Origin of the sequence: Sphingomonas sp. Leaf21, assembly GCF_916858675.1 — a bacterium.
Taxonomy (GTDB): domain Bacteria; phylum Pseudomonadota; class Alphaproteobacteria; order Sphingomonadales; family Sphingomonadaceae; genus Sphingomonas.
This window is the reverse complement of record NZ_CAKASM010000013.1, coordinates 1-54,380: the sequence shown is the minus strand read 5'-3', so window position 1 is coordinate 54,380 and position 54,380 is coordinate 1. Positions and strand designations below refer to the sequence as shown.

At 67.3% G+C, this 54,380-nt stretch carries 59 protein-coding genes and 1 riboswitch (1 of these 60 running past the window's edge); of the genes, 36 read left to right on the top strand and 23 right to left on the bottom strand.

The genetic code is table 11. The annotated features are described in order from the left end of the window. From thiD to LRP66_RS11555, 8 genes are all read left to right on the top strand, one after another. Positions 1–663: the 3' portion of a bifunctional hydroxymethylpyrimidine kinase/phosphomethylpyrimidine kinase gene (gene thiD, locus LRP66_RS11590; protein WP_230482753.1), read on the top strand. The gene continues 165 nt to the left of window position 1, outside the view; the window shows 663 of its 828 coding nt (coding positions 166–828); the start codon falls outside the window, past its left edge; the stop codon is at positions 661–663. Between the two features lie 68 nt (positions 664–731). Further along, the gene (locus LRP66_RS11585; RefSeq protein ID WP_230482752.1) at positions 732–1,328 is read left to right on the top strand and encodes a ribonuclease HII; all 597 of its coding nucleotides are present in this window, start codon (positions 732–734) and stop codon (positions 1,326–1,328) included. A 332-nt stretch (positions 1,329–1,660) separates the two neighbouring features. Beyond that, entirely contained in the window at positions 1,661–2,800 is a 1,140-nt protein-coding gene (locus tag LRP66_RS11580; RefSeq protein ID WP_329959269.1) for a site-specific DNA-methyltransferase, read from the top strand. 39 nt (positions 2,801–2,839) lie between these two features. Beyond that, the gene (gene folP / locus LRP66_RS11575; RefSeq protein WP_230482751.1) at positions 2,840–3,895 is read left to right on the top strand and encodes a dihydropteroate synthase; all 1,056 of its coding nucleotides are present in this window, start codon (positions 2,840–2,842) and stop codon (positions 3,893–3,895) included. Between the two features lie 52 nt (positions 3,896–3,947). Further along, positions 3,948–4,709, top strand: coding sequence for an exonuclease domain-containing protein (locus tag LRP66_RS11570; protein WP_230482750.1), 762 nt, complete (start codon positions 3,948–3,950; stop codon positions 4,707–4,709). Between the two features lie 116 nt (positions 4,710–4,825). Next, the gene (locus LRP66_RS11565) at positions 4,826–6,262 is read left to right on the top strand and encodes a sensor histidine kinase (RefSeq protein ID WP_329959268.1); all 1,437 of its coding nucleotides are present in this window, start codon (positions 4,826–4,828) and stop codon (positions 6,260–6,262) included. Then, positions 6,263–6,706, top strand: a complete 444-nt coding sequence (locus tag LRP66_RS11560; protein ID WP_230482748.1) for a response regulator — start codon at positions 6,263–6,265, stop codon at positions 6,704–6,706. Between the two features lie 14 nt (positions 6,707–6,720). Continuing rightward, complete coding sequence (locus LRP66_RS11555; protein WP_230482747.1) at positions 6,721–7,755, top strand: sensor histidine kinase; 1,035 nt, start codon at positions 6,721–6,723, stop codon at positions 7,753–7,755. A 159-nt stretch (positions 7,756–7,914) separates the two neighbouring features. Here the strand turns inward: LRP66_RS11555 and LRP66_RS11550 are convergent, their stop codons facing one another. After that, complete coding sequence (locus LRP66_RS11550) at positions 7,915–8,664, bottom strand: class I SAM-dependent methyltransferase (protein ID WP_230482746.1); 750 nt, start codon at positions 8,662–8,664, stop codon at positions 7,915–7,917. A gap of 68 nt (positions 8,665–8,732) precedes the next feature. Beyond that, positions 8,733–11,225: a DNA topoisomerase (ATP-hydrolyzing) subunit B gene (gene gyrB, locus LRP66_RS11545; protein ID WP_230482745.1), complete on the bottom strand. Its 2,493-nt coding sequence runs from the start codon at positions 11,223–11,225 to the stop codon at positions 8,733–8,735. A gap of 160 nt (positions 11,226–11,385) precedes the next feature. Here gyrB and LRP66_RS11540 point away from each other — a divergent pair, with 160 nt between their 5' ends. After that, the gene (locus LRP66_RS11540; RefSeq protein ID WP_230482744.1) at positions 11,386–11,796 is read left to right on the top strand and encodes a hypothetical protein; all 411 of its coding nucleotides are present in this window, start codon (positions 11,386–11,388) and stop codon (positions 11,794–11,796) included. 212 nt (positions 11,797–12,008) lie between these two features. On the opposite strand, the gene recF is transcribed toward LRP66_RS11540, so the two are convergent. The 3 genes from recF to LRP66_RS11525 all read right to left on the bottom strand — a co-directional run bounded on the left by recF (position 12,009) and on the right by LRP66_RS11525 (position 15,085). Continuing rightward, a complete protein-coding gene (recF, locus tag LRP66_RS11535; RefSeq protein WP_230482743.1) occupies positions 12,009–13,052 on the bottom strand; it encodes a DNA replication/repair protein RecF in 1,044 nt (347 codons plus the stop codon). Positions 13,053–13,203: 151 nt separating this feature from the next. Then, the gene (gene dnaN / locus LRP66_RS11530; protein WP_230482742.1) at positions 13,204–14,319 is read right to left on the bottom strand and encodes a DNA polymerase III subunit beta; all 1,116 of its coding nucleotides are present in this window, start codon (positions 14,317–14,319) and stop codon (positions 13,204–13,206) included. 151 nt (positions 14,320–14,470) lie between these two features. After that, positions 14,471–15,085 (bottom strand): outer membrane protein, encoded by a 615-nt coding sequence (locus tag LRP66_RS11525; protein ID WP_230482741.1) that lies wholly within the window; start codon positions 15,083–15,085, stop codon positions 14,471–14,473. Between the two features lie 139 nt (positions 15,086–15,224). Between LRP66_RS11525 and LRP66_RS11520 the strand changes: the two genes are divergently transcribed. From LRP66_RS11520 to LRP66_RS11505, 4 genes are all read left to right on the top strand, one after another. Continuing rightward, complete coding sequence (locus LRP66_RS11520; RefSeq protein WP_230482740.1) at positions 15,225–15,884, top strand: histidine phosphatase family protein; 660 nt, start codon at positions 15,225–15,227, stop codon at positions 15,882–15,884. After that, complete coding sequence (locus LRP66_RS11515; protein ID WP_443026693.1) at positions 15,851–16,348, top strand: invasion associated locus B family protein; 498 nt, start codon at positions 15,851–15,853, stop codon at positions 16,346–16,348. The genes LRP66_RS11520 and LRP66_RS11515 overlap by 34 nt, the downstream gene beginning before the upstream one ends. Before the next feature lie 75 nt (positions 16,349–16,423). Next, the gene (gene rlmN, locus LRP66_RS11510; protein ID WP_230482738.1) at positions 16,424–17,632 is read left to right on the top strand and encodes a 23S rRNA (adenine(2503)-C(2))-methyltransferase RlmN; all 1,209 of its coding nucleotides are present in this window, start codon (positions 16,424–16,426) and stop codon (positions 17,630–17,632) included. Positions 17,633–17,792: 160 nt separating this feature from the next. Continuing rightward, positions 17,793–18,551, top strand: coding sequence for a sulfite exporter TauE/SafE family protein (locus tag LRP66_RS11505; RefSeq protein ID WP_230482737.1), 759 nt, complete (start codon positions 17,793–17,795; stop codon positions 18,549–18,551). 30 nt (positions 18,552–18,581) lie between these two features. Here LRP66_RS11505 and LRP66_RS11500 read toward each other — a convergent pair whose 3' ends face one another. Then, the gene (locus tag LRP66_RS11500) at positions 18,582–19,202 is read right to left on the bottom strand and encodes a flavin reductase family protein (RefSeq protein ID WP_230482736.1); all 621 of its coding nucleotides are present in this window, start codon (positions 19,200–19,202) and stop codon (positions 18,582–18,584) included. A gap of 27 nt (positions 19,203–19,229) precedes the next feature. On the opposite strand from LRP66_RS11500, the gene LRP66_RS11495 reads away from it, so the two are divergent. From LRP66_RS11495 to LRP66_RS11485, 3 genes are read left to right on the top strand one after another with little or no spacing between them, the layout of a single operon-like run. Beyond that, entirely contained in the window at positions 19,230–19,958 is a 729-nt protein-coding gene (locus LRP66_RS11495; protein ID WP_230482735.1) for a cytochrome b/b6 domain-containing protein, read from the top strand. Next, positions 19,955–20,698 (top strand): molybdopterin-dependent oxidoreductase, encoded by a 744-nt coding sequence (locus LRP66_RS11490; RefSeq protein ID WP_230482734.1) that lies wholly within the window; start codon positions 19,955–19,957, stop codon positions 20,696–20,698. The genes LRP66_RS11495 and LRP66_RS11490 overlap by 4 nt, the downstream gene beginning before the upstream one ends. A gap of 18 nt (positions 20,699–20,716) precedes the next feature. After that, a complete protein-coding gene (locus tag LRP66_RS11485; protein WP_230482733.1) occupies positions 20,717–21,946 on the top strand; it encodes an SAM-dependent methyltransferase in 1,230 nt (409 codons plus the stop codon). A gap of 25 nt (positions 21,947–21,971) precedes the next feature. On the opposite strand, the gene LRP66_RS11480 is transcribed toward LRP66_RS11485, so the two are convergent. Together LRP66_RS11480 and LRP66_RS11475 are read right to left on the bottom strand one after the other, a co-directional pair. Then, a complete protein-coding gene (locus LRP66_RS11480; protein WP_230482732.1) occupies positions 21,972–22,388 on the bottom strand; it encodes a hypothetical protein in 417 nt (138 codons plus the stop codon). Beyond that, positions 22,385–22,816: a TIGR01244 family sulfur transferase gene (locus LRP66_RS11475; protein WP_230482731.1), complete on the bottom strand. Its 432-nt coding sequence runs from the start codon at positions 22,814–22,816 to the stop codon at positions 22,385–22,387. The genes LRP66_RS11480 and LRP66_RS11475 overlap by 4 nt, the downstream gene beginning before the upstream one ends. 158 nt (positions 22,817–22,974) lie before the next feature. On the opposite strand from LRP66_RS11475, the gene LRP66_RS11470 reads away from it, so the two are divergent. From LRP66_RS11470 to LRP66_RS11440, 7 genes are all read left to right on the top strand, one after another. Then, a complete protein-coding gene (locus LRP66_RS11470; protein ID WP_230482730.1) occupies positions 22,975–23,997 on the top strand; it encodes a YncE family protein in 1,023 nt (340 codons plus the stop codon). Between the two features lie 48 nt (positions 23,998–24,045). Beyond that, complete coding sequence (gene crtY, locus LRP66_RS11465) at positions 24,046–25,206, top strand: lycopene beta-cyclase CrtY (RefSeq protein ID WP_230482729.1); 1,161 nt, start codon at positions 24,046–24,048, stop codon at positions 25,204–25,206. Beyond that, positions 25,203–26,678, top strand: a complete 1,476-nt coding sequence (locus tag LRP66_RS11460) for a phytoene desaturase (protein WP_230482728.1) — start codon at positions 25,203–25,205, stop codon at positions 26,676–26,678. Before crtY ends, LRP66_RS11460 begins: the two co-directional genes overlap by 4 nt. A 114-nt stretch (positions 26,679–26,792) precedes the next feature. Then, positions 26,793–27,095, top strand: a complete 303-nt coding sequence (locus tag LRP66_RS11455) for an ArsR/SmtB family transcription factor (RefSeq protein WP_230482727.1) — start codon at positions 26,793–26,795, stop codon at positions 27,093–27,095. Then, complete coding sequence (locus tag LRP66_RS11450; RefSeq protein WP_230482726.1) at positions 27,077–27,733, top strand: SdpI family protein; 657 nt, start codon at positions 27,077–27,079, stop codon at positions 27,731–27,733. Before LRP66_RS11455 ends, LRP66_RS11450 begins: the two co-directional genes overlap by 19 nt. 23 nt (positions 27,734–27,756) lie before the next feature. Continuing rightward, a complete protein-coding gene (locus LRP66_RS11445; RefSeq protein WP_230482725.1) occupies positions 27,757–28,713 on the top strand; it encodes an alpha/beta hydrolase in 957 nt (318 codons plus the stop codon). 77 nt (positions 28,714–28,790) lie between these two features. Then, the gene (locus LRP66_RS11440; RefSeq protein ID WP_230482724.1) at positions 28,791–29,693 is read left to right on the top strand and encodes a hypothetical protein; all 903 of its coding nucleotides are present in this window, start codon (positions 28,791–28,793) and stop codon (positions 29,691–29,693) included. Between the two features lie 122 nt (positions 29,694–29,815). Here the strand turns inward: LRP66_RS11440 and LRP66_RS11435 are convergent, their stop codons facing one another. Together LRP66_RS11435 and LRP66_RS11430 are read right to left on the bottom strand one after the other, a co-directional pair. Continuing rightward, positions 29,816–31,642 carry an ABCB family ABC transporter ATP-binding protein/permease gene (locus tag LRP66_RS11435; protein ID WP_230482723.1) on the bottom strand — a complete coding sequence of 609 codons (1,827 nt, stop codon included), beginning with the start codon at positions 31,640–31,642 and terminating at the stop codon, positions 29,816–29,818. Between the two features lie 205 nt (positions 31,643–31,847). Further along, on the bottom strand, positions 31,848–33,815 hold the full coding sequence (locus LRP66_RS11430; RefSeq protein ID WP_230482722.1) for a S9 family peptidase: 1,968 nt from the start codon (positions 33,813–33,815) through the stop codon (positions 31,848–31,850). A gap of 121 nt (positions 33,816–33,936) precedes the next feature. On the opposite strand from LRP66_RS11430, the gene LRP66_RS11425 reads away from it, so the two are divergent. Beyond that, positions 33,937–34,167 carry a hypothetical protein gene (locus LRP66_RS11425; protein ID WP_230482721.1) on the top strand — a complete coding sequence of 77 codons (231 nt, stop codon included), beginning with the start codon at positions 33,937–33,939 and terminating at the stop codon, positions 34,165–34,167. Positions 34,168–34,218: 51 nt separating this feature from the next. Here LRP66_RS11425 and LRP66_RS11420 read toward each other — a convergent pair whose 3' ends face one another. The 3 genes from LRP66_RS11420 to LRP66_RS11410 all read right to left on the bottom strand — a co-directional run bounded on the left by LRP66_RS11420 (position 34,219) and on the right by LRP66_RS11410 (position 36,173). Continuing rightward, on the bottom strand, positions 34,219–35,181 hold the full coding sequence (locus LRP66_RS11420; RefSeq protein ID WP_230482720.1) for a phytoene/squalene synthase family protein: 963 nt from the start codon (positions 35,179–35,181) through the stop codon (positions 34,219–34,221). Then, the gene (locus LRP66_RS11415) at positions 35,178–35,759 is read right to left on the bottom strand and encodes a TIGR00730 family Rossman fold protein (protein WP_230482719.1); all 582 of its coding nucleotides are present in this window, start codon (positions 35,757–35,759) and stop codon (positions 35,178–35,180) included. The genes LRP66_RS11420 and LRP66_RS11415 overlap by 4 nt, the downstream gene beginning before the upstream one ends. A 129-nt stretch (positions 35,760–35,888) precedes the next feature. Then, positions 35,889–36,173: a CsbD family protein gene (locus tag LRP66_RS11410; RefSeq protein ID WP_230482718.1), complete on the bottom strand. Its 285-nt coding sequence runs from the start codon at positions 36,171–36,173 to the stop codon at positions 35,889–35,891. 461 nt (positions 36,174–36,634) lie between these two features. Here LRP66_RS11410 and recQ point away from each other — a divergent pair, with 461 nt between their 5' ends. The 5 genes from recQ (at position 36,635) to LRP66_RS11385 (ending at position 41,260) form a co-directional block, all read left to right on the top strand. Then, the gene (gene recQ, locus LRP66_RS11405) at positions 36,635–38,404 is read left to right on the top strand and encodes a DNA helicase RecQ (RefSeq protein WP_230482717.1); all 1,770 of its coding nucleotides are present in this window, start codon (positions 36,635–36,637) and stop codon (positions 38,402–38,404) included. A 13-nt stretch (positions 38,405–38,417) separates the two neighbouring features. Next, positions 38,418–38,942 (top strand): GNAT family N-acetyltransferase, encoded by a 525-nt coding sequence (locus LRP66_RS11400; RefSeq protein WP_230482716.1) that lies wholly within the window; start codon positions 38,418–38,420, stop codon positions 38,940–38,942. 231 nt (positions 38,943–39,173) lie between these two features. After that, entirely contained in the window at positions 39,174–39,929 is a 756-nt protein-coding gene (locus LRP66_RS11395) for a sterol desaturase family protein (protein WP_230482779.1), read from the top strand. Further along, positions 39,862–40,293, top strand: a complete 432-nt coding sequence (locus LRP66_RS11390; protein WP_230482715.1) for a DUF2141 domain-containing protein — start codon at positions 39,862–39,864, stop codon at positions 40,291–40,293. Before LRP66_RS11395 ends, LRP66_RS11390 begins: the two co-directional genes overlap by 68 nt. Before the next feature lie 70 nt (positions 40,294–40,363). Beyond that, entirely contained in the window at positions 40,364–41,260 is an 897-nt protein-coding gene (locus tag LRP66_RS11385) for a MipA/OmpV family protein (RefSeq protein WP_230482714.1), read from the top strand. Between the two features lie 33 nt (positions 41,261–41,293). On the opposite strand, the gene LRP66_RS11380 is transcribed toward LRP66_RS11385, so the two are convergent. Further along, the gene (locus LRP66_RS11380) at positions 41,294–41,806 is read right to left on the bottom strand and encodes a hypothetical protein (RefSeq protein ID WP_230482713.1); all 513 of its coding nucleotides are present in this window, start codon (positions 41,804–41,806) and stop codon (positions 41,294–41,296) included. 66 nt (positions 41,807–41,872) lie between these two features. Between LRP66_RS11380 and LRP66_RS11375 the strand changes: the two genes are divergently transcribed. Beyond that, on the top strand, positions 41,873–42,316 hold the full coding sequence (locus LRP66_RS11375) for a DUF1810 domain-containing protein (protein WP_230482778.1): 444 nt from the start codon (positions 41,873–41,875) through the stop codon (positions 42,314–42,316). A 29-nt stretch (positions 42,317–42,345) separates the two neighbouring features. On the opposite strand, the gene LRP66_RS11370 is transcribed toward LRP66_RS11375, so the two are convergent. Next, positions 42,346–42,723 (bottom strand): hypothetical protein, encoded by a 378-nt coding sequence (locus LRP66_RS11370; RefSeq protein ID WP_230482712.1) that lies wholly within the window; start codon positions 42,721–42,723, stop codon positions 42,346–42,348. 128 nt (positions 42,724–42,851) lie between these two features. Here LRP66_RS11370 and ung point away from each other — a divergent pair, with 128 nt between their 5' ends. From ung to LRP66_RS11350, 4 genes are all read left to right on the top strand, one after another. Beyond that, positions 42,852–43,547, top strand: a complete 696-nt coding sequence (gene ung, locus LRP66_RS11365; protein WP_230482711.1) for a uracil-DNA glycosylase — start codon at positions 42,852–42,854, stop codon at positions 43,545–43,547. Positions 43,548–43,626: 79 nt separating this feature from the next. Beyond that, entirely contained in the window at positions 43,627–43,938 is a 312-nt protein-coding gene (locus LRP66_RS11360; RefSeq protein ID WP_230482710.1) for an alkylphosphonate utilization protein, read from the top strand. Between the two features lie 21 nt (positions 43,939–43,959). Beyond that, positions 43,960–44,232: a type II toxin-antitoxin system Phd/YefM family antitoxin gene (locus LRP66_RS11355; RefSeq protein WP_230482709.1), complete on the top strand. Its 273-nt coding sequence runs from the start codon at positions 43,960–43,962 to the stop codon at positions 44,230–44,232. Then, positions 44,229–44,495 carry a Txe/YoeB family addiction module toxin gene (locus tag LRP66_RS11350; RefSeq protein ID WP_183952547.1) on the top strand — a complete coding sequence of 89 codons (267 nt, stop codon included), beginning with the start codon at positions 44,229–44,231 and terminating at the stop codon, positions 44,493–44,495. Before LRP66_RS11355 ends, LRP66_RS11350 begins: the two co-directional genes overlap by 4 nt. A 358-nt stretch (positions 44,496–44,853) precedes the next feature. Here the strand turns inward: LRP66_RS11350 and thiC are convergent, their stop codons facing one another. From thiC to gluQRS, 8 genes are all read right to left on the bottom strand, one after another. Next, positions 44,854–46,701 carry a phosphomethylpyrimidine synthase ThiC gene (gene thiC, locus LRP66_RS11345; protein WP_230482708.1) on the bottom strand — a complete coding sequence of 616 codons (1,848 nt, stop codon included), beginning with the start codon at positions 46,699–46,701 and terminating at the stop codon, positions 44,854–44,856. Positions 46,702–46,746: 45 nt separating this feature from the next. Beyond that, a riboswitch (TPP riboswitch) is annotated at positions 46,747–46,837 on the bottom strand. Positions 46,838–46,982: 145 nt separating this feature from the next. Then, positions 46,983–48,002 carry a ferritin-like domain-containing protein gene (locus LRP66_RS11340; protein ID WP_230482707.1) on the bottom strand — a complete coding sequence of 340 codons (1,020 nt, stop codon included), beginning with the start codon at positions 48,000–48,002 and terminating at the stop codon, positions 46,983–46,985. 33 nt (positions 48,003–48,035) lie between these two features. Next, positions 48,036–49,007: a ferritin-like domain-containing protein gene (locus LRP66_RS11335; protein ID WP_230482777.1), complete on the bottom strand. Its 972-nt coding sequence runs from the start codon at positions 49,005–49,007 to the stop codon at positions 48,036–48,038. Between the two features lie 194 nt (positions 49,008–49,201). Next, on the bottom strand, positions 49,202–50,179 hold the full coding sequence (gene egtD / locus LRP66_RS11330) for an L-histidine N(alpha)-methyltransferase (RefSeq protein WP_230482706.1): 978 nt from the start codon (positions 50,177–50,179) through the stop codon (positions 49,202–49,204). Between the two features lie 2 nt (positions 50,180–50,181). Next, on the bottom strand, positions 50,182–51,453 hold the full coding sequence (egtB, locus tag LRP66_RS11325; protein WP_230482705.1) for an ergothioneine biosynthesis protein EgtB: 1,272 nt from the start codon (positions 51,451–51,453) through the stop codon (positions 50,182–50,184). Between the two features lie 39 nt (positions 51,454–51,492). Beyond that, complete coding sequence (locus tag LRP66_RS11320; protein ID WP_230482704.1) at positions 51,493–52,071, bottom strand: cob(I)yrinic acid a,c-diamide adenosyltransferase; 579 nt, start codon at positions 52,069–52,071, stop codon at positions 51,493–51,495. Positions 52,072–52,075: 4 nt separating this feature from the next. Further along, positions 52,076–52,303: a twin transmembrane helix small protein gene (locus LRP66_RS11315; RefSeq protein WP_230482703.1), complete on the bottom strand. Its 228-nt coding sequence runs from the start codon at positions 52,301–52,303 to the stop codon at positions 52,076–52,078. A 9-nt stretch (positions 52,304–52,312) separates the two neighbouring features. After that, complete coding sequence (gene gluQRS / locus LRP66_RS11310; RefSeq protein ID WP_230482702.1) at positions 52,313–53,164, bottom strand: tRNA glutamyl-Q(34) synthetase GluQRS; 852 nt, start codon at positions 53,162–53,164, stop codon at positions 52,313–52,315. A 95-nt stretch (positions 53,165–53,259) separates the two neighbouring features. On the opposite strand from gluQRS, the gene LRP66_RS11305 reads away from it, so the two are divergent. After that, positions 53,260–53,826, top strand: coding sequence for an HNH endonuclease (locus tag LRP66_RS11305; protein ID WP_042485172.1), 567 nt, complete (start codon positions 53,260–53,262; stop codon positions 53,824–53,826). A gap of 18 nt (positions 53,827–53,844) precedes the next feature. Next, on the top strand, positions 53,845–54,288 hold the full coding sequence (locus LRP66_RS11300) for a hypothetical protein (protein WP_230482701.1): 444 nt from the start codon (positions 53,845–53,847) through the stop codon (positions 54,286–54,288). Positions 54,289–54,380: the final 92 nt, after the last annotated feature.

The window sequence follows — 54,380 nt, the reverse complement described above, 5'->3', positions numbered from 1 at the left end:
CATCCCGTCCCCACCGCGATGGTGATGGCGCAGATCGACAGCGTGCTCGCCGATATCGGGGCGGACACGGTCAAGATCGGGATGATCGGATCGGCCGAAACCGCACATGCGCTGGCCGACCGGCTGGAGGCGCTGGACCTGCCGGTGGTGTTCGACCCCGTCATGGTCGCGACCAGCGGATCGGTGCTGGCGGATGCCGATGTGATCGCCGCCTTTCGCCGCTTCCTGGCGCTCGCCACGCTATCGACCCCCAACCTGCCCGAGCTGGCGGCGCTGGGCGGCGAGGCGATCGTCCGCCCCTCGACCCGCGCGCTGCTGGTCAAGGGCGGGCATGGCGAGGGACCGGTGATCGAGGACCGGCTGGTCGAGCCGCATGGCGAGCAACGCTGGCAGCATCCCCGGCTCGACACCCGCTCGACCCACGGCACCGGCTGCACGCTCGCCAGCGCGATCGCGACCGGTCTGGGCCAGGGCATGACGCTCGCCGACGCGGTGGATCGCGGCATCGCCTTCGTCCAGGCCGCGCTCGCCGCCGCGCCGGGACTGGGGCAGGGCCATGGGCCGATGGGGCATGGGCTGGGGATGGTCCCCTTCTACCACCTGCTCGCCGCGATCAGCCGCGAGGGCTGGGACGCGCCCGCCTTCGCCGCCCGCTGGGGCTGATCTCCTCCCGGGCGCGGGGCGGAATCGGTGGCTTCCCATCCCCACCACCCCGGGATAAAGCCCCAACCATGGTCGATACCGGTTTTCCCGCACCGCTGTGCGGCGTGGACGAGGCGGGGCGCGGGCCGCTGGCGGGGCCGGTGGTCGCCGCGGCCGTCATCCTGCCAGAGCGCGATTGCCCCCAGGGTATCAACGATTCCAAGAAGCTGACCGAAAAGACCCGCGCGCGGCTCTGTGCCGAGATCCGCGCCTGCGCGGTGGTCGGCGTCGGCATCGTCCATCCCGAGGAGATCGACCGGCTCAACATCTACTGGGCGACGATGAAGGCGATGACGCTCGCGGTCGATGCGGTGGTGGCGGCGCGGGGCAGTCATCCCGCGCATGTGCTGGTCGACGGCAACCGCCTGCCCAAATGGGGCTATGCCGCGACCGCGATCGTCGGCGGCGATGCCAAGTCGCTGGCGATCGGCGCCGCGTCGATCGTCGCCAAGCATGTTCGCGACGAGATGATGATCCAGGCCGCGGCGGAGTGGCCCGCCTATGGGTGGCACTCCAACAAGGGCTATGGCTCGGCGATCCATCTGGCGGCTCTGCGCGAACATGGCCCCACGCCGCTCCACCGCCGCAGCTTCGCGCCTGTGGCGCAATTTTATCTGGACCCCTAATTCCTCCCCATCTCCGATGGGGAGGGGGACCGCGGCCGAAGGCCGTGGTGGAGGGGCATGGCCGGTCCGTCTCGCCCCTCCACCATTGCTGACGTAATGGTCCCCCTCCCCAAGCGTAGCTTGGGGAGGAATTGGCGGGGGATTGAGTCGCCGGTGCCACACCCCCACTCCCTTGGGGGCGAAGTTATCCACAGCCCCAATATGTGCCCCAACGCATAGCCGTTGTCGGCGAATCTGGCGGAATCCCGCGAGTCGCGCGCGCGAATCGCCTCTTGACGACCGACTCCTTCCCGGCCGATGCGAGGCATTGAGGGAAGAAGGAACGGTTAACGATGGGGGTCATCCAGACAGTAGGACGGCCGATCGGGATGCGGCCGGTGTCGGCGAATGGCGAAAGCGACCTGCCGCTCAACCAGATCCTGATGGGCGATTGCATCGCGGCGCTGCGCTCGCTGCCCGACCGGTCGGTCGACATGATCTTCGCCGACCCGCCCTATAACCTCCAGCTCGGTGGCGAGCTGTTCCGCCCCGATGGCAGCCATGTCGACGCCGTCACCGACGCCTGGGACAAGTTCGACACCTTCGCCGCCTATGACGCCTTTACCCGCGCATGGCTCGCCGAATGCTACCGGGTGCTCAAGGACAATGGCTCGCTCTGGGTGATCGGCAGCTACCACAACATCTTCCGCGTCGGGACGGCGGTGCAGGACCTCGGCTTCTGGATCCTCAACGACATCATCTGGCGCAAATCCAATCCGATGCCCAATTTCAAGGGCACGCGTTTCACCAACGCGCACGAGACGCTGATCTGGGCATCGAAGGGCGAGAAGGCCAAATACACCTTCAACTATCGTTCGATGAAGACGCTGAACGACGAGATCCAGATGCGCTCGGACTGGGAATTCCCGATCTGCGGCGGTCAGGAACGCCTCAAGAAGGACGGGCACAAGGTCCATCCGACCCAGAAGCCCGAGGCGCTGCTCTATCGAATCCTCCTCGCCTGCACGCGGCCGGGCGATATCGTCGTGGATCCGTTCTTCGGCACCGGCACGACCGGCGCGGTCGCCAAGCGGCTCGGTCGCCAATGGATCGGGATCGAGCGAGAGCCGACCTATTGCGCCGCCGCGATCGAGCGGATCGAGGCCGCGCTGCCGCTCGACGAAAGCGCGCTCGCCACGATGCAGAGCCCCAAGGCCCAGCCCAAGGTCGCATTCGGCACGCTGGTCGAAACCGGCTATCTCGCGCCGGGCATGCCGCTGATGGATGCCAAGCGGAAATGGCGCGCGACCGTGCGCGCGGACGGCTCGCTGCTGTCCGAATGCGGCCAGGCGGGATCGATCCACCGGCTGGGCTCGGTGCTCCAGAACCGGCCGACCTGCAACGGCTGGACCTTCTGGCACTACGAACTGGAAGGCGCGCTGAAACCCATCGATGCGATGCGCCAGACCTGGCTCCTCGCGACACAGCCGTAAGCAATCCTCCCCGTGCCTGGGAGGGTTTTGGGAAACGTCATGCACCTCCGCCCCGTTCAATTCGTCGACACGCCCGTGGGGCTGGAGGACGGCAGCGTCCTGCGCCTGGCGGGCGGGATGCAGTGGTTCGGCGCCTATGAGGTTCGCGACGGCGCGTCCCGCCGCATCGTGCCGGTCGCGCGTTTCCAGCAGGAACTGGGCGGCTCCCCCAGGGCCGAGGCGCTCCACGCCGCCTTCACCGCGCCCCGAGCGCCCTGGGTGATCGGCCAGCGCACGCTTCGCTTCGATCAGCCGCAGGTCGCCGCGATCCTGAACGTCACGCCCGACAGCTTCTCCGACGGCGGCAAGCATGTCGGCGACCCCGCAGCGGCGGCGGACAGCGGCATGGCGATGGCGGCGATGGGCGCGGCCGTCATCGATCTGGGCGGCGAGTCCACCCGCCCCGGCGCGCCGCCCGTCTGGGAAGGTGACGAGGTCGCTCGCACCGCCCCGGTGATCGCGCGATTGGCCACGGGCGGCGCGCTGGTGTCGATCGACACGCGCAAGGCGGCCGTGATGGAGGCGGCACTGGCGGCGGGGGCGGGCATCGTCAACGATGTCGCCGCCCTGCTGTGGGACGACCGCGCGCTGGACGTGGTGGCAAGGGCGGGCTGTCCCGTCATCCTGATGCACTCGCCCGACCCGGACAAGGGCGGGCATGGACGGGTCGGTTACGGCGACGTGCTGACCGAGGTGTTCGACTGGCTCGAGGCGCGCGTCGCGGCGGTCGAGGCGGCGGGCGTCCCCCGCTCGCGCATGATGGTCGATCCCGGCATCGGCTTCGGCAAGTCGCTCGCCGACAATCTGGCGCTGATCAACGGGCTCGCCATCTTCCATGGGCTGGGTTGTCCGGTCATGCTGGGGGCCAGCCGCAAGCGGATGATCGGCGCGCTGTCCAACGAAGCGCCGGTCGACGCCCGGCTCGGCGGATCGCTGGCGCTGGCGGTGAAGGGCGCGGAGGCGGGCGTACAGTTGATCCGCGTCCACGACGTCGCCGAAACGGTGCAGGCACTGCACGTCTGGCGAGGGCTGCGTGACCGCGCGCTGATGGGATAGCGTCGGGACAAGACGTCTCGCTTTTCCGGCCCCAAGCGCCCACATAGGGCCGATGCAACGCCCCCAGCCCCAGATTATCCGCGTCATCGACTTGGAGACGACCGGCTCCGCCCCGCCCGCGCACGGGGTGTGCGAGATCGGCTGGCAGGACGTGGCGCTGGGCAAGGACGGTCGCTGGGAACTGGAAGGCGAAGGCGGCAATATCCTGGTCAATCCGGGCCGCCCCATTCCCCCCATCACCCAGGCGATCCACCATATCCTGGACGAGCAGGTCGCCGATGCGCCCTGGTGGCACGACGTCGCGCGGCGCGTACTCGACCCCTGGCCGCGCCGCCTCGCGCTCGCGGCGCACCGCGCGGATTTCGAGCAGCAATTCTGCACCCCCGCGATGACGCGGTCGGCCGATTGGATCTGCACCTGGAAATGTGCGCTCCGGCTCTGGCCCGACAGCCCCAGCTTCTCCAACCAGGTGCTGCGCTACTGGCGCAAGCCCGAGGGCCTGGTGCATGAGCGCGGCCTGCCCATCCACCGCGCCTTTCCCGACGCCTATGTCACCGCGCATCACCTCCGCGACCAGCTCAACGAGGCGAGCCTGGCGCAACTGCTCGAATGGTCGCGCAGCCCCGGCCTGTTGCCGCGCGTCCGCTACGGACCCGATCGCGGCAAGGACTGGCGCGAGATCGACGAGGATTCGCTGATGGGTTTCCTGACCGACCGCGATGTCGATGTGCGCTTCACCGCCGAGACCGAAATGGCGCGGCGGCGCGGCGGCGGCCATGTCGGTCGCCCCAGCCCGCAGGAATTGTTGCTGTGATACGGACACTGGCCCGCTGGTAACGCTCCTCATCCTTCGATAAGGCAAAGCTTATGCAGGGGTTGAGTACCGCGCCCAGTAGCGCAAATCCCATCGGACGAATCCTGATCGCCACCATGGCGACGGGGTTCCTTGCGCTGCTGATCGCCGCGATCGCGGCGGCCCATGCCATTCGCCAGGACAATCGGCATAGCGACTGGGTCGTCCACACCTATCGCGTCGAGACCACGCTGATCGAAGCCCGGCGGCTCGCCGAACAGCAGGAGACCGCCCGGCGCGGTTACATGCTGGCGGGCACGCCGCCCTTTCTGGCGAGCTTCGACGCTGCGCATGACGCGCTGATCCCCCAACTCGCCGAGCTGCGGCGGCTGACCGCGGACAATCCGCGCCAACTGGCCCCGATGCGCGCGGTGATCCAGCGGCTCGCGGAGCTGGAGGTCGCGCAACGGACGACGAACCGACTGGTCCAGCAGGGGCGCGGTGCGGAGGCGTTGCGGCTGTTCCGCGTGGATAGCGGAATGCAGCGTATGCAGAAGCTGCGCCGCGTCTTCGATTCGATGGCGCGCGAGGAACGGCGGCTGCTCGCGCTGCGCGACGCCGAGCAGATGAAGAGCCGCCGGACCTTCTCGATCGTGCTGGGCGTCGCGGGCCTGTTGTTCGTGCTGGTCACGATCGTGTCCTTCCTGACCGTGCGCCGCTACACGCGCGATCTCCAGCAGTCGCGTCTCGCCCTGGCGGACCTCAACGCGACGCTGGAGGAACAGGTCAAGGAGCGTACCGCCGACCTCGCGCTCGCGAACGAGGAGATCCAGCGCTTCGCCTATATCGTCAGCCACGATCTGCGCTCGCCGCTGGTCAATGTGATGGGCTTCACCGCCGAGCTGTCGGCGGCGACCAAGCCGCTGTCCGAGCTGATCGACCGCGCCGAGGCAGAGGCGCCGCAGATCGTGTCCGAAGAGGCCCGGCTCGCCGCGCGCGAGGATCTGCCCGAGGCGATCGGCTTCATCCGCACCTCGACCGCCAAGATGGACCGGCTGATCAACGCCATCCTGAAGCTCAGCCGCGAGGGCCGACGGGTGCTCGCGCCCGAGATGATCGCGCTCGACCAGCTCGTCGAACAGATCAGCGACTCGATCCGGCACGTCATCGACGATCGCGGCGTCACCCTGACCATCGAACGTCCGATGCCGGTGATCGTCAGCGACCGGGTCGCGCTCGAGCAGATCCTGTCCAACCTGATCGAGAACGCGACCAAATATCGCCACCCGACCCGTGCCGCCGAAGTGCACGTCTCCGCCACCGAGGCCCATGCGCGCATCGTCGTCGCGATCCGCGACAATGGCCGGGGCATCGATCCGCGCGACCACCAGCGCATCTTCGACCTGTTCCGCCGTTCGGGTCAGCAGGACCAGCCGGGCGAAGGGATCGGGCTGGCCCATGTCCGCGCCCTCGCCTATCGTCTCGGCGGTACGATTTCCGTCGAATCCCAACTGGGTGAGGGCGCGACCTTCTTTTTGTCGCTCCCCGCCACCCTTTCCATCGAAGGCGCCTGAATGAACGACCATCGCTCCGTGGGCATCGTCATGATCGAGGACGATGAGGGCCATGCCCGCCTGATCGAGAAGAATATCCGGCGCGCGGGTATCCTGAACGATATCCGCCACTTCACGGACGGCACCACCGCGCTCGACTATCTGTTCCACGCACCCGACGGGCCCGCCAAGAGCGGCCCGGCGATGGTCCTGCTCGACCTCAACCTGCCCGACATGAGCGGCACCGACATCCTGGCGAAGATCAAGGAAGAGGGCAGCCCGCTTCGCCGCGCGCCCGTGGTCGTCCTGACGACCACCGACGACAAGGTGGAAATCCAGCGCTGCTACGATCTCGGCTGCAACGTCTATATCACCAAGCCGGTGAATTATGAGAATTTCGCCCAGGCGATCCGCCAGCTCGGCCTGTTCCTCTCGGTGATCCAGGTGCCCGAGGTGGAGGGCTGACCGCCCCACACGCGATGACGGACGGCCCGGCGCCCCATATCCTGTATATCGACGACGACGATGCCCTGCGTCGGCTGGTCGCGCGCGCGCTGGGGCGGCAGGGCTACGACGTGTCCTCGGCCGCGTCGGGAGCCGAGGGTGTCGCAATGGCGGCACAGGGCGGCTTCGATCTGGTCGCGGTCGACCATTATATGCCCGGCATGGACGGGCTGGAAACGCTCGCCGCGATCACCGCGCTGACCGATCCGCCGCCGGTCGTCTATGTCACGGGGTCGGACGAGGGGCGGATCGCCGTCGCCGCGCTGAAGGCCGGCGCCGCCGATTATGTCGTGAAGACGGTCGGCGAAGACTTTTTCGACCTGCTCTCCGCCAGCTTCGAGCAGGTGCTGGACCGCGCCCGGCTGGAACGCGCCAAGGCGGAGGCCGAGGCCGAACTCCGCGCCTCCAACGCGCGGCTGGAGGCGATGCTGAGCGAGGTCAATCACCGCGTCGCCAACTCGCTGCAACTCGTCTCGGCGATGATCGGGCTGCAAAAGGGCGTGCTGGCCGATGCCGAGGCGCGCGAGGCGCTGGAGGATACGCAGCGCCGCATCCGCGCGATCGCGCAGGTGCACCGGCGGCTCTATACCGCCAATGACGTCGAACTGGTCGACCTGCGCGACTATCTCTCCGCGCTGGTCGAGGAACTGGCCGAAAGCTGGTCGAGCGACGTGATGCCGCGCACCCTGACGCTTACCGCCGAGCCGATCCGGGTGAAGACCGACCGGGCGGTGTCGATCGGCGTGATCGTCACCGAACTGGTCACCAACGCGTGCAAATATGCCTATCCCGACGGCCGGGGCGAGGTGCGGATCATCGTGTCGCGCGACGGCGACCAATGCGTGCTGGCGGTCGAGGACGATGGCTGCGGCATGGCGGACGGACAGGCGCCGCAAGGAACCGGGCTGGGTGCCAAGCTGATCCGCGCGATGGCGCAGAGCCTGCAATCGGCGGTGGAATATGACCCGACGCATTCCGGGGTCCGGGCGGTGTTGCGGGTGCCGGTCTAGGACGGCCGCTCGTCGAAGACGAACCCGGTAGACTCCCCTCCCGCAAGCGGGAGGGGCTGGGGGGAGGGAAAGAGGTCTCACCGAGGTCAGCATTGGTGGCCCTTGCCCCTCCCCAACCCTTCCCCCTGCCGGGAGAGGGGCTTTACCTGCCCTTGAGGATCAGGGCTTGCGGAACTTGTACACGAACTGATCCGTCCGCCCGCGAATGGCGGGATCGAAGACATTCTTCGAATGATCGTCCGCCGGATTGCGCAGCACCCTGCTCTCGCCGACGAAGCGAAAGCCGACCGACTGGACCTGCCGCTTGACGGCATCCGGGTCGATCCGGTGCGTCGTGTTGGTATTGGCCAACCCCTTGCCCACCGTATCGGCGTGATCGATGATGACATAGGTGCCGCCCGACTTCAGCAGCTTGAACACCGCCTGGTCGAACGCGCGCAGCGCCGGTTCGCCCGCATTGTTGGCGACGTCGTGATAATTCTGGACGGTCCAGAACAGGTCGACCGGCTTGTCCGAAGCGGGCAGGTTCACCGCCTGCACCTGCGCGGTCACATTGGGCAGCTTCCAGCCCTGGATCGTGCCCAGCGACTTCTCGGCATATTTCTGTCCGGCGGCGGGCCAATAGGTATAGACATGGCCCTTGGGCCCCACCGCGCCGGAGAAGATTCGGGTCCAATATCCCTTGCCCGGCAGGTAATCGATCACCGTGTCGCCGGGCTTCACCCCCGAAAAGGCGAGAACGGCCGCCGCCTGGCGCCGTTCATCGTCGCCCGCCTGATCGGCGCGCGCCGGATCGGCCAGCGCGGCGGTGATATACGCCGGCACCTTGGCCGGAGCGGCAGGCTTTTGCTGCGCCACCGCGACGGTGGTGCCCGCCGCCAGCACCAGTCCCAGCGCGATCGCCTTCATACCTGCTCTCCTCGACTGATCCATTCCCCCGCCCCGCTCAGCCCGAACGGAGGGCAGGATGTTGGGCCTTACACGTCCAGATTCGCCACGTTCAGCGCGTTGTCCTGGATGAACTCGCGGCGCGGCTCGACGACTTCGCCCATCAACCGGCTGAACACCTCGTCCGCCGCCGCGACATCGTCCGAGGTCACGCGCAGCATCGAGCGGACGGCCGGGTCGAGCGTGGTTTCCCAAAGCTGCTCGGCATTCATCTCGCCCAGCCCCTTGTAGCGCTGGATCGCCAGCCCCTTGCGGCCCGCGGTCAGGATCGCCTCCAGCAACTGGCTCGGCCGCGCCACGCGGGTCTCGCCGCGCGCGAGCGTGGTGCTGTTGCCGTCCTCGTCGGTCGGCACGACATCCGCCGACGGCTCGGTCGCGGCGCTGCGCAGCGGCACCAGCTTGGCGGCGTGGGCGAAGCTCTCCGCCTGTTCGGCGGCCAGGCTGTGCAGCTTGCGCGCCTCGGCCGAGGCGATGAAGCTGGCCTCGACGATGTGGTGGTCGGTCACGCCGCGCCACAGTCGCTCGAAGTGAACGCCGCCATCCTCGGTCAGCCGGGCCGACCAGCGCGCCTCATGATCGCCCGATTCCAGCCGCCGCGTGGTTTCGACCACCGTCGCCATGCGCTGCTCGCGGGTCAGTACGGGATCGAGCGCGCCCGCCAGCGCCAGCACCTCGATGATCGACGCATCGTAGCGGCGGGGAACGTAACGCATGAGGGTACGCATCCGCCGCGCATGATCGACCAGCCCCTTCAGGTCGTTGCCCGAGCGCGCGCCGCCCGGCCCTTCCAGCACCATGGTCGAAACACCCGCCTCGACCAGATATTCGTCGAGCGCGCTGTCGTCCTTCAGATACACTTCCGACCGCCCCTTGGTCGCCTTGTAGAGCGGCGGCTGGGCGATATACAGGTGCCCGCGCTCGATCAGCTCGGGCATCTGGCGATAGAAGAAGGTCAGCAGCAGCGTGCGGATATGCGCGCCGTCGACGTCCGCGTCGGTCATGATGACGATCTTGTGGTAGCGCAGCTTGTCCGCGTTGAAATCGTCGCGGCCGATACCGGTGCCCATCGCCTGGATCAGCGTACCGATTTCCTTGGACGAGATCATGCGGTCGAACCGCGCGCGCTCGGTATTCAGGATCTTGCCGCGCAGGGGCAGGATCGCCTGGAAATGGCGGTTGCGCCCCTGCTTGGCCGAACCACCGGCCGAGTCGCCCTCGACCAGGAAGAGTTCGGACTTGGCGGGATCGCGCTCCTGGCAATCGGCCAGCTTGCCGGGCAGCGAGGCGATGTCCATCACGCCCTTGCGCCGGGTCAACTCGCGCGCGCGCTTGGCGGCCTCGCGCGCGGCGGCCGCGTCGATGATCTTGGCGACGATCGCACGGGCGTTCTGCGGATTTTCCTCCAGCCAGTCGGCCAGCTTGTCGGCGATCAGCGATTCCAGCGGCTGGCGCACCTCGGACGAGACCAGCTTGTCCTTGGTCTGGCTGCTGAACTTCGGATCGGGCAGCTTGACCGAGACGATCGCGGTCAGGCCTTCGCGCATGTCGTCGCCGGTCAGCGTGACCTTCTCCTTCTTGAGAAGGCCCGACTTGTCGGCATAATTGTTGAGCGTGCGGGTCAGCGCGGCGCGGAAGGCGGCGATATGGGTGCCGCCGTCACGCTGCGGGATGTTGTTGGTGAACGCCAGGACGTTCTCGTAATAGCTGTCGTTCCACTCCAGCGCGACGTCCATGCCGATCGCATCGCGCTGTCCGTGGATGGCGATGGGTTCGGGGAAGAGCGGCGACTTGGAGCGGTCCAGCCACTTCACGAAGGCGGCGATCCCGCCCTCGTAATACAGCTCGACCGTCTTGGGCTCTTCGTGCCGCGCATCGGTCAGGAACAGGCGGACGCCCGAGTTCAGGAACGCCAGCTCGCGATAGCGATGCTCCAGCTTGTCGAAGTCGAACTCGGTGATCTTGAAGGTCGCCGGACTCGGCAGGAAGGTCACGCGCGTGCCCTTCTGCCCCGGTTCGGCCTTGCCGACGACCTTGAGCGGGGCGACCGCGTCGCCGTGGGCGAAGCGCATATAATGCTCCTCGCCGTCGCGCCAGATGGTCAGGTCGAGGAACTCGGACAGCGCGTTCACCACCGACACGCCGACGCCGTGCAGGCCGCCCGACACCTTGTACGCGTTGTCGTCCGACGTGTTCTCGAACTTGCCGCCCGCATGGAGCTGGGTCATGATGACCTCGGCCGCCGAGACGCCCTCTTCGGGGTGGATGCCGGTCGGGATGCCGCGACCATTGTCGGTCACGCTGACCGAGCCATCGGCGTTCAGCTGGATGTCGATGCGGTCGCAATGCCCCGCCAGCGCTTCGTCGATCGCATTGTCGCTGACCTCGAACACCATGTGGTGCAGGCCCGAACCGTCGTCGGTGTCGCCGATATACATGCCCGGCCGCTTGCGCACCGCGTCGAGGCCCTTCAGCACCTTGATCGAGGAGGCGCCGTACTCATTCGTCTGGGGGGTATCTGCCATAGCGAGTATATAGGAATTCCGGCCCCCTAAAGGAAGCAAAATGGGAGGGCGCGCGGCCGCACCGGCGACGGCGCGGGCTGACGCCGATGTCATGATCCGGTCGGGAGCCCGAGAGGCGCCAGCGCGTATTCCCCACCGCCCCTGGCATGGGAGATAGGCGATGACCGGCAAAGCGATGTTTCTCACGACCCTGCTGGCGATGCTGGCGAGCGCACCCGCCTCCGCGCAAGGATCGAGGCGGGATTATCCGAGCTGCGACCTGACGACACAACGCGCGTTGAAGGGGCAGATGGGCGGCCCCACGCGCGATCCCCGACAGGCGCATATCGCGATGCGCGCCGATATCCTGCAGGCCGATATCGGCAACGCCCGCAAGGCCCGCCGCCTGTCACAGGCCGAGACGCAAAAGCTGTGGAACACGGTGGCGCGCATCCGCCGAGACGCGGACCGCTTCGTGAGGAAACAGGGCTTCCTCAGCGCGGGGGAGACGGCGAGCTATGACCGGGCGCTGGATATGGTCGCAGCGCGGATGTGCCGCCAGGCTGGGGTTTTCCAGGCGCGATCTCGGTGAGACCCCTTCCCTCCCCCCAACCCCCTCCCGCCTGCGGGAGGGGGAGAGGCTCACCCCCCCAAGCACGCCCCTCCCGCCTGTGGGAGGGTGAAGAGCTCACCCCAGGCACGCCCCTCCCGCACGCGGGAGGGGATGGGGGAGGGCCTGGCCACGAGCGGGATGCTCGATGAGACGTCACGCCGTCCCCCTCCCGCAAGCGGAAGGGGGGCCAACTAAAACGCCAGCCGCGTCGCCTCGCCCGGCACGTCGGTGAACAGCGCAGGCTCGGTCCCCGTCATCCACACCTGCCCCCGCCCCGCCAGCCGCTCGAACAGCGCGGCGCGGCGGGAGGGGTCGAGATGCGCGGCCACCTCGTCCAGCAGCAGCACCGGCGCCACGCCGCGCCGCTCCGTCACCAGATCGGCATGGGCCAGCACGATGCCCAGCAGCAACGCCTTTTGCTCGCCGGTCGAACAGAGCGCCGCCGCCTGCCCCTTGGCGACATGGGTGACGATCAGGTCGGCGCGATGCGGTCCGACCAGCGTCCGCCCCGCCGCCGCATCGCGCCGCCGCCCCATCGCCAGCGCATGCGCGAAGGCGGGCGGGTCCACCGCCTCTCCTTCCAGCGCCAGCGACGCACGCGCGAAGACGCTGTCGGGCACGTCCGCCAGCCGCTGGTCGAGCGCCGCGACGCCTGCGACCCGCGCGGCATCGACCGCCGCGCCATGCTCGACCATCCGGGCCTCCAGCGCGGTCAGCCAGTCGGGATCGACCGGCCCATCGCTCGCCAACAACCGGTTCCGCTCGCGCATCGCGGCATCATAGCGGGTCGCGTGCATCCCATGGGCCGGGGCCAGCGCCAGCACCAACCGGTCGAGAAAGCGCCGCCGCTCCGACGCTGGCTCGACGAACAGCCGGTCCATCGCCGGGGTGAGCCACAGCACCGACAGCCAGTCGGCGAGCGCATTGGCGCTCGTGGCCGCCCCCTGAACCCGCACCACGCGGCGCTCGGGCGCCGAAGGCAGCGCGCCGGTCGCGATCTCGACATCGCCGTCGATCGTCGCCGCGACCCCGAACCCGCCCTTGCCGCCCTGCCGCGCCATCGCCGACAGCGCGGCACGGCGAAGCCCCCGGCCGGGGGCTAGCAGCGACACCGCCTCCAGCACGTTGGTCTTGCCCGCGCCATTCTCGCCGGTCAGCACGACGAACCCCGCGCTGGGCAGGAGCGCAAGATCGGCATGGTTGCGGAAATCGGTAAGGATCAGGCGGGTGAGCATTACATCCGCCTTAGAGCATCCTCCCCGGCACGGGGAGGGGGACCACCGCGAAGCGGTGGTGGAGGGGGATGGCCGCTAGGCATGTCCTTTGCGGAAGCCCCCCTCCGTCAGGCCTTCGGCCTGCCACCTCCCCGTACCGGGGAGGATTACATCAGACCCGCATCGGCATCAGAACGTACAGCGCGGGCGCCTTGTCGTTCTCGCGGATGAGGGTCGGCGCCGCGGCATCGGCGAGGTGGACTTCCACCAGGTCGCTGTCGATCTGCGCCAGGATGTCGAGCAGATAGCGGCTGTTGAACCCGATCTCGAAGCCGAGCGACGTATATTCGCCGGGGACCTCTTCCGACGCGGTGCCGTTTTCCGGGCTGCTGACCGACAGGGTGATCCTGTCGCGGTCGAGCGCCATCTTGACCGCGCGGGTCTTCTCGGTCGCGATGGTCGACACGCGATCGACGCCCTGCATGAACGCCTTGGGGTCCAGCTTCAGGATCTTGTCGTTCGCGGTCGGGATGACGCGGCTGTAATCGGGGAAGGTGCCGTCGATCAGCTTCGACGTCAGGATCGCCTGGCCCAGGTCGAAGCGGATCTTGGTGCCCGACAGCGACACGCCGACCGAACCGTCCACCTCGTCGAGCAGCTTGCGCAGCTCGGCCACGCACTTACGCGGCACGATCACGTCGGGCATCCCCTCGGCACCGCTGGGGCGTTCGATCGTGACGCGCGCCAGGCGGTGGCCGTCGGTCGCGGCGGCCTTCAGCACGGGCGCGCCATTTTCCTCGGCGACGTGCAGGAAGATGCCGTTCAGATAATAGCGCGTCTCTTCGGTCGAGATGGCGAAGCGCGTCTTGTCGATGATCTGCTTGAGCAGTTCCACCGGCAGCTCGAACTGGGTCGGCAGCTCGCCCTCGGCGATCACCGGGAAGTCGTCGCGCGGCAGCGTGCCGAGCGAGAAGCGCGCGCGCCCGGCGACGATCGTCATCCGCCCCTCGGCGGCGGTCAGCTGGACCTGCGCGCCCTCGGGCAGCTTGCGCGCGATGTCGAACAGGGTGTGCGCCGACACGGTGGTCGAACCCGGCTGGTCGACCGCGGCCATCACGCTGTCGTTGATCTGCAAGTCCAGATCGGTCGCCATCATCCGCAACTGGCCCTCGGCCGTCGCCTCCAGCAGCACGTTGGACAGGATCGGAATCGTGTTCCGCCGCTCCACCACCGACTGGACATGGCTCAAACCCTTGAGCAGCGTTGCGCGTTCGATCGTCGCCTTCATTTCCTGATCCCCCGCCGGAACGACCGCATGGTCCGAGTCCGCTAGTGATAAATGGCCTTGGTTCCTACCCGCCAAGAAGGGGCCGAAGCAAGGCTTCGACCCCTCCATCACTGGTAGTAAAACCACCGTTAATGTGGAAAAGAATTCCGGCTCAGAAACGCAGGCCCAGCCCGGCGAGCAACTGATGCCGGTTCGGGTTGATGCCGACGCCATCGAGTTCGTCATAGTGCGAATAACGATATTCGCCCTTTACGAAGGTGTTGGGGCTGATCGCATATTCCAGACCCGCACCCAGGCGATAGCCGCCGACTTCCTGGTCGTTCGAGTTGGTGACGCCCGCCGTGGTATAGCGCGCATCGAACTTGGCGTTGGTGTAGCCCGCCTTCAGATAGGCCATCGCGACCGGCGAGATGACATAGCCGACGCGCGCACCGGCATAGAGGTCACGGCCAGCCTTGAGGCGGAATTCGTCGCCGGGCACGCGGATACCGTTGCTGCGCGTGTCGGCGCTGGAGCCGGTGATCTCGCCTTCGGCACCGACGATGACCGGGCCCATCGGAATGTCGTATCCGATACCCGCGCCGTAGAGCACGCCGTCGCTCGAACTGCCGTCCTGGCCCTGGCGGTCGTTGAGGCTGTCATAGCCGATCAGGCCCTCGACGCGGAAACCCGTGAAGGGCTGGCCCGTGGTCGTCTGGGCGGCGGCGGGGGCCGCGGCGGCGAGAGCGGCCGAGGTCGCCAGGGCGGCGAGCATGAGCTTACGCATAAACTACTCCGTTACTGTACAGGCCGCCGTTACGTTGGCGGTCAGGGGCTCAATGGCGGGAAAGCCCGGCCGTTGCATGAACCTCAGCTAAACAGGAAAAAGCGTTGCATCCGGGCAACAGCCGCGACAGGGTCCGCCCATGCCGACGCCCGATACCCTGCCCCCGCGCATCGCAAATCCGCGTCGGGGCCGCGACTTCATCGCCCGGCATGGCGAGACCGTGTTCAACCGGATCGGCCGGATCCAGGGGAATCGGGCCGAGCTTCACACGCCGCTGACCCGGCGCGGCTTCGCGCAGGCCGAGGCGCTGGGACAGATTCTGCGCGACGGGCTCGGCGCGGCGCCAGCGCTGACCCTGTGGTCGTCCCCCACCGGTCGGGCGCTCCAGACACTGGCGGTGATCGCCGAGCATCTGGGGCTCGACTGGCATGCCACGCATCAGGACATGCGGCTGATCGAACTGGGCTTCGGAAGCTGGGGCGGGCGGGATTTCGCCGAGCTTGCCGCGATTCATGGCCCGATCGTCCACCCGCACGGCATGGCGGTCGGCGCGCCAGATGGCGAAGGCTATGCGGCGATGGCCGGGCGATTGGCCGCGTGGCTGGCGGATACGCATGACCATGACGGCGACCGGCTGATCCTGATGCATGGCCTGTCGAGCCGGGTGTTGCGCGGGCTGATGCTGGGGCTGGCGGACGATGCGCTGTGCGGCGTGCCGGTCGCTGAACGCCTGCCGCAGGGGTCGATCGTGATGATCGAGGGCGGATGCGAGACGCTGGTCCACCGGGCGGTCGCGTGAGGCGGCGGCTCTCGCTGTTGCTGGCGCTCATGGCCGCGCCCGTGATCGCGCGTGAGTCGATCGGCATCTACAAGGGCTGGGGCGCGTTCCGCGATCCCGATCGCTGCTACGCCATCGCCAGGCCGGTGCTCGCGAACGGACGCCCGGACGGGTTCGCCACCGTCGGCACCTGGCCCGCGCGCCGCCTGCGCGAATCCTTCCATCTGCACCTCAGTATCGCCCGCGACCGTGCCGCGCCGGTGACGCTGGCGATCGGCGAGCGCCGCTTTCCGCTGGTGGGGGGCGACCGCGATGTATGGGCGCCCGATGCCGCGACCGACCATGCGCTGGTCGCCGCGATGCGCTCGGGCCGGAGCATGAGCGTCTCGGCCGTCGACACCCGTCGCCGCCCCTTCGCCGACACCTATGCGCTTGCGGGCGCGGCGGCGGCGATCGATGCGGCGACCCTGGCGTGTGTCGGCTGACCTGCCACCTCCCCGTACCGGGGAGGATGAATCGCCGCTGTGGAAATCCTCGCGATTTTACGCTATGGGCGCCCCATGCAGACAGTATCGGCCGCCCCCATGCCCATCCCCGGGCACATCGATCCCGTGCCCGTGCCGCGCGGTGTCCAGCCGCGCCCCGATGGGCGTGTCGACCTGATCGGCCTGACCAAGGACCAGTTGCGCGAGGCGCTGCTGTCCGCGGGCATGGAAGTGAAGCAGGCCAAGCTGCGCTCCAAGCAGATCTGGCACTGGCTCTACAATCGCGGCGCCACGCGCTTCGCCGACATGACCGACATCGCCAAGGCGCAGCATCCCTGGCTGGAGGAACGCTTCGTCATCGGCCGTCCCGACGTGGTCGAGGCGCAGGTGTCCAGCGACGGCACGCGCAAATGGCTGCTCCGCTCGCCCGACGGCCAGGATTACGAGATGGTCTTCATTCCCGATGCCGATCGGGGGACGTTGTGCGTGTCGAGCCAGGTGGGCTGCACGCTCAACTGCCGCTTCTGCCATACCGGTACGATGCGACTCGTCCGCAACCTGACCGCGGGCGAGATCGTCGGGCAGGTCATGCTGGCGCGCGATTCGCTCGGCGAATGGCCCAGCCAGCCCGAGGGGCGGATGCTGACCAACATCGTCATGATGGGCATGGGCGAGCCGCTCTATAACTTCGATGCGGTGCGCGACGCGCTGAAGCTGGTGATGGACGGCGACGGCCTGGCCTTGTCCAAGCGGCGCATCACCCTGTCGACCAGCGGTGTCGTCCCGATGATGGCGCGCGCGGGCGCGGAGATCGGGGTGAACCTGGCGGTCTCGCTCCACGCCGTGACCAAGGACGTGCGTGACGAGCTGGTCCCGCTCAACAAGAAATACGGCATCGAAGAACTGCTTCAGGCGTGCGCGGACTATCCGGGTGCCAATAATGCCCGGCGCATCACCTTCGAATATGTGATGCTGAAGGACAAGAACGACTCGGACGCCGATGCGCACGAGCTGGTCCGGCTGCTGCGCCAGTACGACCTGCCCGCCAAGGTGAACCTGATCCCGTTCAACCCCTGGCCCGGCGCGGATTACGAATGCTCGACGCCGGAGCGGATCCGCCGCTTCTCCGATATCGTGTTCGAGGGCGGCATCTCCGCGCCGGTCCGCACCCCGCGCGGGCGCGACATCGATGCGGCCTGCGGTCAATTGAAGACGGCGGCCGAGAAGAGGAGCCGGGCGCAGTTGGACCGCGAGGCGGAAGAAAAGTTCGCGGCCCTGGGGTGAAGCCCCTCCACCACCGGGCTGACGCCCGGCGGTCCCCCTCCCCATCGGAGATGGGGAGGATTTGAGCGGCACCCTATTCCTCCCCATCTCCGATGGGGAGGGGGACCATCCGAAGGATGGTGGAGGGGCAAGCCCGTCCCCCTGAGGCACGGAACCCCCGATGATCGACTGGCCCTTCCTCGCCCTCGCCGCCGCCGGCGGATTCCTCGGCGGCGCGATGAACGCGCTGGCGGGCGGGGGCAGTTTCTCGACCATGCCGACGCTGATCGCGCTCGGCCTGCCCTCGACCATCGCCAACGCCACCTCCAACGTCGCGCTCCAGCCCGCGGCGATGGCGAGCGCCTTCGCCTATCGCCACGGCCTGGAGCCGGTGATGGGGGTGACGATGCGACGCATGGCCGCGCTGACCTTCGTCTTCGCCCTGCTGGGCAGCATCCTGCTGTTCCTGACCCCGCCGCGTGCATTCGACCTTATCGTGCCCTGGCTGCTGCTGACCGCGACGCTGGCGATCGCGGGCGGGCGGCGTGCGTCGGACTGGCTCGCACGGATCGCGACCCCGGGCCCGCGCGCGCTGATGGGAGCGCAGGCGGTGCTGGGCATCTATGGCGGCTATTTCGGCGGCGGCATCGGCATGATGCTGACCGCCGCCTGGGGTCTGTTGTCGGGGCGCGACCCCGCGCAGCTCGCCGCGCCGCGCACCCTGATGCTGGCGACCGCCAATGCGGCGGCGACGCTCGTCTTCATCCTGACCGGCATGGTCGCCTGGGCGCAGTGCCTGCCGATGCTGGCGGGCGGCGTGCTGGGCGGGTGGAGCGGCGCGCTGATCGGCCGCAAGCTTCCCGCCGGGCTGATCCGGGGCTGGACGCTGATGCTGACGACGGTGACGACGGCGGTGTTCTTCTGGCGGGGCTATATGTAACGAGGCGGTCCGACCGCGGCCGAACGGCCGCTATCCCGGCCGCCGCATCTCGAAACGCGCGGCCTCGGTCACCTCGAAATAGTCGACCGGCCCGCCGCCCCGCAGGATCGGGCGGGCGCGGGCGGTCTGATAGATGCCGTCCTCGATCATCGCGGCGTCGATATGGATGCCGACCGCCTCGCCGATGACCAGCCACTGATCGAGCGCGCGGCCCTCCTTGGTCTCCAGCCGGATCAACTGGGTCAGGCGACATTCGAACGAGACCGGACTGTCGGCGACTCGCGGTGCGGGGACCAGCCGCCCGTCCTCGGCGGTCATTCCGGACAGCGCGAACTCGTCGACCTCCGCCGCCACCCCGGCGGCGCTGGCGTTCATCGCTTCGGCAAGCGCGACCGTGGCGAGGTTCCAGGTGAAGACCTTGGTCTCGGCGATATTGGCGACCGAGTCCTTCCACCCCTGCGACGAAAAGCCGATCAGCGGTGGGCGGTAGTTGAAGACGTTGAAAAAGCTGTAAGGTGCCAGATTGTTGACGCCCTTCGCCGACCGGCTGCCGATCCAGCCGATCGGCCGGGGCGCGACGATCGCGTTCAAGGGATCATGCGCCAGGCCATGGCCGTTGACGGGTTCGTAGAAGTGCCAGTTCTGGATCATGCCGTGGATCACCGAAAGGGAGAATGGATGGAAGCGCCAACGCCGCAGGAGCCGCAAAGACCCCCGGCGGCGACGGTCATTCGCCGCCATGGACTGGTGACGCGGGTCTGGCACTGGGTCAATGCGGTCGCGGTGCTGATCCTGCTCGGCTCGGGGCTGGGCATCTCCAACGCGCATCCCCGGCTCTATTGGGGACGCTATGGCGCCAATTTCGACCCGGCCTGGTTGAACCTGCCGCATTTCCCGAGCTGGATCACGATACCCGCGCAGTATAATCTCGCCATCTCGCGACGCTGGCACCTGTTCTTCGCGCTGGTGCTGGGCTTCGGGCTGCTCGTCCATATGATCGGCGGGCTGGTCACGCGGCATTTCCAGCGCGACCTGCGCATCCGGGGACGCGAGCTGCGCCCCGCCGCCATGTGGGCGGATGCCCGGCGACATCTGGCGTTCCGCTTCCATGACGAACGGGATCCGCGTCGTTACAACCTGTTCCAGAAGCTGAGTTACGTGCTCGTGCTGTTCGTCGCGCTGCCGCTCGCCATCCTGACCGGCATCGCGCTGTCGCCGGGCATGAACGCGGCCTGGCCCTGGGTGCTGGAACTGCTGGGCGGGCGGCAGTCGGCGCGATCGATCCATTTCATCACCGCCACCCTGCTGACGCTGTTCATTATCGTCCATCTGGTGCTGGTGATCCTGGCTGGCCCGCTCAACGAAATGCGATCGATGATCACCGGCCGCTGGAGGGTTCCCGAATGATCCGACGTCGTACCATCCTGACCGGCGGGGCCGGGCTGCTCCTGACCGGGTGTGACAGGATCATCGAGCAGCCGACCGCGCGCAAGATCCTGTTCGCGGGCGAGGATATGCAAAAAGGGCTGCAACGCGCGCTGATGGACCGGGGCGCGCTGGCGCCCGAATATCGACGCGACCAGATGTCGCCTTATTTCCGCACCAACGGCACCCGCAATCCCGGCACCCCCGAATATGCCGCGATGCTCGCCAATCGGTTCGAGGACTGGCGGCTGAACGTCGGCGGGCTGGTCGGCAAGCCGCTGTCGCTGTCGCTGCGGCAGATCGGCGAGTTCCCCGCGCGCCGCCAGATCACCCGCCACGACTGTGTCGAGGGGTGGAGCGCGATCGGCGAATGGATGGGGCCGATGCTGGGCAACATCCTGAAGGCCGCCGATATCAGCACCGCTGCGCGCTATATCGTCTTCACCTGCGCCGACCTGTACGGGGGCCAGCCCTATTACGAGTCGCTCGACCTGATCGACGCCTTCCACCCGCAGACGATCCTGGCCTGGGGCATGAACGGGCGGATGCTCGACGTCGGGCACGGCGCTCCCCTGCGGCTCCGGGTTGAGCGGCAGCTCGGTTACAAGCACGCCAAATATCTGATGCGCATCGATGCGGTCGCAAGCCTGTCCAACATAGGTTTAGGCAAGGGGGGATACTGGGAAGACCATGTCGATTATGACTGGTATGCCGGGATTTAAGGCACTAGTCGGTGCCATATGGCGCTGATCGATCTCTTTCTGTCGCGCGGGGTCCGCAAGGGCCGCCTGACGCTTACACACCATAACGGCACGGTCCGCGAATTCGGGACGCCCGAACCCGGCTATCCCGATGTCGCGATCCGCTTCACCGATTCGAGGGTCGCGGGGCAGATCGTCCGCAATCCCGCGCTCGCGGCGGGCGAATGCTTCATGGACGGCCGCCTGCTCGTCGAGAAGGGCGACGTCCGCGATCTGGTCGAGCTGCTGACCGCCAACGACAAATGGGAAGCGGGCCGCGCGAACCTGAACCCCTCGCGCTTCGTGCGCGCGGCGGGGGCGATCAAGCATCGGCTCGACCGGATCAACATGGAGCGACGGTCGAAGAAGAACGTCGCGCATCATTACGACCTGTCGGGCACGCTCTACGAACTCTTCCTCGACACCGACAAGCAATATAGCTGCGCCTATTTCACCGACCCGGCCAATGATCTGGAACGGGCACAGCGCGACAAGAAGGCGCATATCGCCGCCAAGCTGGCGATCGAGCCGGGGATGCGCGTCCTCGACATCGGGTGCGGCTGGGGCGGCATGGCGCTGTATCTGCACCAGATGTGCGGTGCCGAAGTGCTGGGCGTCACCCTGTCCGAGGAACAGCTGAAGGTCGCGCGCGCGCGCGCCGAGGCGCTGGGCGTCGCGGACAAGGTCAAGTTCGAGCTGATCGACTATCGCCGGGTGGAGGGGCAGTTCGACCGAATCGTCTCGGTCGGCATGTTCGAGCATGTCGGCCCGCCGCAATATCGCACCTTCTTCCGCAAGTGCCGCGACCTGCTGACCGAGGACGGCGTGATGCTGCTCCACACGATCGGGCGGTTCAACGGCCCCGGCGTCACCGACGACTGGACGACCAAATATATCTTCCCCGGCGGCTACAACCCCGCCCTGTCCGAGATCGTGCGCGCACAGGAAGGGTTGCGCATGTTCCTGACCGATGTCGAGGTGCTGCGCTGCCATTATGGCTGGACGCTCGACATCTGGTACGACCGGACGGTGGCGGCGAAGGACCGGATCGTCGAGCTGTATGACGAGCGTTTCTACCGCATGTGGCTGTTCTATCTGGCCGGTGCGGGCGCGGCGTTCCGCAACGGGGGCCTGTGCAACTATCAGGTGCAGCTCACCCGCGGGCGCCTCTCGGTGCCGGTCACGCGCGATTACATGTTCGAGGGCGAACGCGCGCTGCGCGACCGATAATCCTCAGCGGGTCGGGAAGGACCGGTCAGGCGCGAAGGCGCCTGATGTCCAGCACGTCGACCCCGGCGAGCGTGACCGGTCCGAACCGCCCCTCGACCTCGGCGATGATACCCTCCGCGGTGGAGCGGACGCGGGTCCAGGGGATTTCGCGAACGACGAGGCGGCGGCCGGCCAGCTTGATCGCCGCGACGCGTCCGTCGGCGGCCACCGCCAGCGCGCCCTGACCGTCCGCGCCCACCACCGCGCCCGACACCGCGAACCCCGCCAGCGCCGCCTCGGCCGCCGCCGCGACATCCTCGGGCGTGCCGAGCCGGGGCTTGGCGCGGCGGAGCAGCTTGAGCACGCCGAACAGCAACAGGATCACGGCCGCCGCCGCGACGACACCGGCGGCGACGGTCCGTACCAGGCCGTCGTCCAGCGTGCCGATGCCCGGCAGGGTCATCCCGCCGCGTCCGCCAGCGCGTCGAGGGTCGGGCGAAGACCGGACAGGTCATAGCCCGCCGTTTCGGCCTGCATGACGATCAGCGTCGGATTGCGCCCCGCCTTGGCCGCCGCCAGCGCCCAGAGGTTGCAGCTTCGCGTGCCCGACCGGCAATAGGCGAGGACCGGCCCCTTGGCCTCGACCAGCGCCTGGGTCATCTGATCGACCATCTCGTGGCTGAACCCGCCGGGCGTCACCGGGATCGCGGTATAGGCGAGCCCCTGGTCCTCCGCCGCCGCACGGATCGAGTGGCCGTCGGGCTGGCCCGCTTCCTCGCCATCGGGGCGGTTGTTGACGATGGCCGTATAGCCCGCCGCCTTGATCGCCGCGATATCCTCGGGGCGAATCTGGGGGGCGACGGCGACGCTTTCATTCAGGGGGCGGATCATGCGACTCACCTATCTATTGGGCCGTTTCACCGCAACTGGTGGCGAACGTTCATGACGCGGAAAACATGCATCGGACGCCGCCTCGGCCGGGAAAATCGGGAACAACCGGCGCGCCGCCACGTCTGATCGACGATGCCTATCTGCCGGAGCCTCGCCCCATGTCGCTGATCGATCGTCGCCAGGGGCTTTGGGGCCTCGCCGCGCTGGGCGCCGCCGCCGCCGTCCCCCTCGCCTGGCGCCGTGCCCAGGCGGCGGGGCCCCGCCCCGGCACGCTGGCCGTGGTCGAGAAGGGCGCGGGACGCGTCGCCTTTTACGACCTGCCCGGCGGTCGCCGCACCGGCACGATCGAGCTGGGGCCGCAACCGCATGAAATGGTGGCCGATCCGGCGGGCCGCTTCGCCTATGTCGGTAGCTATGGCGTGAAGGGCTGGCAGTTCGGCGGCGAAGGCGGTCATCAACTCTGGGTCATCGACCTCACCGCGCGCAAGCTCGCGCACGCGATCGACCTGGCGCCGCATCGCCGCTGGCACGGGGTGCGGCTGGACGCCAGGGGGCGGCTCTACGCGCTGTCCGAGACCGACAGCCTGCTCGCCCGGTTCGACCAGCCCGCCACCGCGACGAGCCCCGACCGGATGATACCGGTCGGCGGCGCGCGCAGCCATTATTTCGTGGTGAAGGCCGATGGCACCCGCGCCTATGTCGCCGACACGATGAGCGGCATGGTCATCATGGTGAACCCCGACGATGCCAGCTTCGCACCGGTCAAGCAGCATATCGGCACCGCACCCGAGGGATTGGCGCTCAGCCCCGACGAGCGCACACTCTATGTGATCGATCGTCCGGCGGGCGTTCTCCACGCGCTCGATGCGGTCACGCTGCGCCCGCGCGCGCGCATCGGCCTGCGCGGCGAGGCGGTGCGGGTGATCGTCCAGCCCGATGGCCGCCTCATCATCTCCAACACGGCGAACAAGAGCCTGACCCGCCACTCCCCGACGACCCTGGCGGAGGAGGCGCGGCTTCCCCTGCCCGCCGCCGCGCCGGGCCTGAACCTGCCCGCGGGCGGATCGATCCTCTATGCCGCGCTGGAGGATAACCGGATCGCGATCGTCGATCTGGCGGCGTGGCGGATCGTCGGGGGCTTCGCGACCGGCGATTCGCCGGACACGGCCGTCCTCCTGTAATGGCACCGGCTCTTTGCCTCGCCCGCGCTTTACGGTAGCGGTGCGGCGATGGCTGCCAAAATCTCCTGCGATGTCGCGATCATTGGCGCGGGCCTGGCCGGTGGGCTGATCGCGCTGGCGCTGAAAGCGCGTCACCCCGCGCTCGACGTGCGCCTGATCGACGCGGGCGAGACGATCGGCGGCAACCATATCTGGTCCTTCTTCGGCAGCGACGTGGCCAAGGCCGATCGCTGGATCGTCGAGCGGCTCGTCGCGCATGGCTGGCGCGGCTATGACGTCGCCTTTCCGGCGCATGCGCGAACGCTCAACCAGACCTATTATTCGATCGAGAGCCACAGGCTCGATGCAGAGGTTCGCCGCGTCCTGCCGCCCGAAGCCTTGATGCTGGGGCACAAGGTGCTGTCGGTGACCGCGACCGCCGCCGTCTTCGCCGATGGCGACCGGGTCGAGGCGACCGGCGTGATCGACGCGCGCGGCGCGGGCGACCTGTCTTCGCTGTCCTGCGGCTGGCAGAAGTTCGTCGGCCAGGAACTCCGCCTGACCCGCCCGCACGGCAGCGAGCGGCCGGTCGTCATGGACGCCACCGTCAAGCAACTCGACGGCTATCGCTTCGTCTACACCCTGCCCTTCGCCGAGGATCGGATCTTTGTCGAGGACACCTATTACTCGACCTCGTCCGAGCTGAACCGGCGCGCCATCGTCCAGCGGATCGAACGCTATGCCGAGGCGCGCGACTGGCAGACGGCGGAGGTGCTGCGCGAGGAAGCGGGGGTGCTTCCGGTCGCGATGGGCGGCGACTTCGACAATTACTGGCGCAGCGGGGGCGCGCGGACGCCCAAGGCCGGGATGCGCGCCGGGCTGTTCCACCCGACCACCGGCTATTCGCTGCCCGATGCGATCCGCATGGCGGCGATGCTGGCCGCGCGGCGTGATTTCGCGGGGGCCGACCTGCACGATGCGACCTATCGCATGGCACGCGACGCCTGGGACGCGCGCGGCTTCTACCGTATGCTCGACACGATGTTGTTCAAGGCGGCGGAGCCGGATGAGCGATACCGCGTTCTCGAGCGTTTCTATCGTCTTCCGCCCGGTCTGATCGGGCGATTTTATGCGGGGCAATCGACCATGGCCGACAAGGCACGAGTTTTGACCGGACGGCCGCCGGTGCCGATCCTGCGCGCCATCGCCGCGCTGCGGGGCCGGGCATGAAGAGCGCGGTCGTCATCGGGTCGGGCTTTGGCGGGCTGGCGCTCGCCATCCGCCTGCAGTCGGCGGGCGTACAGACCACCATCGTCGAGGCACGCGACAAGCCGGGCGGGCGCGCCTATTACTGGGAACGCGACGGCTTCACCTTCGACGCCGGTCCCACCGTCATCACCGATCCCGCCTGCCTGGAGGAGCTCTGGGGCCTGACCGGGCGCTCGATGTCGGAGGATGTGCAACTCGACCCCGTCAGCCCCTTCTACCGGCTCAACTGGGTCGACGGCACCAATTTCGACTACAGCAACGACGACACGCAGCTCCGCTCGGAGATCGCCAAGCTGAACCCCGACGATATCGCGGGCTATGGCAAGTTCCTCGATTATGCGGCGGGCGTCTACCGCGAGGGTTACGAGAAGCTCGGCCATGTCGCGTTTCTCGACTTCGCCTCGATGGTGAAGGCCGCGCCCGCGCTGGCGAAGTATCAGGCGTGGAATTCGGTCTACGCCATGGTTTCCAAATTCGTGAAGTCGGAGAAGCTGCGCGAGGCACTGTCCTTCCACACCTTGCTGGTCGGCGGCAATCCGATGACGACCAGCGCCATCTATGCGCTGATCCACAAGCTGGAGCGCGACGGCGGGGTCTGGTTCGCGCGCGGCGGCACCAATCGCCTCGTCGCCGGCATGGTCGCGCAGTTCGAGCGGATCGGCGGCGTGCTGCGCCTGGGTGATCCCGTGACGCGGATCGAGACGCTGGGCGACCGCGCGACCGGCGTGGTGACCAGAAGCGGCCTGACCATCCAGGCCGATGCCGTCGCGACCAACGCCGACATCATGCACAGCTACCGCGACCTGCTCGCCGACAATCGTTCGGCGCGGCGCGCGGTCAACCGGCTGGAACGCAAGCGCTATTCGCCGTCGCTCTTCGTCGTGCATTTCGGCATCAAGGGCGCCTGGCCGGGCATCCCGCACCACATGATCCTGTTCGGCCCGCGCTATAAGGGGCTGCTGACCGATATCTACGACACCGGCGTGCTGTCGGAGGATTTCTCGCTCTACCTCCATCACCCGACCGTCACCGATCCGAGCCTCGCGCCCGAGGGGCATTCGACCTTCTACGCGCTCGCCCCGGTGCCGCACATGGGCAAGTTCCCGATGGACTGGGACGAGGTCGGGCCGATCCTGGAAAAGCGCATCCTGGACGAGGTCGGCCGCCGCCTGATCCCCGACATCCATGAGCGGATCGTGACCAAATTCCATTATGCCCCGGCGGATTTCGCGACCGACCTGAATGCGCATATGGGTTCGGCCTTCTCGCTCGAGCCGATCCTGACCCAGAGCGCCTATTTCCGGGTCCACAACCGCGACGACTCGATACCGAACCTGTATTTCGTCGGCGCGGGCACGCATCCGGGCGCGGGAATTCCCGGCGTGGTCGGAAGCGCGAAGGCGACGGCGGCATTGATGCTGGAGCGGCGGTAACCCCGCCCTCCGGTTTCCGATTACCCCGCCCCGTTCGGCCTGAACGGAGCGGAGGAGCGGGGCGTCCTGTAATTTAGCCTTCTCACTAATTAGCGTCCATGCTAAGTATCGGCGATGGACCCGGTGTTCGAAGCCCTCGCCCACCCCACGCGCCGCCGCATCCTGGAGATGCTGCGCGGTGGCGGGTTGTCGGCGGGGGCGATCGCCGACGCGTTCGACGTGTCCCGCCCCACCATGTCGGCGCATTTCGCCAAGCTGAAAGCCGCCGGACTGATCCGGGCGGAGCAGCAGGGCACGACCATCCTCTACACGCTCAACCTCTCGGTGCTGGAGCAAGTGGTGATGGGCTTCATGACCCGACTGGGGGTGGGTGAGGATGTTGCCGAGGGGGTGAAGTCATGTCCTTCCGACCGTTGATCCTCGCCTCTGCCCTGGTGGCGGGCGGCATGGCGCTGGTGTCCGCATTGGCGCTCAGCCGATTGCCGCCGGGCACGATGCTGCCGACGCATTGGAACGCCGCCGGGCAGGCAGACCATTATGCCGGAGCAGCCCATGCGCTGTTCATGCCGGTCATCCTGACCATCGTGACCTCGGCGATGATGGCGACGCTGCCCCGAATCGAACCGCTGCAAAGCAATCTGGAGGGCAGCGCGCCGCTGCTCCGCGCGGCCTGGGCGGGGATATTGGCGCTGTTCGTCGGGATCGAGGCGATGGTCGCGGGGCCCGCTTTCGGCTGGACGCCGCCGGGGAGCATGTTGCTCGTCGGTCTGGGCTTCTTTCTGATCGCGATCGGCAATACGCTGCCCAAGTCGCGGCCGGGCTTCTTCGTCGGCATCCGAACGCCCTGGACGATCACCGATACCGACAACTGGATCGCGACCCACCGCTTCGGCGGCTGGCTGTTCGCAGGCACGGGGCTGGCGATCGTCGTCGTCGCGATACTGCCCATGGACACCGGGGCGCGGGGCGGGATCGTCACCACCGCGCTCCTCTCCGCCGCGCTGACGCCGGTGGTGTTTTCCTATTTCCGCTGGCGGGCGACACGCCCGCGCTGAACCGCATCGCAAGGGGGATTTCCATGTCGTTGACCGCCGTCTTCGCCGCCATGCTGGCCGCCGCGACCCCGATCTCGGACCGCGACATCGCCGCCCCCGGCCCGCAGGGGCCGTTGAAGGGAAGCTGGACCGGGCCGGAGGGCGCGAACGTGCCCGTCGTGCTGATGATCCCCGGTTCCGGGCCGACCGACCGCGACGGCAACAGCCCCTTGGGAATCAAGGCCGCCTCGCTGCGCCTGCTGGCGGAGGGGCTTGCGGCGCAGGGCATCGCGAGCATCCGTATCGACAAGCGCGGCATGTTCGCCAGCGCGGGCGCGGTCCCCGATCCCAACCGGGTGACGATCGACGATTATGCCGCCGACACACGCGCCTGGATCGCCGCGATCCGCGCCAGGACCGGCGCGCCCTGCGTCTGGGTCCTGGGACATAGCGAGGGCGGCGTGGTCGCGCTCGCCACCGCCGCCGCCCGTCCGGAGGGGCTGTGCGGAGTCATCGCCGTCTCCACCCCCGGACGGCCGCTGGGCGCGGTGATGAAAGCGCAGATCCACGCCAACCCGGCCAACGCCCCGCTCCTCGCCGACGCCGATCGCGCCGTCGCTTCGCTGGAGGCCGGGCATACCATACCCGCCGAGACGCTTGCCCCGCCTCTGCGCGGACTGTTCGCCGATGCGGTCCAGCCCTTCCTGATCAACGCCTTCGCGAAGGACCCCGCCCGGCTGGCGGCGGCGATCGCCAGGCCGCTGCTGATCGTTCAGGGCGAAGCCGACCTTCAGGTTTCCGTCGAGGATGCCACGGCGCTCAAGGCCGCTCAGCCCAAGGCGACGCTGATCCTGTTGCCGGGCGTCAGCCATGTGTTGAAGACGGTCGAGGGCGACAGCCGGGGCGCCAACCTGGCGACCTATGCCGATCCCAACCTGTCGCTCGCCCCCGGCGTGGTCGGTGGCATCGCCCGGTTCGTCCTTGCGCATCCCGCTCGATAAGGGCCCGGTCCGGTCACAAAGCCGACATGATTTGCGGCGATCGTTACCCGGTCGTCACGATATCGGGGGGATTGTTGATGCGCCGCTTCGCCTGGCCGCTGGTTGCCGCCCTCACCGCCGCCGCACCACCACCGCAGGAACGCGTCATAGCGCCGGATGGGCGGGAAATGGTCACGATCAACGGTGTCGCACGGCGTGTCCGAATCGACCCAGGCGCTCCGGCCATGCCCCTTATCACCCAGGATTTTGCTGACGCGGCTGGCATGAGGCCGGGCATGTTCGGCTTCGCGATGGACTTTGGGCCCAAGGTGACGGTCACGGGTCGAACCGCCGTGGCGCACGTCGCTTTCGGTAGCGACAAGCCCGCCAGACAGCGGATCGGCTTCACCGCGAAACCCTTCGCGGCCGGCTTTGCAGGCGTGTTCGGTCCGGGCAGCCTGCCCGATCCGGTCATCCGCTTCCACCTGCGCGACGCCATCGCGGGCGAGCGGACCACCGCGTTTCCGATGGTCGACCAGGGCGACCTGTTCGGCGGCTGGGCCGAGCGTTTCGCGGTCATCATGGTGGAGGGACAGCCGATGCGCGTGCGGTTCGACCCGCATCATCCAAATAGCGTCGCCAATGCGGGCGCGGCGGTGCGGCTGGCGCGGGCTTATGGCGGCACGCTGTCGGGGACGACCAGCCCGACCGAGATCGCCTTCGGCGTCGAGCGCCCGATCCGCACCTTGACCCTGAAGACGCCCTTCACGGTCGGGCCGCTGACCATCGGAACGCTCGGCGTGCGGACGGTCGATCAGGGCAACACCGACACCATCGCCGATGCCGACCAGCAGGCCGATCCCAATGAGGTGGTGGTCACCGGCAAGGGCAAGCACGATATCAAGAACGATCGCCTGGCGATCGGTGCGGATCTGCTCGCGCGCTGTTCGTCGATCGTGTTCGACAAACCCGCCAAGCAGATCAGGCTGAGCTGTCGGTAAACACGGTTCCTCGCCTAGGCCGGATCGACATTCCGCTTATTCTCCCCTCTCCCCTCTACGAGGGGCGAGGGACGGACAGGCATAGTTGAATGTCGATCGGCCCTACAGGGGGAGGACCGAAGTCATGCCAACACCGCATCGTCCTCGGCCGCCTCGACCTCGGCGGCCTGGCGGGCCCACATTTCGGCATACAGGCCGCCCCAGGCGAGCAGTTCGCCATGCGTCCCCCGCTCCGCCACGCGGCCATGGTCGAGGACGACGATCTGGTCCGCATGGACGATGGTCGACAGCCGGTGCGCGATGACCAGCGTCGTCCGCCCGCGCTCGATCGCCTGGAGCGTGGCGAGGATGTCGGCCTCGGTCCGGCTGTCTAGCGCGCTCGTCGCTTCGTCGAGGATGAGGATCGGCGGGTTCTTGAGCAATGTGCGCGCGATCGCCACGCGCTGCTTCTCGCCACCCGACAGCTTCAGGCCGCGCTCGCCGACCCGGGTGGCATAGCCCTGCGGCTGGCGTTCGATGAAGTCGGCGATCGCCGCGCCCTTCGCCGCCTGCTCGACCTCCGCCTGGTCCGCGCCCTCGCGGCCATAGGCGATGTTGTAGCCGATCGTGTCGTTGAACAGCACGGTATCCTGCGGCACGATCCCGATCGCGGCGCGCAGGCTGTCCTGCGTGACGGCGGAGATGCTCTGTCCATCGATCGTCACCGCGCCGCCCTCCACCTCGTAGAAGCGGTAGAGCAGCCGCGCGAGCGTCGACTTGCCCGCGCCGGACGGCCCCACCACCGCGCAGGTCGTTCCCGCCGGTATGTCGAGGGTCAGCCCCTTGAGGATCGGCCGGTCGGGCTCATAGCCGAAGACGACATGATCGAAGCGGACATGGCCGCCGGACACCCGCAGCGGCGGCGCGCCGGGGGCGTCGACCACTTCGGCGGGCGTGTCGATCAGGTCGAACATAGCGCCCATGTCGATCACCCCCTGGCGTATGGTGCGATAGACCATGCCGAGCAGGTCGAGCGGGCGGAAAAGCTGCGACAACAGGGTCGAGACGAACACCACGTCACCCGCCGACGCCGCGCCCCGGCTCCACTCGCGCGCCACCCAGGCCATGGCGAAACCGAGCATCAGGCTGGTGATCGCCGCCTGCCCGACATTGAGCCAGGCGAGCGAATTCTCCGACTTGGTCGCCGCGCGCGCATAGGCGGCGACGCCATTCTCATAACGCCGCGCCTCCCGCTCCTCGGCGTTGAAATATTTCACCGTCTCGAAATTGAGGAGCGAATCGACCGCATGCGCGACCGCGCCGGTGTCGAGGTCGTTCATCCGGGTGCGCAGCGCGTTGCGCCAGTCGGTCACCTTGCGCGTGAAGGCGATGTACAGCACCACCATCGCCAGCGTGGTGACGACCAGCACCGGCCCGAAGCTGCGTCCGAAGATCGCGAGGACCAGTCCCAGTTCCAGCACCGTCGGCGCGATGTTGAACAGCAGGAAATAGAGCATCGTATCGATGCTCTTCGTCCCCCGCTCGACCACCTTGGTCACCGCGCCGGTGCGCCGTTCGAGGTGGAAGCGCAGCGACAGGCGGTGGAGATGACGGAACACGTCCGCCGACAGCCGCCGGGTGGCGTCCTGCCCCACCATCTCGAACACCGCATTGCGCAGATTGTCGAACAAGGTCGTCGCGAACCGTGCGGCGGCATAGCCGACGACGAGCAGGATCACGAGCGTCACCGCGCTCCGGTCGCCGCCCGCCATCCGGTCGATGGCGAATTTGAGCGTATAGGCGGCGCCCAGCACCTGGATGAGCTTGGACACGATGACCAGCGCCATCGCCCCCACGATCCGCGCGCGAAGGCCGGGGGCTCCGGCTGGCCAGAGATAGGGGAGGAAACGGCGGAGCGTCGGGATCAGCGGCCGGTCGGGCGTACCGGCGGTGGGGTCTAGGGGCGGCATGTCGCCCCCATGTCGGCGGATCGGGGGCGAAGTTCAATGGGGGGAGCGATATCGGGCTTTATGGCCTGTGGCGGGTGCCCTCCCCCAGCCCCTCCCGCTTGCGGGAGGGGAGCGGCTAGAGGCTGACGTTCAGCACCGTCTCATCAAGCGGGATGCGGGCGGCGATCAATCCTGAACCCCCCCCTCCCGCACCGGTTCATCCCTATTACAACCCCTTCACGAACTCCGCCCCATGCTTCACCTGCGCGGTCGAGGCCTTCAGCGTATCGCCGATCGGCTCGGCCCGCCCGCCCAGGCATGGCGCCAGGAAATTCTCCGCCACCGCGTTGAAGGCGATATTGTTGGCCGGTCGCGCGAAGCCATGCCCCTCGTCGGGGAACAGCACATAGGTGACGGGGGTGGACTTGGCCGTCATCGCCGCGACGATCTGGTCGCTTTCAGCGACGTTGACTCGCGGATCGTTGGCACCCTGCCCGATCAGCAGCGGCTTCTTGATCCGGTCGACGAAGGTCAGCGGACTGCGTTCCTTGAGCAGCGCGCGCCCCTCTTCGGTCGTGGGATCGCCCATCCGCTTGTAGAATTGCTGCTTGCCCGCTTCCCAATAGGGCGGGATCGTCTTGAGCAGGGTGAACAGGTTGGACGGCCCGACGATATCGACGCCGCAGGCGAAGGTGTCCGGCGTGAAGGTCAGCCCCGCCAGCGTGGCATAGCCGCCATAGGAACCGCCCATGATCGCGACCTTGTCGGGCGTGGTGACGCCCTGCTTCACCGCCCAGCCGACCGCGTCGATCAGGTCGTCATGCATCTTGCGGCCCCATTGCAGGTCGCCCGCCGAGATGAAATTCTTCCCGAACCCGGTCGAACCACGATAATTGACCGACAGCACCGCATAGCCGCGATTGGCGAGCCACTGGTGATAGCCGTTATAGCCGAAACCGTCGCGCGCCCAGGGTCCGCCATGGACGAACAGCACCATCGGCACCGGCCCCGTCACGCCCTTGGGCCGGGTGAGATAGGATACCAGGCTCAGCCCGTCGCGCGCCGGGATCTCGACCGCCTCCATCGGGACGGGCGGCGCATCGGCCAGTTCGGGACGGCTGACATAAAGCTGCTTGAGCGTCTTCGCCTTGCGGTCGTACAGCCAGGTCGAGGCGGGCGCGGTGACCGGATCGAAGCTGACCAGCCACTTGTCGTCCGCATCGGTACGCGACCCGATAGAGAACTCCCCCTTGTTCTGCGCCTTCAGAAAGGCCAGGTCGGCCTTCACCGCGTCGCCCACCGGCACATAGTCGCTCTTCAGATACTCGACCTCATAGGCCTCGACCCGACCGGTCTTCGGATTGAAAAGGCCGCCGCCGACATCGGCCTTGGGGCTTTCGCCGATCACCGTCATCTTGCCGCTGACCATGTCCTGCGCCATCAGCGCGGCGGTGTTCCGGCCCCGGCTGTCCATCCAGTAGAGCGTCTTGCCGTCGACCGTGAAGCCCATCGGCGCGGTGGTCAGCGAGTCGTCCAGTCCGAACTGGACGACGGGCGTGGTCTCCACCGTGGTGCCGTTGACGCGGAAATAGTCCGACCCGCCATCGGGCCGCGCCTTGGAGGCCATGCGCAAGCGCAACTGGTCGTCGGCGAGGAACCCGGCATAGCCGTCATTCTGCATGACCTTGGTCAGCGCGCCGGTCGTCAGGTTCAGCTCGTACACGTCATGCCAGCGCGGATCGCGGTTGTTGACGCCGACCAGGATACGATCCTTGATCGTCTCGCTGGTGCCGACGATCTGGACCCGGGTCTTCTCGAAGGGGGTCAGCGCCTTCTGCTCGCCGGTCTCGACATTGACGCCGTAGAGCAGGAAATTCTCATCGCCGCCCCTGTCGTTGACGAACAGGATGGACCGGGAGTCGGGCGACCAGAAGGCCTGGCGGATCGGGCGGGTCTTCTCTGCGGTTAGCGGCCTGGCCTGGTCCGGCGTGGCGATCGGCGCGACCCAGACGTTGAGCACGCCGTCACGCGGCGCGATGAAGCTGATCCACTTGCCATCGGGCGACAATCGTCCGCCGGTCCTGGTCGGATTGCCGAACAGCTTGGCGCGCTCGATCAGCGGTACGTCCGCCGCCATCGCCGATTGCGCGACCATCAGCGCGGCCCCCGCCGCGAGCAATGCCTTGAACACCATCTCATGCTCCCCATCATGAACTGTATTGCTGGAGTATGTCACCCACCGGCGCTTCCGACAAGCGCAAAATCGGAACCTCTCGCCGTCCTCACCGGTTGTGGAGGGCAAGTGGAGGCGGTCGATGGAACCGATTTTCTATGTGATGGCCATATTGGGCTGTGGCGACGGCAGCATCGACTGCACCGAGGCGCGAATGGTGCCGGCCCGCTATGAAACCATGGCCCAGTGCCGCGCCGATCTGGCGAGCCGGATCGCCGCGAACACCGACGTGCCCTATCCCGTGATCGGCGCCGACTGTCGCCGCATGGGGGCACAGATGGCGAAGTCGGATCGCAAGCCGTCCAAGGGCTGAACCCGCACTACCACCGTTCAGCCCGAGCGACGTCGAAGGCCGGGCGCAAACCTATCGCGGTCGTGTCCAGAGCGCCGGATCGCGCGGGGTGATCGTCATGCTGCCGCGCCGCGCCGCCCTGACGCTCGCGCTGGCCATGAAGCGCAGCTTCTCGGTCTTGCTGGTGCCCACGCGACTGTCCCAGGCGCGCCGCCCGCGACTGGCGACCTTTCGCCCGATCGCGCCGTAGATCGCCGCCGCCGACAGCACCGCCCAGGCCGAACGATAGGACAGGGCGGGCGTCCCCATCCGCGCGCTCGCCTCGAACATCGCGGCGCGGTCGGTCAGCCGCTTCGCCAGCGCGCTCAGGCCGGGCCGGTGCGACGGCGACATGATCGCGTCGGGCGCGATGCTCTTCTCGGCAAGCCATGCACGCGGCAGATAATGCCGTCCCACGCCCGCATCCTCGGCGATGTCGCGCGCGATATTGGCGAGCTGGAACGCCATGCCCAGGTCGCAGGCGCGGTCGAGCACCGCCTCGTCGTCGGGCGCGACGCCCATCGTCACCGCCATCATGCAGCCGACCACGCCCGCGACATGGTAGCAATAGCGGTAGAGATCCTCCTCGCTATCCGGTCGCCAGTCCTGCGCGTCGAGCGCGAAGCCCGCGATCAGGTCGCGGGGCCAGCGATGCGGCATTCCCGTCTCCGCGGCGACGACCCGCAACGCGTCGAACGCCGGATCGCCCACCATCCGCCCCGCCAGTGCCGCCTCGGTCTTGTCGGTCAGCTCGGCCAGACGCTCAGGCGCATCGGCGACGCGGGTCATGCCATGGCCATGGTCCTGCCCGTCCGCGATATCGTCGCAACGGCGGCACCAGGCGTAGAGCAGCCAGGCCCGCGCCCGCGTCTCGGGATCGAATAACAGGCTGGCCGCCGCGAAGCTCTTCGAACCCTTCGCGATCGACGTCCTGGCCGCCGCCACCAGCGCCGCACGCTCGTCGGGGGCGGCATCGGGGACGGTGGCTGACCTCACAGGTCGTCCGCGTTCATGCGGACGATGGGTTGGGTCGGGACATGCGCACCCATGCGGGCGAGCAGCCCGTCGAGCGTCGCATCGACGATCAGCAGGTCGCGGTGCTGCGGCCGCAGGAAACCCACCTCTCCCATCTTCTCCCAGAAGGCGACGAGATGGTCGTAATAGCCAGCGGTATTGAGCAGCCCGACCGGATCGGCATGATAGCCGAGCTGCGCCCAGCTCAGAGCCTCCCAGAGTTCGTCCATCGTGCCGGTGCCGCCCGCGATGGTGACGAACCCGTCGGACAGGTCGGTGAACGCCTTCTTGCGCTCATGCATACCGGGCACGACGTGGAGCTCGGTCAGGCCGCGATGCGCGACCTCGGCATCGACCAGCGCCTGGGGGATGATGCCGATCACCTCGCCACCCGCCGCCAGCGCCGCGTCCGCGACCGCGCCCATCAGGCCCAGTCGTCCGCCGCCATAGACGACGCCGATGCCGCGCTCCGCCAGGCCGCGACCGACCGCGCGCGCCATGTCGATGTACAGGGGATCGCTGGGGGTCGCCGACCCGCAATATATGGCCAATCGCTTCATGGCGATGAGCGCTAGGCGATGACGCCTGGCGGGACAAGCGGGCACACGCACGCCGTCCGACGATCCATGCCGAAACCGGGGTACGGCGGCGCGAGCGGCAGACCCTGCCCGCGCCGCCGCCTGTCCCGCTTACTTGCCGCGCAGCGTGTTCAGCAGCGCGAGGCCGACCACGCCACCCAGCGCCGCCGACGCGAAAGGCCGGTCGCGCACGAACTGACGCGCCTGGTCGAGCAGCGGGCGCACGGCCTGATCGACGCTGGTCTTGGCGTCGCCGAACGCCTTCTGCGTCTTGCCGCTGAGCTGTTCGCCCTTGCCTTCGGCCTGCATCGACGTGTCGCCCAGCGCCGCGCCGATACCTTCCTTCACCTTGCCGCCGAAGTCGGTGGCCGAACCGTTGATCGTGTCGGTGTTCATGGGACATCTCCTATCTGGGATCAGGAACGATGGTGCGTGAAAACCCCGGACCACCCCGATGTTCCCGCAAAGGGTGACGTGGAGCGTCTCGCTTCCCTATTCGCGAGGAGCGTGGCTAGGCCGGATCGACATTCAGCTTATTCTCCCCTCTCCCCTGGACAGGGAGAGGGTTAGCGAAGCTTGCCAGCGTGCTGACTAGCGCAGCTTGGGTGAGGGGTTGAGCGAGCCTCAAGGCTCGCGCGCTCTTCGAGCGCTTCACCCCTCACCCAGCTCCGACTAAGCCTTTGCTACGCAAAGACCAAGTCTGCGCAACCCTCTCCCCTCTAAGAGGGGCGAGGGAAGGACAGGCATAGTTGAATGCCGATCGGCCCTAAGTGATAAGGGCGGGGCGATAAGGGCGGGGGGATAAGATGGCACCGCCGCCCTTTCGCATCCGCGGAGTGGTCGCTACATGAGCCGCGATGGTCGCCGACCCCCTTGCCAAGCTCCACGAAGTTTTCGGGTATAGCCAGTTCCGCGGCGTACAGGCGCAGGTGGTCGACCGGGTGCTGCATCGCCAGCGAACGCTGGCGGTCATGCCGACGGGCGCGGGCAAGTCGCTCTGCTACCAGCTTCCCGCCGTGATGATGGAGGGGTGCTGCGTCGTGGTCAGCCCGCTGATCGCGCTGATGCACGACCAGTTGCGCGCCGCCGAGGCGGTCGGCATCCGCGCCGCCACGCTGACCAGCGTCGACCAGAATCGCGCGGAGACGATCGCGCGCTTCCGCGACGGCCAGCTCGATCTGCTCTACGTCGCCCCCGAACGCGCCTCGTCGGGGCATTTCCGCGAGTTGCTCGGCTCCGCCCCGCTCAGCCTGTTCGCGATCGACGAAGCGCATTGCGTCAGCGAATGGGGCCATGACTTCCGCCCCGATTACCGGCTGCTCGAGCCGTTGATGGATGCGTTCCCGGAGGTGCCCCGGCTCGCCCTCACCGCGACCGCCGACGCGCATACCCGCGCCGACATCGCCAAGCAGCTCGGCATCCCTGTCGAGGGGATGATCGTCTCGGGCTTCGACCGGCCCAATATCCGCTATGCGATCAGTCCGAAGGCCAATGTGAACCTCCAGATCGCGCGGCTGGTCGCGGACACGCCCGGTCCCGGCATCGTCTATGCCCAGACGCGCGCCGCGACCGAGAAGCTGGCCGAGGCGCTGGCGCGCACCGGACGGCCGGTTCGCGCCTATCATGCCGGGCTCGACCCGGCGGTTCGGGCGAAGAACCAGGCCGATTTCGTCGCGTCCGAGGACATGGTCATGTGCGCCACGGTCGCCTTCGGCATGGGGATCGACAAGCCCGACGTGCGCTTCGTCGCTCATGCCGGACTGCCCAAGTCGATCGAGGCCTATTATCAGGAGACCGGGCGTGCGGGCCGCGACGGGGATCCGTCGGTGGCGCACCTGTTCTGGGGCGCGGAGGATTTCGCCCGCGCCCGGCAACGCATCGCCGAGGTCGAACCCGAACGCCAGCCGGGCGAGCGCGCACGGCTGTCGGCGCTCGGCGCGCTGGTCGAGACGGGCGGGTGCCGCAGGCGGATCCTGCTGCGCCACTTCGGCGAGGATCTGGCGGAGGATTGCGGCAATTGCGACAATTGCCTGGGCAGCCCGGACGCGGTCGATGCGACCACCACCGCGCAGAAATTCCTCTCCGCCGTATTCCGGACCGGGCAGATGTTCGGCGCGGGCTATATCGAGCAGGTGCTGACCGGCCAGTCGACCGAGCGCAGCCTGATGAACGGGCATGAGTCGCTGTCGGTCTGGAACATCATCGACGGCGACGAGGTCGCGATGATCAAGCCGGTCCACCGCGCATTGTTGCTGCGCGACGCGCTTCGCACCAATCATCATGGCGGACTGGAGTTCGGCCCCGCCGCCCGCGCGCTGATCAAGGGCGAGGCGCGGCTGTCGCTGGTGGTGCCGCCCAAGCGGGAACGCAGGAGCCGCCGGACGGCCCCGGTCGCGGCCAATCCGGCGGACAATCCGCTGTTCGAGGCGCTGCGTGCCAAGCGTCGCGAACTGGCGCAGGAGGCGGGGGTGCCGCCCTATGTCATCTTCCACGACTCGGTGCTGCGCGACATGGCGGCGCAGCGACCGGGCAGCCGGGCCGCGCTGTCGCTGCTGTCCGGTATCGGCGCGCGCAAGCTGGATGCCTATGGCGAGGCGTTTCTGGCGGTCATCCGCGAAATCGGATAGTAACGGCTGCGTCATGACCTTCACCAGCCCCGCCCCCACCCTGACGACCGAGCGGCTGACGCTACGCGGCCATCATCCCGACGATCTCGACGCGCTGGCGGCGATGTGGGCGGAGCCGCAGGTCTATGCGATGATCGGCGGCAAGCCGCGCCCGCGCGAGGATGTGTGGATCCGGCTGCTCCGTTCGATCGGTTGCTGGACGGCGTTCGGCTACGGCGCCTGGGTGGTGTGCGACCGCGTGACCGGCGCGATACTGGGCGATGTCGGAATGCTCGAATCGCGGCGCGCGATCGTGCCCGAACTGACCGTGCCGGAGACAGGCTGGGCGCTGTCGGCCGCCGGGCATGGCCGGGGTTATGCCGGCGAGGCGATGCGGGCCGCGCTGGGCTGGGCCGATGCCAACGGTGTTCCGCGTACCTGCTGCATCATCGATCCCGGCAACGCGGCCTCGCTCCGGCTGGCGGGAAAGCTGGGTTACGGCTCGGTGGTCGAGGGCGTGTATCACGAGCGGCCGATTCTGATCTTCCAGCGGGGGTGATGCGCGACTCGGAAGCGCGAGAGGCTCCATGTGTCGAAGGCTTTGGGCGTGGGCGACCTCGCTCGGCCTGAACGGGGGCGGGATCGGGTTCGCGCGGAGACGCGGAGAATCATTCCTCTCCGCGCGTCCGCGAACAAAAGGACGCCGCGCCGGACGATCACGGTTCAAGCCCCGCCTCCGATAGGCTACACTCCCGCCGTGACGCTCGCCCTGATCCTCTCCGCCATCGCCATGACGCTGATCGTCGGGGTCCGCTATCTGCTCGCCTCGGGTGCGTTCGCGCTCGCGACCCGGGCGCGGCATCCCGATCTGTATGCCGGTCTCGACCCGCAGATCCGGCGCGAGATCGCCTGGAGCCTGGCCTCCGCCGCGATCTACGGCGTGCCCGCGGGAGTCGTCGCCTGGGGCTGGCAGAATCGCGGCTGGACGCGGATCTATGCCGATGTCCATGCCTATCCGCTCTGGTATCTGCCCGTTTCGGTGCTGCTCTACCTGATCGCGCACGACACCTGGTTCTACTGGACGCATCGCTGGATGCACCGCCCGGCGATCTTCAAGCGTGCCCATGCCGTCCATCATGCCAGTCGACCGCCCACCGCCTGGGCCGCGATGGCCTTTCATCCGATCGAGGCGCTGACCGGGGCTGTGGCCATTCCGCTACTGGTCTTCGTGATTCCGATCCATGTCGCCGCACTTGGCTTGGTCCTGACGATCATGACCGTTATGGGCGTCACCAACCACATGGGTTGGGAAATCTTTCCTCGATTCCTGTGGCAGGGGCACCTGGGGGGGTGGCTCATCACGGCCAGCCACCATCAACGGCATCATGAGCAATATGGGTGCAACTATGGACTCTATTTCCGCTTCTGGGATCGCCTCTGCGGCACCGACCGGGGGCTTGGCGATTTCGGGCGCGCCCATGCGCAGGCCGCTCGCCGTGCTTCTGGCGCTGGCCGCGCTGCCGCTGGTGAGCGCCGCGCCGGTTAGCCGCCTGGATATCGGGGTGGACAATATGCGCTCGGGCAAGGGGATGATCCGCCTGTGCCTGACCGCCGATCCGGACAATTTCCCCGCCTGTATAGACGACGCGCGCGCCATGACGCGGTCGGTCCCGGCGGGGCAGAAGGCGCTTCACCTCGACGGTTTGCCGCATGGCAATTATGCCGCAGCGGTCATCCATGACGAGAATGGCAACGCCAAGCTCGACACGCTGGCGGGTATCCCGCGCGAGGGCTTCGGCTTTTCGCGCAACCCCGCGATCCGGTTCGGCCCGCCGCGCTTTTCCGCCGCCCGCTTCACGCTCTATTCTGTTGCCGAAACACAACAGATCCGGATGCGTTACATTTTCTGAACGACGGAACCGGAGCGAAATCCTCACCCTAGCGTTCCATTTCGGATAATCCATTCGGGGAGTTTTCGTCTTGCGCCCTTTTACGCGCCCATATTCGCGCGCATTCGCGCCGCTGATCGCGGCCGGCGCGCTGTCCCTGTCGGTGCCCGCCTGGGCACAGGATACGACCGTCGCCAACAACCCCGCCGCCGCCGAAATGGCGGGCCAGTTGGGCAAGAACACCGTCACCATCGGCCTGGGTGCGGCCTATCTGCCGGATTACGAGGGGTCGAACGACTATAGCTTCTCGCCCGCGCCCGCCGCGTTGGCCTATATCGACGGGCACACCATCACCCTGATCGGCAATCGCCTTTCGGTCGACCTGATCGGTGACAAGAACAATCGCGACTGGGATTTCCAGGCGGGACCGATCGGCGTGGTCAATCTCGATCGCAGCGCCCCGTCGCAGATCGACGATGCCCGCGTCCGCGCCTTGGGCAAGATCGGCCCGGCGGTGGAACTCGGCGGCTATGTCGGCATCGGCAAGATCGGCGTCGTGACCAGCCCCTATGACCGGCTGTCCGTCTCGCTCAGCTATCGCCACGATGTCACCGGCGTGCACGACAGCGGCATCTGGCAGCCCTCGGTCAATTATTTCACCCCCTTGTCGACCAAGGCGGCGGTCGGCCTGTTCGCCACCGCCGAGCATGTCGGGCGCGGCTATGCCCGCCGCTATTTCTCGATCGACCAGAACCAGAGCCTGGCGAGCGGCCTGCCCGTCTATAATGCCAGCGCGGGCTGGAAGGACTGGTCGGTCGGCGGGCTGGCGACCTATTCGATCACCGGCAATCTGCTCAAGGGGTGGAAGCTGGTCGGCGGCCTGACCTATGGCCGCATGATCAACGACTTCGGCGACAGCCCGATCGTGTCGCAGGCCGGCTCGCGCAGCCAGTGGCTGAGCGCGTTGGGCATCGCCTATACCTTCTGACGTTGGTCCTCCCCGTAAACCGGGGAGGATCGCTCACGCCTGCGGGCACTCACCCGGCTGGGTCACCGGTGCGCCGCCCATATACCAGTGGCTGCGGTCGCCCATCGTCTCACGGTCGTGATAGCAGACCCGCGCCTTGGATGATCTGAGGTCGATCTCGACCGTCCAGTTGTTGTCGGCGCAGTCGTGCGGCGTGCAGCCATGCGCCGCGATGCCCTGCGTCCCCTGGCGGAAGATCGGCACGGTCACCGCGCCGCGCGACATGATCCGCTGCACGAGCTTCTGGTCGCCGACCGCGTCGTGCAGCGCGCTCGCCACCTCGGTCCGATCGAAGAAGGTCACGCCGTCGACCGCGTCGTTGGGATAATGGCCGACATAGGCGGTCAGCGGATTGACCTGCGCCACGCCCGGAATCGGCGTCGGCTTCGCGGTGCCCGGCGGCGTGAAGTTGCCCGGCGCGACGTCCGAGTCGGCATCCCCCTCCCGACTGCCACAGGCCGCGAGCGCCAGCAGGGCCAGGGGGGCAAGGAAGGCGAAGCGGCGCATGTCTCTCTCCTGACAGTCATAATCTTGCAATGGGAACGCTTTGACGGCGTGGCCGGTTGCCGGGACATGACCCATGCCGCCCCGCCCGAATCCGCGCTCGACCGCTTCGTCGTCGCCCAGGCCGACAGCCATGCCACCGCGATGGCCGAACTGCGCGCGGGGCGAAAGCAGAGCCACTGGATGTGGTTCGTCTTCCCCCAGATCGCCGGTCTCGGCCGCAGCCCGACCGCACGCCATTACGCGATCCGGGACGCCGCGGAGGCCCGCGCCTATCTGGCGCATCCGCTGCTCGGACCGCGCCTGGTCGAGGCGGTCGCCGCCGCCATCGCCGCGCCGGGTTCGGCGCAGGCGGTGTTCGGCGGGATCGATGCGATCAAGCTGCGCTCCTCGCTGACCCTGTTCGCCGCCGTCGCCGATGATCCCGCGCCGTTCCGCCAGGGACTCGACCGGTTCTTCGACGGGCAGGACGATCCGGCGACGCGGGCGAAGCTCGACCACGCCGCCCCGTGAGGCGGAACGCGGTCGAGCCCCGCCATCGGTCACTTGATCGTGACGGGCCCCGGCCCGGTGACGCTGGCCGACTGGTCGGCGGTCAGCACGATCGTCCACTGGGTCGTACCGTCGCAGACCGCGTTCCAGGTCGGATTGCCATTGACCGAAGCGGCCTCCTTCATCGCGGTGACCGACTGGCAGCTCGCGCCGCTCGGCCCCGCATCGCGGATCGCGCGGAACAGCACGCCGCGCCGCTGGCCCTCGGGCAGGTTGCGGATCTTGGCACCGAGCGCATCGGCGCTCATCACGCTCGCGTTGCCGGGCGCCATCGCCGCGGCGTTGTTGGCCGGCTCGGACGAGGAGCCGCAGGCCGCCAGTGGCAGCGCGGCCGCCAGCACGGCGAGGGTGATCGTCGAACGCTTCATATCCAGCATCCTCATATCCAGCATCCTCCAAGAATTCGGCGGCCGACGGAATGACGACCGTATCGCCTGCATAACGATCATCCGCGAAGCCGGTTGCGCGGCAATCGCACGGGGGGCAAGAAGACGCGATGAGCGACATTCATCTGGACCCGAGCTGGCTGGCGGTCCTGCGCGACCAGTTCGACGAGCCCTATATGCAGGCGCTCAAGACCTTCCTCGCCGAAGAACGCGCGAGCGGGCAGCGGATCTTTCCGCGCCCCGCCGAATGGTTTCGCGCACTCGCCCTGACGCCGCTCGACCAGGTGCGCGTGGTGATCCTGGGGCAGGACCCCTATCATGGCGAGGGCCAGGCGCATGGCCTGGCCTTCTCGGTCCAGCCTGGCGTCCGGCCGCCGCCCAGCCTGGTCAACATCTACAAGGAAATGGCGACCGACCTGGGCATCGCCCCGCCCTCCCACGGCCTGCTCGACCATTGGGCGCGGCAGGGGGTGCTGTTGCTCAACTCGGTACTGACCGTGCGCATGGGGCAGGCCGCGTCGCATCAGGGGCGCGGCTGGGAGCGGTTCACCGACGCCATCATCCGCGCCGTCGCCGCCAGGCCCGATCCCGTCGTCTTCATCCTGTGGGGCGCCTATGCCCAGAAGAAGGCGGGGTTCGTGCGCGAGATGGGCGCGGGGCGGCATTGCGTCCTGACCTCTGTCCATCCCTCGCCCCTGTCGGCACGGGGCGGCTTCTTCGGCTCGAAGCCCTTTTCCAAGGCCAACGCGTTCCTGGCCGAACATGGCCGTCCACCGATCGACTGGGCATTACCGCCGCTGTCCTGATCTGTAATCGCTATGGCATCGCTTCGCTACTGCGCGCATAGGGTGCGGCAATCCACCCATGCGACAAGGACCAAAGGCGATGGCCGACGACGAATATGTCTATGACGAAGCGACCGGCGAATGGATCAGCGCCGCCGACGCCGCCGCCAAGGCTGGCGCGGGCAGCGACGATGACGCGGTGGTAGTGCGGGACTCGGTCGGCAATGTCCTGAACGACGGGGATCAGGTGACCCTGATCAAGGACCTGACCGTCAAGGGCGCAGGCCAGACGCTGAAGCGTGGGACGCTCATCAAGTCGATCCGCCTGACCGGCGACGCGCAGGAAATCGACTGCAAGTTCGACGGGATCAAGGGGCTGGTGTTGCGGGCGGAGTTTGTGCGCAAGCGGTGAGGGTTGACATTGGACAGGTAGTTGTACAACTTTAGCTGTATGCAGGCCGTCTCCTATTCCGAAGCGCGCGAAAATCTGAAGGCGATGATCGACAAGGTCGTCGCCGACCGCGCCCCCATGGCGATCACTCGCCAACGGGGTGAAGGCGCCGTGCTGATCTCCGCCAGCGAATGGGCGTCGATCGAGGAGACGTTGTACCTGCTGCGCTCGCCCAAGAACGCCCAGCGCCTGCTGGAAAGCATTGCCGAGCTGGAAGCGGGCGGCGGCGAAACGCACGATCTTATCCAGCCGTGAAGGTCCAGTTCTCGTCACGATCATGGGCCGAGTATCTCGATCTCCATGCTCATGACGCGAAGCTGTTTGCCAAGCTCAACGCGTTGATCGAGGAGTGCCGCCGCCACCCATTCAAGGGGACCGGCAAGCCCGAACCGCTGGGCGGTAATCTATCAGGATGGTGGTCGCGCCGGATCAGTCATGAACATCGGCTGGTGTACCGGGTGGCGGGCAGTGGTGACGAACAGGTGCTGCAAGTGGCGCAATGCCGGTATCATTATTGATGGTTCTAAATCCATCCGCCAGAAACACCATGGGAAAGCGAGCTAGGCTTTGACCTCGAAAATCGAGAAAAGAATCCCGCACTGAAAACTCGCATTTTTGTTTCAAACATCAGGGTATCAATAAGATCGGACGGCGATATGGATTTGACATCCATCGAACGCTTGAGTGACCATCTTATGGAGGCGGACAAGAGTGACTGGGTTTCCGTTCTTTTAAAGGACTATACGCCCGAATTTCTTGAACAGATAACCCGCACAACGCCTTCTTGAATCCCATCCCATGGCCTTCGACTTCGCTAAGGCTGATCGGGCGTTAGAAGCTGGAGCCGCATCCTTACCGGGTGCGGCCCCTTCTTCATCACTCCGCCGGAAGGTAAACCTCCCCACCCTTCTCGCGGAACCGTTCGCTCATTTCCTGCATCCCCGCCTCCGCGTCCTCTGCCGCGACGAAGGTCTCCACCGGCGCGTTCTGCTTGGCCGCGAATTCCCGAACCTCCTGCGTGATCTTCATCGAGCAGAATTTGGGGCCGCACATCGAACAGAAATGCGCGGTCTTGGCGCCTTCGGCCGGGAGCGTCTGGTCGTGGTAGGATTCCGCCGTGTCGGGGTCGAGCGACAGGTTGAACTGGTCGCGCCAGCGGAACTCGAACCGCGCGCGCGACAGCGCGTCGTCGCGCATCTTGGCCGCCGGGTGCCCCTTGGCCAGGTCGGCGGCATGGGCGGCGAGCTTGTAGGTGACGACGCCGACCTTCACGTCGTCGCGGTCGGGCAGGCCCAGATGCTCCTTGGGCGTGACGTAGCAGAGCATCGCCGTGCCGTACCAACCGATCATCGCCGCACCGATGCCGCTGGTGATATGGTCGTAACCCGGCGCGATATCGGTGGTCAGCGGCCCGAGGGTATAGAAGGGCGCCTCGCCGCACGCCGCCAGTTGCTTTTCCATATTCTGCTTGATCTTGTGCATCGGCACGTGGCCGGGGCCCTCGATCATGACCTGCACGTCCTGCGCCCAGGCGCGCTTGGTCAGTTCGCCCAGCGTGTAGAGCTCGGCGAACTGCGCCTCGTCATTGGCGTCGGCGATCGCGCCGGGACGCAGGCCGTCGCCCAGCGAATAGGCGATGTCATAGGCCTTCATGATCTCGGTGATCTCGTCGAAGCGTTCGTAGAGGAACGACTCCTTGTGATGCGCCAGGCACCACTTCGCCATGATCGAGCCGCCGCGCGACACGATGCCGGTGACGCGCTTCGCGGTCAGCGGGATGTAGGGCAGGCGCACGCCCGCATGGATGGTGAAATAGTCGACGCCCTGCTCGGCCTGTTCGATCAGCGTGTCGCGGAAGATTTCCCAGGTCAGCTCCTCGGCGATGCCGCCGACCTTTTCCAGCGCCTGATAGATGGGAACCGTGCCGATCGGCACCGGCGAGTTGCGGATGATCCATTCGCGCGTGTCGTGGATGTTGCGGCCCGTCGACAGGTCCATGACCGTATCCGCGCCCCAGCGGATCGACCAGACCAGCTTGTCGACCTCGGACGCGACGTTGCTGGCGACCGCCGAATTGCCGATATTGGCGTTGATCTTGACCAGGAAGTTGCGGCCGATCGCCATCGGTTCGGATTCGGGGTGGTTGATATTGTTGGGGATGATCGCCCGGCCGCGCGCCACTTCGTCGCGGACGAACTCCGGCGTGACGTAATCGGGGATGCTCGCGCCGAAGCTCTCGCCGTCGCGGACATACGCCTCCAGCATCTCGCGGCCCAGATTTTCGCGGGTCGCGACATATTCCATCTCGGGCGTGATGATGCCGGCCCTGGCGTAATGCATCTGGCTGACATTCATGCCCGGCTTGGCCCGCAGCGGACGGTTCAGCCCGGTGCGCGGGAATTGCGGAACCCCGCCCGAACGGTCGGGACCGAGCTGGCCGTTGTCCTCGGGGCGGATTTCGCGCCCGTCATAGGCCTCGACATCGCCGCGCGCCGTGATCCAGTCGCGGCGGATCTGCGGCAGGCCGCCCATGATGTCGATGCGCGCGGTCGGATCGGTATAGGGACCGCTGGTGTCGTACACGCGCAGCGGCGATTCGCCCGAGGAAGGGTCGAGATGGATTTCGCGCATCGCGACGCCCAGCGGCCCGACATGGATCTTCTTCGATCCCCGGATGGGGCCGGTGGTCACGCCGATTTCGGTCTTTGCGGGGGTATCTTTCATCGTCCACTCCATGCGGAGGAAACGGACCATGAGAGATGGGGCCGCTCCCTCCCTACGCCGGTGTCAGCCGGATCAGGTTCAGCGGGTCGGGGGCTCTTGCCCCCCTCTCAAGCGCAGGCCAGCGCTCCCCCGGGGATGGGCGGAGCATAAGCGGTTTTCCACCGGATAAGAAGCGGTTTCGCAAGCCTGCACCCGACGACGCCGGGCAAGCGCATGAAAATGCCCCGACCGGCCAGGGACTGGTGGCCGATCGGGGCGGAGTGGCGCCGGAGGGCGACGGATTATCCGCTGGCGGCGCTGGTCCGGACGTTGCCGTTCAGGCCGCTGGGGAAGAAGCCGCCACCGGTGACCGCCGCCTTGTTCAGATACACGACGTTGAGCACCTGTTGCGGGGTGCGGACAAAGGCGATCGCATTCGAGTCGGCGGGGACGATGTTGGCGACCTGCTGCCCGTTGACGGTCGCGACGATGCCCTGGTCGAGGTCGGTCGAACCGTCCAGGCTGTCGCGCGCGTCGGAAATCTGCCCGGCGGCGGTGATCAGCGAGGCGTTGGACAGCCCCTTGCGATACAGCACCGACCGGATCAGACCGGCATGATAGGCCTCGGCCGCGTGGATGCCCGCCGCCGCCTCGACATAGGTCTTGTTGGTCAGCAGGGTGACGCCGCCCATATAGGCGGTAACCCCGACATCCTCGAAGATATAGGCCGCGAGGAGGAAATTCTCGTCCGAGGCGTAAGGGTCGAAGGTGCCGGTCGAGGTGACCACGCCCGCCGCGCGCGCCGCCGCGGTGAATGCGCCATTGGCATCGCCCGACAGGTTGATCGCGGGTTGCGCCACCACCGAGGTGCCGAGCGCCTGGCGAAGGAAGTTGACGTGCGCCATTTCGTCCATCGCGATCTCGCGCGCATATTGCGCGACGAGCGGATCCTGGAACTGGACCTGACGCGGCTGGCCGCTGGTGCTTGTCGCGACCGAGCCCTGCGTGCCCGTACCCGTCTGCAGCGAGGCGTTGAGCCCGGTGCCGAAGGCGGCGTAGCTGTAGAATTGCGCTTCCAGATATTCGAGCTGGAGCGCGAAGTTCAGCACGTCGGCATCGGTCACCGATCCGGTCGCGGTGGCGGTCGGGGTCGGCGTGGGGACGACGATCACATCGTCGTCGTCATTGTTGCAGGCGCCCAGCATCGCCAGGCCACCCACCGCGCCCGCTCCGGCCGCCATCCGCATGAAACGGCGACGATCGGTCCGGCGCTTGGCCGAGGCTTCGTCGATGACATCGAGAATGAAGCGTTCTTCGCTCATGATGATAATCCTCTCGAAACGAGGAAAAAGGGATCAGTTGGCGGCGCTGGCGCGGACATTGCCGTTCACGCCTTGCGGGAAGAAGCCGCCCATGGTGGCCGTCGCCTGGCTGAGATAGACGATGTTGAGCACCTGTTGCGGCGACCGGCTGAACGCGATGCCGTTCGTATCGAGCGGCGCGATGTTCGACGCCAGCTGGCCGTTGACGGTGACCTGCGCGATCCCCTGGTCGAGATCGGTCGAGCCGTCGAGGCTGTCGCGGGCGTTGGAGATCTGCGTCGTCGCGGTGATCAGCGAGGGCATCGGGTTGGTCGCGTCGTAACCCCGGCTGTAGAGCGTCGTACGCACGATCGCGGCGTGATAGGCCTCGACCGCCAGGATCCCCGCCGCCGCCTGGAGGAAGGTCTTGTTGCTGACCAGTGGCGAGGCGCCCTTGTAGGCGGTGACGCCGACATCCTCGAAGATATACGCGCCCAGCAGGAACGCGGTCGGCGACGCATAGGGGTTGAAGGTGTCGTTGGCGCCGACGACCCCGGCCGCGCGCGCGGCCGCGGTGAACGGACCGCTGGCATCGCCCGAGATGTTGATCGCGGGTTGCGCGACCGCCGCACTGCCCAGCGCGGTTCGCAGGAAGGCGACATGCGCGGCCTCGTCGGCGGCGATCTCGCGGGCATATTGGCCGACGATCGGGTCACCGCTGAAGTCCACCGCGGCTCCGCCGGTCACCGCGCCCTGCGTGCCCGTACCCGTCAACTGGTTCGCGGCCAGGCCGGTGCCGTTGGCGGCAAAGGCATAGAATTGCGCCTCGAGATATTCGAGGTTGAGCGCGAAGTTCAGGATATCGGTGTCGGTGATCGTCGACTGTGCCCCGGCCTTGCTGGTGAGGCTGAAGGCGGTGACGCCCATGGCCGCAGCGCCGATCGCGGTCTTGAAGAAATCGCGCCGCAGGTTGCGGCGTTCGGCCCGCGCGTCGAACGCGTCGAGCAGTTGTGCGCTTTCCGTCATCATGCTCCTCCCTAAAGGAACCAAGATGAGTGCTTCTGTATTTGAGTACGTGTCAGAAGAACTCACAAAGGGGCGTGGCCGAAAACTTTTACCTGGGTTTCCGGCCGGACCATGAAACGAAACGTCATCGGTTTAAAAAAGACGCAACTATTTTAAAAAAAGCGTTTTGGTGTAGTTTTATTCGGTTAAAGCGGTCATGGGGCGAGCCGAACCGATTGCGCCTCCGCGAGGTAGACCGCGAACAATTCGTCGGGATCGCTCCACTGCGCGACCGGGGTCCAGCCCCCTGCACGCAGCAGGATCTTGGCGTCGCGCGGTCCGTATTTGTGGCTGTTCTCGGTATGGATCGTCTCGCCCGCCGTCATGGCGAAGGGGCGGCCCTCGATGGTGAAGGCGACATCGCGTTCGGCGGCGAGGTGCATCTCGACCCGCGAGCGGTCGTCGTTCCACACCGCGCGGTGACGGAAGGCGTCGACCGGAATGGTGCCGTCCAGTTCGCGGTTGATCCGGTCGAGCAGGTTGCGGTTGAACGCCGCCGTCACGCCCTGCGCATCGTCATAGGCGGGGACCAGCACGTCGCTGGGCTTGGTACGGTCCATCCCGATCAGCAACATCGCCCCCTCGCCCAGCGAACCCCGCATCGCGCGCAACAGGTCGGTCGCCATGGCGGGCGTCATGTTGCCGATGGTCGAGCCGGGGAAGAAGCCCAGCTTGGGCGTATCCGCGACCATCGCGGGCAGGGTCAGCGGGCGCATGAAATCGCCCTCCAGCGGATGGATGGGCAGGTCCGGAAAGGCCTGTTGCAGGTTGCGCGCGGATTCGCGCAGGAAGTCGCCCGAAATGTCGATCGGCACATAGGCCGAGGGTTCGACACAACGCAGCAGCACCGGCGTCTTGGTCGAGGAGCCCGATCCGAACTCGACGACGGCGCGGCCCTTGCCGACATGATCGACCAGATCCGGACAGATCGTCTTCAGGATCATGGTCTCGGCCCGCGTAGGATAATATTCGGGCAGGTCGGTGATCGCCTCGAACAGCTCGGACCCCTTGCGGTCGTAGAACCAGCGGGCGGGGATGGCGCGGGGGCGGCGCTCCAGTCCGCCAAGGACGTCGGCGCGGAAGGCGGGGTCGGCCAGGGACATCTGACCGTCCTCGATCTCGGGCTTCAGCATGATTAGAGGTCCTTTGCCAGACGGACGCCGGTGAACTGCCAGCGCTGATGCGGATAGAAGAAGTTGCGGTAACAGGCGCGGGCATGGCCACGCGGCGTCGCGCAGCTACCGCCGCGCAACACGAACTGCCCGTTCATGAACTTGCCATTATACTCGCCGACCGCGCCCTCGACCGGGTGGAAGCCGGGATAGGGGCGATAGGCGCTGCCGGTCCATTCCCAGACATCGCCGAAAAAGGCGGGACCGTCGGTCGCCGGGCGCGGCTCGATCGCGCCGCCCGCGTCCATCTGATTGCCACCCGAGGCGTCGTGCGGCGCCGCCGCCGCTTCCCACTCGGCCTCGGTCGGCAGCCGGGCGCCCGCCCAGGAGGCGAAGGCGTCCGCCTCGTAAAAGCTGACATGCGTCACCGGTGCGGCGGGATCCACCGCGCGCCGCCCGTCCAGCCCGAACCGGGTCCAGCCGCCATCGCGCCGTTCCCAGTAGAGCGGCGCGGCGATCTGCTCGCCCTTCACCCAGGCCCAGCCGTCGGACAGCCAGAGGCGCGGATCGCGGTAGCCGCCATCCTCGATGAACTGCATCCATTCGGCATTGGTGACGGTGCGGTCGGCGATAGCGTGCGGATGGAGCAGCGCGTCATGGCGCGGCCCCTCGCAGTCGAAGGCGAAGCCCTTTCCGTCATGCCCGATCCGGACGATGCCGTCGCGACCGGTGATCCAGCCGATCGGCCCCGGCATCGCGACCGGGGTCTTGGGTTGCGGCGCGTGGAGCGCGGGCTCCAGCGGATTTTCGGACAGGAGATGGAGGATGTCGGTGACGAACAGCTCCTGATGCTGTTCCTCATGATGGCATCCCAGCGCGATCAGCTCGAGCGCGCAATCGGGGAGATCGGGCAGCGCCGCGAGCAGCGCGCCATCGACATGCGCCCGGTACGCCCGCACCTCGTCCAGTGTAGGGCGGGTGATCATGCCCCGACGATGCCGGGCATGTCGCTTCCCCTCCGCCTCGTAATAGCTGTTGAACAGGAACGGGAAACGCGGGTCGTGCAACCGGTAGTCGGCGACATGGTCCCGGAGCACGAAGGTTTCGAAGAACCAGGTCGTATGCGCCATATGCCATTTGGCGGGGGACGCATCGGGCATGGACTGGACCGTCGCATCGGCGTCGGACAGCGGTTCGGCCAATGCGAGGGTCAGCGCCCGCACCGATCGATAGCGTGCCGCCAGTTGATCGGCAGGCGTCACGGCCGTCGCGGAGGACGGGACGAAGGTCGGCATAGGGCGCTCCCCGGATGATGGGGGAGCCCGGCCGATCGTCTACCGGTCCGTGCGCACCCCTCCTGGAACCCAAAGAACGTCCGATGCGCCGCTTTGGTTCATCACCCGCGCCGCCACAAAAAGCCAATCCGACAATCGGTTGATGTAGGATAAGGCGTGCGGGTTGATCGGTTGGTCCTCTCCCGCCTCCGCTTCCGCGAGCGCAACTCCCGCCCGCTCGGCTCGACGGACGATGGCACGCGCCAGGTGGAGGTGCGCCGATGCCGCGGTGCCGCCGGGCAGGATGAAGCTGGTGAGAGGCGCCAGTCCGGCGTTCATCGCATCGATCTCCGCCTCCAGCCGCGCCACCTGCTCGGGCAGGATGCGCAGTGCGCCCTCGACCGCGCCGGGCGTGGCGAGATCGGCGCCCAGGTCGAACAGGTCGTTCTGGATCCGCGCCACCCGGCGAAGCATCGGTCCGTCGATCGACAGCGCCGCGACACCGATCGCGCTGTTCGCCTCGTCCACCTCGCCGATCGCGACCATCCGGGCATCCGCCTTCGACCGGCGCGACCCGTCGACCAGCCCCGTGGTACCCGCATCGCCGGTGCGGGTATAGATTTTCGTCAGCCTGACCATGGGATCAGGTCTTTCCCGCCATGAACAGGAGCAGGACGACAATGGTGATCGCCAGCGCCTGGAAGAAGATGCGCTGCTGCATCATCCGGTTGGACTTGAGCTGCGACGCGGTCGGCCCCTCGCCCTTCGCCTCGGCGGTCGCTTCCTGAAGGAAGGAGATGATGCCGCGCACCAGCGCGACCACGGTGGCGATCATCGCGGCGATCAGCAGGATCACGAGAAAAGTGCTCATGACGAAAGCTTACGCCTCCCCCAGCCGAAATCCAGCAGGAAGCATATTGCGGCGCAGCGCGTCCGCGAGCGCGCGCCCGTCCTCGCCCCCCTCGCGCATCGCCGCCAGCGCGGGCGCGCCGTGACGCTTGGCGAGGCGCTGCCCGTCAGCGCCGACGATCAGCGGATGGTGGTGATAGAGCGGCGTCGCCAGGCCCAGCAGCGCCTGGAGCAATCGGTGGACATGCGTCGCCTCGAACAGGTCGACCCCGCGCACCACATGCGTGACGCCCTGCGCGGCATCGTCCACCGTCACCGCGAGATGATAGCTGGCGGGGGCATCCTTGCGCGCCAGGATCACGTCGCCATGGGAAAGCGGATCGGCGGCGACGACACCCGCGACGTCGTCCTGCCAGTATAATGGCCCGGCGAGCGCCACCGCGCGCGCCATGTCGATCCGCCAGCCATGCGGCTCCGCCATCCGTCCGGCACGAACATCGGGGGTCAGGTGACGGCAGGTCCCCGGATAGACCGGCCCGGCCCCGTGCGGCGCGGACAGGCTGGCCGCGATCTCCGCACGGGTGCAGAAACAAGGGTAGAGCAGATCCGCCAGCCGCCCCTGCGCCGCCGCATAAAGGTCCAGCCGTTCGGACTGGAAGGACAGATCGTCCCATCCCAGCCCCAGCCATTCCAGATCGCGGAAGATCGCCTCGACATGCTCGGGCCGACTGCGCGTGCCGTCGATATCCTCGATCCTGAGCAGGAAGCGCCCGTCCCCCGCACGCGCCAGGTCATGCGCGCGCACCGCCGACAAGGCATGGCCCAGATGCAGCCGACCGGTCGGGCTGGGCGCGAAACGCGTCACGGGTCGCACTCCGCTCATCGTCCACCCCCTTGACCGCATTTCATTTCCCATGCTGTCATAGGCATGTCACGACGCTGCGCGAAGAGGCACGGCGTACCGCAAAGGGAGGAGCTGTGTTTCATCCCGACTTGATCCGACACCCGGACTCCTGTCCGGCTCTCGTGCTGAACGCCGATTATACGCCGCTGTCCTATTACCCGCTGTCGGTCTGGCCCTGGCAGACCGCGGTGAAGGCCGTGTTCCTCGACCGGGTGGATATCGTCGCCCATTACGAGCGCGAGGTGCGCAGCCCGACCGCGAAGGTCAAGCTGCCCTCGGTCATCGCGCTGAAGCAATTCGTGAAGCCGTCGCAATTTCCGGCCTTCACCCGCTTCAACCTGTTCCTGCGCGACCGTTTCTCATGCCAATATTGCGGATCGCACCGCGACCTGACCTTCGACCATGTCATCCCGCGCGCGCAGGGCGGCCGCACGACATGGGAGAATGTCGTCACCGCCTGCGCACCATGCAATCTGAAGAAGGGCGGACGCACGCCGCGCCAGGCCGCGATGCCGCTGCATATCGAGCCGATCCGCCCGACCAACTGGCATCTGCAGGAGCATGGGCGCAGCTTTCCGCCCAATTATCTGCATGAAACGTGGCACGACTGGCTGTACTGGGACGTTGAGCTGGAAGCGTAACGAAGCTGGGAGTGTCGAATGCGTGCATGGGCGATGGGCTTGGGGCTGATGGCGTTGACGGCCGCCACCACCGCCTGCGGAAAGAAGGAAGAGAACCGCGCCGAGGCCGACCGCGCCGCCGCAAAGGCCGGATTCGTGCCGCCCTCGGTGACCAGCCGCGTCGATTTCGGTGGCATGATGGCACGCCGCTTCCGCGAGCTCGACCGCGACGGCAACGACGTCATCACCGCCGAGGAAATGCCCACCACCAATTCGCGGCTATGGGCGCTCGACCGCAACAAGGACGGCGAGATCACCGAAAGCGAGTTCTTCGAGGGGATGCTCGCGCGGTTCGACCGGATGGACCTGAACCGCGACGGCACGGTCACCTCGGAAGAGCGCGAAGCCTCCCGCACCGAACGCCCCGCCACACCGAGCAACCCGGTGGCGACGGGCGCGGGCGCGCCAGGAAATGCCCGCTGAGAGAAAGACGTTCTTCCCTCTCCCCTGGACAGGGGAGAGGGTTAGCGAAGCTTGCCAGCGTGCTGGCTAGCGCAGCTTGGGTGAGGGGTTGA

Excerpts from the sequence above, each read along its gene's own strand:
- LRP66_RS11585 (WP_230482752.1), top strand. The coding sequence starts at position 732 with ATGGTCGATACCGGTTTTCCCGCACCGCTGTGCGGCGTGGACGAGGCG.
- LRP66_RS11580 (WP_329959269.1), top strand. The coding sequence starts at position 1,661 with ATGGGGGTCATCCAGACAGTAGGACGGCCGATCGGGATGCGGCCGGTG.
- folP (WP_230482751.1), top strand. The coding sequence starts at position 2,840 with ATGCACCTCCGCCCCGTTCAATTCGTCGACACGCCCGTGGGGCTGGAG.
- LRP66_RS11570 (WP_230482750.1), top strand. The coding sequence starts at position 3,948 with ATGCAACGCCCCCAGCCCCAGATTATCCGCGTCATCGACTTGGAGACG.
- LRP66_RS11565 (WP_329959268.1), top strand. The coding sequence starts at position 4,826 with ATGGCGACGGGGTTCCTTGCGCTGCTGATCGCCGCGATCGCGGCGGCC.
- LRP66_RS11560 (WP_230482748.1), top strand. The coding sequence starts at position 6,263 with ATGAACGACCATCGCTCCGTGGGCATCGTCATGATCGAGGACGATGAG.
- LRP66_RS11555 (WP_230482747.1), top strand. The coding sequence starts at position 6,721 with ATGACGGACGGCCCGGCGCCCCATATCCTGTATATCGACGACGACGAT.
- LRP66_RS11550 (WP_230482746.1), bottom strand. The coding sequence starts at position 8,664 with ATGAAGGCGATCGCGCTGGGACTGGTGCTGGCGGCGGGCACCACCGTC.
- gyrB (WP_230482745.1), bottom strand. The coding sequence starts at position 11,225 with ATGGCAGATACCCCCCAGACGAATGAGTACGGCGCCTCCTCGATCAAG.
- LRP66_RS11540 (WP_230482744.1), top strand. The coding sequence starts at position 11,386 with ATGACCGGCAAAGCGATGTTTCTCACGACCCTGCTGGCGATGCTGGCG.
- recF (WP_230482743.1), bottom strand. The coding sequence starts at position 13,052 with ATGCTCACCCGCCTGATCCTTACCGATTTCCGCAACCATGCCGATCTT.
- dnaN (WP_230482742.1), bottom strand. The coding sequence starts at position 14,319 with ATGAAGGCGACGATCGAACGCGCAACGCTGCTCAAGGGTTTGAGCCAT.
- LRP66_RS11525 (WP_230482741.1), bottom strand. The coding sequence starts at position 15,085 with ATGCGTAAGCTCATGCTCGCCGCCCTGGCGACCTCGGCCGCTCTCGCC.
- LRP66_RS11520 (WP_230482740.1), top strand. The coding sequence starts at position 15,225 with ATGCCGACGCCCGATACCCTGCCCCCGCGCATCGCAAATCCGCGTCGG.
- LRP66_RS11515 (WP_443026693.1), top strand. The coding sequence starts at position 15,851 with ATGCGAGACGCTGGTCCACCGGGCGGTCGCGTGAGGCGGCGGCTCTCG.
- rlmN (WP_230482738.1), top strand. The coding sequence starts at position 16,424 with ATGCAGACAGTATCGGCCGCCCCCATGCCCATCCCCGGGCACATCGAT.
- LRP66_RS11505 (WP_230482737.1), top strand. The coding sequence starts at position 17,793 with ATGATCGACTGGCCCTTCCTCGCCCTCGCCGCCGCCGGCGGATTCCTC.
- LRP66_RS11500 (WP_230482736.1), bottom strand. The coding sequence starts at position 19,202 with ATGATCCAGAACTGGCACTTCTACGAACCCGTCAACGGCCATGGCCTG.
- LRP66_RS11495 (WP_230482735.1), top strand. The coding sequence starts at position 19,230 with ATGGAAGCGCCAACGCCGCAGGAGCCGCAAAGACCCCCGGCGGCGACG.
- LRP66_RS11490 (WP_230482734.1), top strand. The coding sequence starts at position 19,955 with ATGATCCGACGTCGTACCATCCTGACCGGCGGGGCCGGGCTGCTCCTG.
- LRP66_RS11485 (WP_230482733.1), top strand. The coding sequence starts at position 20,717 with ATGGCGCTGATCGATCTCTTTCTGTCGCGCGGGGTCCGCAAGGGCCGC.
- LRP66_RS11480 (WP_230482732.1), bottom strand. The coding sequence starts at position 22,388 with ATGACCCTGCCGGGCATCGGCACGCTGGACGACGGCCTGGTACGGACC.
- LRP66_RS11475 (WP_230482731.1), bottom strand. The coding sequence starts at position 22,816 with ATGATCCGCCCCCTGAATGAAAGCGTCGCCGTCGCCCCCCAGATTCGC.
- LRP66_RS11470 (WP_230482730.1), top strand. The coding sequence starts at position 22,975 with ATGTCGCTGATCGATCGTCGCCAGGGGCTTTGGGGCCTCGCCGCGCTG.
- crtY (WP_230482729.1), top strand. The coding sequence starts at position 24,046 with ATGGCTGCCAAAATCTCCTGCGATGTCGCGATCATTGGCGCGGGCCTG.
- LRP66_RS11460 (WP_230482728.1), top strand. The coding sequence starts at position 25,203 with ATGAAGAGCGCGGTCGTCATCGGGTCGGGCTTTGGCGGGCTGGCGCTC.
- LRP66_RS11455 (WP_230482727.1), top strand. The coding sequence starts at position 26,793 with ATGGACCCGGTGTTCGAAGCCCTCGCCCACCCCACGCGCCGCCGCATC.
- LRP66_RS11450 (WP_230482726.1), top strand. The coding sequence starts at position 27,077 with ATGTCCTTCCGACCGTTGATCCTCGCCTCTGCCCTGGTGGCGGGCGGC.
- LRP66_RS11445 (WP_230482725.1), top strand. The coding sequence starts at position 27,757 with ATGTCGTTGACCGCCGTCTTCGCCGCCATGCTGGCCGCCGCGACCCCG.
- LRP66_RS11440 (WP_230482724.1), top strand. The coding sequence starts at position 28,791 with ATGCGCCGCTTCGCCTGGCCGCTGGTTGCCGCCCTCACCGCCGCCGCA.
- LRP66_RS11435 (WP_230482723.1), bottom strand. The coding sequence starts at position 31,642 with ATGCCGCCCCTAGACCCCACCGCCGGTACGCCCGACCGGCCGCTGATC.
- LRP66_RS11430 (WP_230482722.1), bottom strand. The coding sequence starts at position 33,815 with ATGGTGTTCAAGGCATTGCTCGCGGCGGGGGCCGCGCTGATGGTCGCG.
- LRP66_RS11425 (WP_230482721.1), top strand. The coding sequence starts at position 33,937 with ATGGAACCGATTTTCTATGTGATGGCCATATTGGGCTGTGGCGACGGC.
- LRP66_RS11415 (WP_230482719.1), bottom strand. The coding sequence starts at position 35,759 with ATGAAGCGATTGGCCATATATTGCGGGTCGGCGACCCCCAGCGATCCC.
- LRP66_RS11410 (WP_230482718.1), bottom strand. The coding sequence starts at position 36,173 with ATGAACACCGACACGATCAACGGTTCGGCCACCGACTTCGGCGGCAAG.
- recQ (WP_230482717.1), top strand. The coding sequence starts at position 36,635 with ATGGTCGCCGACCCCCTTGCCAAGCTCCACGAAGTTTTCGGGTATAGC.
- LRP66_RS11400 (WP_230482716.1), top strand. The coding sequence starts at position 38,418 with ATGACCTTCACCAGCCCCGCCCCCACCCTGACGACCGAGCGGCTGACG.
- LRP66_RS11395 (WP_230482779.1), top strand. The coding sequence starts at position 39,174 with ATGACGCTGATCGTCGGGGTCCGCTATCTGCTCGCCTCGGGTGCGTTC.
- LRP66_RS11390 (WP_230482715.1), top strand. The coding sequence starts at position 39,862 with ATGCGCAGGCCGCTCGCCGTGCTTCTGGCGCTGGCCGCGCTGCCGCTG.
- LRP66_RS11380 (WP_230482713.1), bottom strand. The coding sequence starts at position 41,806 with ATGCGCCGCTTCGCCTTCCTTGCCCCCCTGGCCCTGCTGGCGCTCGCG.
- LRP66_RS11375 (WP_230482778.1), top strand. The coding sequence starts at position 41,873 with ATGACCCATGCCGCCCCGCCCGAATCCGCGCTCGACCGCTTCGTCGTC.
- LRP66_RS11370 (WP_230482712.1), bottom strand. The coding sequence starts at position 42,723 with ATGAAGCGTTCGACGATCACCCTCGCCGTGCTGGCGGCCGCGCTGCCA.
- ung (WP_230482711.1), top strand. The coding sequence starts at position 42,852 with ATGAGCGACATTCATCTGGACCCGAGCTGGCTGGCGGTCCTGCGCGAC.
- LRP66_RS11360 (WP_230482710.1), top strand. The coding sequence starts at position 43,627 with ATGGCCGACGACGAATATGTCTATGACGAAGCGACCGGCGAATGGATC.
- thiC (WP_230482708.1), bottom strand. The coding sequence starts at position 46,701 with ATGAAAGATACCCCCGCAAAGACCGAAATCGGCGTGACCACCGGCCCC.
- LRP66_RS11340 (WP_230482707.1), bottom strand. The coding sequence starts at position 48,002 with ATGAGCGAAGAACGCTTCATTCTCGATGTCATCGACGAAGCCTCGGCC.
- LRP66_RS11335 (WP_230482777.1), bottom strand. The coding sequence starts at position 49,007 with ATGACGGAAAGCGCACAACTGCTCGACGCGTTCGACGCGCGGGCCGAA.
- egtD (WP_230482706.1), bottom strand. The coding sequence starts at position 50,179 with ATGCTGAAGCCCGAGATCGAGGACGGTCAGATGTCCCTGGCCGACCCC.
- egtB (WP_230482705.1), bottom strand. The coding sequence starts at position 51,453 with ATGCCGACCTTCGTCCCGTCCTCCGCGACGGCCGTGACGCCTGCCGAT.
- LRP66_RS11320 (WP_230482704.1), bottom strand. The coding sequence starts at position 52,071 with ATGGTCAGGCTGACGAAAATCTATACCCGCACCGGCGATGCGGGTACC.
- LRP66_RS11315 (WP_230482703.1), bottom strand. The coding sequence starts at position 52,303 with ATGAGCACTTTTCTCGTGATCCTGCTGATCGCCGCGATGATCGCCACC.
- gluQRS (WP_230482702.1), bottom strand. The coding sequence starts at position 53,164 with ATGAGCGGAGTGCGACCCGTGACGCGTTTCGCGCCCAGCCCGACCGGT.
- LRP66_RS11300 (WP_230482701.1), top strand. The coding sequence starts at position 53,845 with ATGCGTGCATGGGCGATGGGCTTGGGGCTGATGGCGTTGACGGCCGCC.